This is a genomic window from Chromobacterium sp. ASV23, from assembly GCF_016428945.1.
GTDB classification, from domain to species: domain Bacteria; phylum Pseudomonadota; class Gammaproteobacteria; order Burkholderiales; family Chromobacteriaceae; genus Chromobacterium; species Chromobacterium sinusclupearum.
In genome coordinates this window covers 1-57,465 of the sequence record NZ_JAELTR010000020.1, presented here as the reverse complement: position 1 = coordinate 57,465, position 57,465 = coordinate 1, and the positions used below count along the sequence as shown (strand labels likewise).

The window sequence follows — 57,465 nt, the reverse complement described above, 5'->3', positions numbered from 1 at the left end:
ATGGCGCTTGCGCCAGGATGACATCCAGAAAAACTTTGAGTTCGCTTTCGGTCTCGATGTGTCCCGCCATGTGGATCCATTCCAACAGCGTCCACTGTTGAGAAGTGGTCAGGCCGGCAGGAAGGGGTCTTGCATTGATGGTTTTCGAGATCGCCATGAACAGGTCTTCCTTGATTTTGTGAGGGCGCACGGTAAATAGTAGCCTACATGCTTTCTGCATGTAAGAACCTTGGCGCAAAAACCATGTGGATTGTTGTTTTTCCGTCCGTCAGTATACCAAATTTGTCCTTCTGCTGATCCTAGGAAAAATACTGATAAATCACAGCTTTGTTTGTCATTGGCAAGACCTTTACAATATGTAACCGCTTTATTGCTGATAAATTCTTGACATTCTCTATTTTTCAGGTGGCAATTTATGCCATGTGGGAAGTTTGAGGGCACCCACAGGCCATCGCTTGCGCTATACAAGCTCGATTGGGAATCTGGCACGGTTTGTCGCATCAAAGCCTCAGAACGAAGGCATAAATTGTAAGCAAAAGCTAATAAATTCTGGCAAGCAAACGCTTAAAAGCGCATAATTGCTTCGCATAAAAAATAAACATGACTGGCCTCGTCACCTCGGCGATAAGGGCTGGCAGGCAGTTGGGGAAGTGTGGGTTCTGTAGTGAATGAGGCTGGTGACGTGATGACCATTTTTTAGAAGAATCTTCAATATCATGCGGGAGTGGTGTAATCTTTTTTAAGTATTTACATTCAATCCCGTGAACGGCGGTGTTCGCCCCATGGTCCTAGTCGTTCAAGACCCGTGCGCAACATGCCAGTTCAGGAATCGCCTCGCCTATGGATACCTTAAAAGCTCTAATGGTCTTCATGACCACTGCTGAAAACGGCAGTTTTTCGGATGCGGCCCGCAAGCTCGGCGTGTCGCCGGCTGCCATCAGCCAGAGTATCGCCAGACTGGAACAGGAGCTGGAAGTGCGCCTGTTCAACCGCACCACGCGCCAGTTGACGCTGACCGAGGATGGTCGCCGTTTTTACGCGCAGTGCCGTGGTCCGGTCAATAATCTGGATTCTGCCATCAACCAACTGAAGGCGAGCCGCGATGAGCCGGCCGGGCATCTGCGCGTCAGCATGCCCAACTCCTTTGGCCGACGCTTCATTCTGCCCATCATGGGCGAGTTCTGCGAGCGCTATCCCAAGGTTCGCGTTTTCTTCGGCCTGGACGACCACTTCAGTGACCTGATCGAGGACGGCTACGATGTGGGCGTGCGCACCGGCATGATGCCGGACAGCCGGATGGTGGCGCGCAATCTGTCGCAGATGCCGCTGTATGTGGTGGCGTCGCCGGCCTATTGGGACCGCTATGGCCGGCCGACCACGCCGGAGGAATTGGGCAATCATGACTGCATCAACTTCCAGTTCCCGACGTCCGGCCGCTTGTTCAAATGGGAGTTCGACCGCAAGGGCGAGCGCATCCCGGTTGAGGTGAACGGCACTTATACTCTGAACGACATGGAGGCGGTGGCCGAGCTGGCCAGGCTGGGCATGGGGGTGGCGCAATTGCCGGGCCACGAGGTGGTGCATCTGATCCGCAATGGCGAACTGGAACCGGTGCTGACCGACATGGTGTCGCTGGAGCGGTCGATCTACATCTGCTTCCCGCATCGCGACCATATCGCGCCGCGTACCCGCGTATTCGTCGATTTCGTGGTGGAGAAGCTGGCGGATCATCCGGACATCATGGCCGACCTGCCGGGATTGGACCTGAGCGCCAAGCGCAGCGCGGTGCAACAAAGCATAGGCATCGTCTGATCGATTGCGTCTTGCCATGAAAAAGGCCGGCATTGCCGGCTTTTTTCATGCGCTCAAGGGTTCGTCTGTTCCAAACTCTCCCACAACCCTATTGCGGCCGGCCTGTTTGGCGGCATACAGCCGCATGTCGGCGCGATGAATCAGGCTATCCGGGGTGTCGTCTTCCTGCAGCGTGGCGACGCCTATGCTGGCGGTGACGGCGGACACCGGGGCGAAATCGGTTTCCTGCAACAGCCGGCCAATGTCGGCCGCCAGCTGCAACGCGCCCAGTTGCCCGGTTTCGGGGCAGACGACGATGAACTCCTCCCCGCCCCAGCGCGCCACCGTGTCGAGCTGGCGAGCGCGTGTTTGCAGGACTTTGGCAAAGCGATGCAGCACCGCGTCGCCAACCTGGTGGCCATGGTTGTCATTGATGCACTTGAAGTGATCAATATCGATCAATAGCACGGAAAAGGGGCGGTTGGAGCGGAAGCTGCGTTCGGTTTCGCGCTGCAACATCTGGTTGGCGCGGCGGCGGTTGGCCAGATTGGTGATGTCGTCACGCTCGGCCTGCCGCCGCAGCACCTTGAGCAGACCGCGCGCTTCGCGCAGGCGGCGGATGGCGAATACCGTCATGGACACCGCCAGCGAGAAGCCGACCAGCATCACCTCATCCAGCGGGGTATCGGGATGGTTGTGGAACCAATCATCCAGCTTGTCGAAGAGTTCGAAATAAACGAACAGCGCAAAGCACGCCAGGTTGAACGCGGCAATCCAGGCCAGCTCTATCCAAATCCGCCGTTCTTTGTATGGCCAGTATTTCATGATGCCCCATCTTCGGCAGGTCTAGCTTCTTGCTAGCCCATGGCGAAGAGCGGGGCAAGCCGCGGCGCGTCAAGCCGCCATCAGCCGCGACAGCGGCGTTTCGCTCCAGTCTATGCTGTCCAGCAGATTCTTGACGATCAGGCCTAGCTCGGTGTCGCCCTCGATGCGCAGCTTGCGGTTGAAGAACAGCGTGTCCGGGTCTTCCTCGCGCAGCAGCATGCGGGCGAAGTCGGCGCAGTTTGCCGCCAGTGTCAGGTCCGCTGGGCCGTTGGCGGCGGAAAACCGGCTGTCGGACGCGGCGAGGGTCAGGGTGAGTCCGGCGTCCTCCAGCCGAATCTCGAAGCGCTTGCCGGCCAGCAGCGCCATGTCGACGGGCAAAACGCCGCGCTTGGCCAACTGGTTCAGCGTGGTCGCCAACAACTGGCTGGGCGGCGTGGCCGGCAGCCGAGACAGCAGGCCGGCCACGGCGGAAGGCAGCGTCAGGTCAGGAATGCGCATGTTGTTTCTCCAATGGGCGGATGCCGGCCTGGCCGCGCCAATAGCCGTCCACCAGTTCGCCGGGCGCTTGGCCGGCCAGTGTCGGCAAGAGGGTGTCGATGGGTTCCGGCTGCCGCAGCAGCTGGGCGAAGGCCCGCACCACCGCGTCGGTGCCTTGCGATTGCGGACTGATGCGGACGCGCCGCACGCCGATGTCGTGCATGTCCCGCAAGTGCGGCAGCAAGGCCTGGCAGCCGTCGGACAGGGTCTGGGTGCCGTTGATGGCGAGGAAGCCCTGACGGTCGCGCGTGCTCAGCGTCAAGCCGTCTGGATGCTCCAGGCAGCGGAACTGGCAGTCGTCCTTGTTCAAGTTGTAGTGGCGGGCGGTGAAGCAGCGCGACGACAGCGCCAGCGGCAGGCGGCCCCAGGCGAAAACCTCGGTCTCCATGCTGAGTTGCTGACGATGCGCTTCCGCCAGCACACCGGCCAGCGTGTCGCGGCTCATCTCCACCGGCGGTAGCCAGCGGTAGGCGCCCAGCATTTCCATCACCGCCAGCGTGTCGGCGTTGTAGATGTTGAGATGCGGACCGGCGACGAAGGGCAGGCGTTTTTCGCGCGCCAGGCTGGCCGCGCCCAGGTCATTGGCCTCGATCGCCAGCTCGCCGTTCTCCACCAGTTTGCGCACGCGCTTGATATCGGATTCGCTCTCGATCAGGGCCTGGCAGCTGAGCACGACTTCGCGGCCGGTGGCGGCCAGGTCGGCGGCCAGCGCAATCCAGTCCTGGCCGCGCATCTGCTGGCGGCGGCCGCAGACCACTTCACCCAGATAAATGGTGTCGAGCGGCCAGCCGGCCGCCTCGGCGTAGAAACGCAGGATGTCGTCGCGGCTCCAGAAAAACAGCACCGGGCCGAGCGAGAGCTTCAATGGGATGGCGTTCATGCGGGACTCCTCGCGCTTATTTCCACGGGCGGTTGTAGGCGCCCAGCGTTTGCTGGCAGCCTTCCGCCACCTTGTTCAGCGCCTGCTGCCATGCCGCCTGCACCATGAAACGCTGCCGTTCGCGGCCGGCGGCGTCCAGCGCCTGGCGCAGTACGCGGGTGACCTGGGCGACATAGGCCGGGCTGCGCTGGCGGCCCTCCACCTTGATGGCGGCCACGCCTATCTCCAGCAGCTGCGGCAGCATCGGCAGCACGTTCAGGCTGGTGGGCTCTTCCAGCGCGTAATAGGTGTCGTCGTTCACTTCAAAGCGGCCCTTGCACAGCGTGGGGTAGCCCGCGGGTTGGTCCTTGGCGTAGCGGTCGATCAGGATGCCGCCCAGCCGGGCATCGAGGTGGTTCGGTCCCTGCTGCCATTGCACGAACTTGGCCGGCGAACACACGCCATGGCTGTTCGGCGATTCGCCGGTGGCGTAGCTGGACAGCAGGCAACGGCCTTCCACCATCACGCAGAGGCTGCCGAAGCCGAAGACCTCTATCTCCACCGGACTGTGTTCGATCACCTGCCGCACTTGCTCCAGCGTCAGCACGCGTGGCAGCACGGCGCGCTGGATGCCGAACAGCTCATGCGCCAGCCGCAGCGCCTCGCGATTGGTGGCGGAGCCTTGCACCGACAGGTGCAGCCGCAGATCCGGATGGCGGCTGCGGGCGTAGGCCAAAAGGCCCAGGTCGGCCAGGATCACGGCGTCCACGCCCAGGTCGGCGGCTTGGTCCACCGCGCGCTGCCAGCGGGCGATGTCGCCGCCCTGGGCGTAGGTGTTGATGGCCAGCAGGGTCTTGCGGCCGCGGTCTCGCGCGTAGCGGATGCCGATGCGGGCGGTGTGTTCGTCGAAGTTGAGCCCGGCGAAATTGCGGGCGTTGGTATCGTTCTTCAGGCCGAAATAGACGGTGTCGGCGCCGTTGTCGACGGCGGCCTTGAGCGCGGGCAGGCTGCCCGCCGGGCACACCAGTTCCGGCAGATGCTGTCTGGCTGGCATGGAAAGTCACAGATAGGGGAAATGCGGCGACAGTAGCAGATGCCGCCTGGCCAGCCCTTGCTTTGGGTCAAGCGCGGCAGTCACTTGGCCGGCGGCGGGACGACGTTCAGGACGGTGGGCGCGCTCAGGCGCAGCGTGTTCTCATCGCCTTGGCTGTCGGTCCATTGCATATAGACCGTGATGGTGTTGTCTTTTTCTTCGCGCCGGCAGCGGAAGCGGGACAGCGCGCCGTTGCCGCGAAACGCGGCATAGTCGGCTTGGGCGCAATCGACGAGCGCGCCGTTATGCCGCTGCTCCAGCACCGCCTGGGCCAGATTGGTGGCGGTGTTGTAGTCGTTGGCGGCCATCTGGCTATGCAGCAGCTCGGTTTGCAGCCGCAGCAGGCCGAGCACGCCAACCGCCAGCACCAGCAGGCTGATCATCATTTCCAGCAGGGTAAACCCGGTTTGGCGTCTCATGAGCCGACTCCGCTGTCCATCCAGCTGTAGGGCAGCGCCGTCAGCGTTTTTTTCGCGCCGTTGTTGCTGCCCTGGCCGGGATCGACGCCGGGTTTGAAGCTGTCGGGCAGGCTGCTCAGGTCTATGGTGGTGCTGCCGCCCCAGTTGTGGCGCAGGCCGGCATCGTTGCTCTGTCGGGCCGCGCTGATATAGCCGTGGATGGTGGTGCTGCCACCGGAGATCAGCATATTGCCGGCCCAGACATTGCCGTATGCCTGGGTGGATGCCCCCAGCGTGATGTTGCCGCCGCGGAATTTTCCGTTGCGGTAGCCGCCGGCCAGCAGCACGGCATGGCCGATGGGGCGGCCCTTGAATATGCCGCCTGGACAGTAATCGAGCGGATAGCTGTTGGGAAAATCGCTGTTGCGGCAGATGCCGATCTGGCCGGCGTAGTTGACGGCGTAGCTGACGTGCTGGCCGCTGGTGACGATATTGCCGGTGGCGATGAAGGTGTTGTGGTAGACGCCGCTGCCGATTTCCAGGTCGCCGTCGAACCACAGCACGCCGGGGGCCATGGTGGTGCCGTTGATTTTCCAGCGGCCGGGCGCGCTGCCGGCGAAGCAATCGCTGGTGTTGGGATCGTAGCCTTTGCAGATCAGGTAGCTGGGGTTGCCGGCCAGGCAGCGGCCGGAGGCATCCAGCTCGCGGCATAAATGATTGGGTTGCTGGCTGTCGGTGGCGATGCCCAGCCGGTAGCTGCCGTCCGGGATGCCATGTATCTGGCGCACGGTGACCAAGACGCGGCCCTTGTCGTCGTATTCGAAGCGGTAGTGGGCTTCATGCCGGAAGTCGTAGGCGTCGATGCGCGGCCGGGTCACTTGCAGCGGCGGCACCGGCTGCAGCTTGAGCTGCAGCTTGGGGTCGACCTGGATGCTGATATCGCGGTTATTGGTGTTGTAACCTAAGCGGCCGGCGATGGCGCCGGATATCGGGGCGCCCCAGCCCTGGATGGTCAGATCGCCCAGCGCCTTCAGGCTGGCCATGCCACCAAACTGCTGGATGTCTACCTTGCCTTCGGTCTCCAGCGCGCCAAGCGGAGCGCCGCCGGTATTGATGAGGACGTTGCCCTTCACCTGCGCCTGCTTGACGGCGGTTTGGCCGCCCGGGCTGTTCAGGAAATCCGCGTTGCCGTTCACGCGCGCCAATTGCTCGACCATGGCGCTGCCCGTCAACGTCAGCTTGCCCATGGCCTTGACCGTTTGGTAACGGCCGTTGGACAGCTCAAGATTGCCGTTGGAGTGCAGCGTGTTGATGGTCTGGTTGCCGCGGACGATGATGTCGCCGGTGCTCTGCAGCGTGTCGATGTTGTCCACGCTGCCGTCCAGCGTGACCGCGCCGTCGACGGTCATGTCGACCGGCTTGTCGCTGATCATCTTGATCGCGCCGCTCAGGTTGAGGTCGCCGACAATCGTGAGCGCGCTCCGCGGCGGGTCCTCGTCGGCGCCTTGCATGAAAATCCGCTGCACCCGAACCTGATGCCCGTCGTAAACACCGATGCTCTCCAAGCGCAGCCGGTTGGCGCCAAGGTCGGTCATTTTGAGTTGGTAGTGCGTGCTGCTCGGCAGCGGCAAGCCCTGGCTCAGCGCGCTTTGCCCGGCGAGCAGTCCCTCTTCGGCGTAGTTCAAGGCTTGATGGTAGCGCTGCTGGTTTTGCGCGTTGGCATGCGCCAGCACCAGTTGGCGCGAACCGGCCAGCAGCACCAGGCTGGCCAGCGCCAGCAGCGTCAATGCCATGAACAGCGTGGCCAGGCCGCGTTGTTTTGCCTGGCCGCTCATCGGACGCTCACCGTCGGCTGATTACGCAGCGTGACGCTGGTGTGGATGTCCAGCTTCTCCTCGCCGGCGCTGCCGGCAGCGTGCGCCGCCACGTCCAGGGCAATGGCATGGGTGCCATCGGCGGAGAATCGCAGCGAGTCGATGACGCCGATATCGGTCTTGCTCAGATCGTCCCACAGCGCGTCTGCCGCGTTGCAACTCCAGCCTGTCTGATCGATGGTCAGGCGCTGGATGCGGCCATTGCCACTCAGGCGGAAGGCGAAGAAGCGCTTGCCGTCATTGTTTTGCGGCGGCGGCGCGTCGTAGGCGTAGCGCAAACAGCGGCCCCCCTGTTCGATGAACAGCTGGCGGTAGGGATTGCTCTGCGCATCGCCGTTGCCGTTCCAGTAGCCGGCGCGGCGCAGCTCCATCGCCATCAGCGATAGCGAGGCGTCCAGCATCGCGCCCAATTGGACTTGGCGGCGGTCATGCGCCTGGCCGCCCAACAGGTTGACCAGCAGGCTGGACATCGCCAGCAGCAGCAACAGGCCTATGGTCATGCCCACCAGCAGCTCCAGCAGGCTGATGCCGCGCATCGCTTTCATGGACACCGCACGGCTCCGTTTTGGATCAGCCCGGTGGACAGCAGCTGCAGCTCTGCCGGTTGGCAGGCCGCGCGTCGCAGTTGCAGCTTGATTTCGTGCTGCAGCGGGCCGTCGGCGTCTTGCGGCATGCCGCGCAGCGGCGAAAACGCCAGTTGCAGCGGCAGGGCTTTGCCCGGCGCGCTCAGGGCGATGCCTGCATGCTGTTCGCTGCTTATGCAGCGCAAGTCGCGGCTGGTGTCGCAGCCATTGGCGATCTTTTGTTCGGACACCCGCATCAACCAGCCGTCTTTCTGCTGGCTGAACTCCACCCACACCAGCCTCTGGCGGGTGGTGGCAAGCTTGCGCGCCAGTTCCAGGCTCTGGTGGATATCGTCCTGCGCGCCCTGCAATTGCTGCCGGGCGATCCACGGGCCTATGGCCGGCAGCGCCAGCGACAGCAAGATCGCCAGCAGCGTCAGCGTGACGAGCAGTTCGATCAGGGTGACGCCGCGCCAACGGGCTTTCATCGCCGGCCCCAGCAGGGCAAGGGCTCCAGCGTGACGGTGTGCTGCCGCTGGGTCAGCGTAATGGTCCGGCATTCGGCGTCGGCGGACTGGGCCCCGCCGGCAACCGCGATGGCGCGGATAAAGTAACTGGAGGCGGCATCCGCGTTGTTTGGCACGCCGGTTTCCAGCCGGTAATAACCCTGGGCGCTGGTGCCGCCGGCAAACGGCGTTTTCAGCTTCTCAAGGGAATCGGCGTAATTCTGGTTGAAGCCGCGATAGCGCAACTGCGCCTGCTGCAGCTGATGCAGCGCGTCCAGCGCGTCGCTGCGGCGGCTGCGCTGCATATAGCCCTGGTAGCTGGGAATGGCGAAACCGAGAATCAGCGCGGCCAGCGTCAGCACGATCAACAGCTCGATCAGCGAGAAGCCGCGCGTCTGTTTCAGCAAGCATGGGGAATGGGTCATCTGGCCACAGGCTCCGACATCAATGGCTTGGGGCAGGCGGGAACATGCGCACTGGCGCGATGGGGCATGGACGGCGCGGCCGCCGTCCCTACCTGTTTCCTAGAAGTTTGAAACCGGACAGTCAAGATCGCCGGAGGCTTTACAGCAGCGGCAGCACCATCTTGGTCTTGGCCACCAGCAGGATGTAGGCGACCACCGCCAACGCGGCGAAGAAGGCCAGACGCCGGCTCTTGGGCGTGGCGCCGCGCAGCGCGATGGTGCCGAGCGCCACATAGGCGACGAGGCCGATGATCTTGGCCAGCAGCCAGGGGCTGTGCAGGATGGGCCAGCCGCCCATCACCACCAGCGCAATCGCGCAGCCCAGCAGCAGCGTGTCGATGACATGCGGCGCGATGCGCAGCGGCTTGTTTTGCAGCAGATGGCCGCGGCCTCCCATCACCAGCGCGCCGCGCGCGGCGAACAGCAGGATGGACAGGATGGCGAAGCCCATATGGGCATGCTTGACGATCAGATACGGATACATGGCGGGTACGGGCTGGGAAGGCGCTGCGCGCCGATGCCGGCCATGGTACACGGGGAGGGCGGCGTTTTGTAGCGCGCCATGCGTGGCGCGAGCGCAGAGAGGGGATTGGCACGGATTGATTCATTGCGCATATGGTATGTCATTGGTATTAGTGGGTGTTGATCAATATCAATCCTGGCGGCGCGCGGCACTGGCCTTGCGATGCCTGGCGCAATGCTACAATCCGGCCATATCCGCATCCGGGCGCGCGCCAACTCCATGCTGTTCCTCTATCAATCCAATCGCCTCGAGCAACTGGGCGAACTGTTCCGCGGCATGACCCAGGCCATGCCGCTGGCCGACCCGTTCGCCGCCGAAACGGTCATCGTGCAAAGCCGCGGCATGGGGCGCTGGATCACCCTGGACCTGGCGCGCCAGGCCGGCGTGGCCGCCAACATCGACTTTGTGCTGCCGGCCGCCTTCGCTTGGCGGCTGATGCAGAAAGTCATGCCGGAACTGCCGAAGAAATCCGCTTTCGTGCCGGAAGTGCTGGCCTGGCGCTTGCTGGCGCTGTTGCCGACGCTGCAGGGCGAGCCGTTCGGCCCGGTGCGGCATTATCTGGAGGGCGGCGAGCGCGCGGCCTTTGAATTGGCCGGCAAGATCGCCGACATCTTCGACCAATACCTGGTGTTCCGTCCGGACTGGATACGCGCCTGGGAAGGCGGCGAGCTGTTGGGCCTGGGCGAGGACGAGGCCTGGCAGGCGGCTTTGTGGCGGCGGCTGGCCGAGAGCGACCCGGGCCGCCACCGGGTGCGCATGCTGGACCAGTTCTTCGCCGAACTGAAACCCGGGCATCTGCCGCCGCGCGTCACCTTGTTCGGCATCGCCAGCCTGGCGCCGATGTATCTGGCCCTGGTCAAGCGCTTGTCCGAGCTGACCGATGTCTGCCTGTTCACGCTGAACCCGTGCGAGGCTTACTGGGGCGACATCGTCGATGCCCGGCGCAAGCTGAAGCTGAGGCAAGCCGGCGACCTGTTCGCCACCGAAGGCCATCCGCTGCTGGCGTCCCTGGGCAAGCAGGGGCGCGATTTCTTCGAACTCATCGCCGAGGACGCTGAGCTGGACGCGCGGCCGCTGTTCGCCGCGCCCAAGGGCGCTAGCCTGCTCGCCCGCTTGCAGCGCGACATTCTGCAGCTGAACGATCCGGCGCAAGACCCGCAGCCATTCGACCCGGCCGATGGCTCGGTGGAGGCGCACGCTTGCCACGGACCGATGCGCGAGCTGGAAGTGCTGAAAGACCGGCTGTTGGCGATGTTCGCCGACGATCCCGCGCTCAGCCCGGCCGACGTGGCGGTGCTGACGCCGGACATCAATGCCTATGCGCCGTATATCGACGCGGTGTTCGGCCGCCGCGACGACGCGCCCAACATTCCGTACAGCATCGCCGACCGCCGCGTCGAGCGCGAGCAGCCGCTGTTGTCCACCTTTGCCGCGGTGCTGAAGCTGGCGGATTCGCGCTTCGCCGCCGACGCGGTGCTGGCGCTGCTGGATTGCCCGGCCTTGCTGGCGCGCTTCGATCTGGCCGACGCCGACCTCGGCTTCATCCAGGACTGGGTGCGCGATGCCGGCATCCGCTGGGGACGCGATGCCGCGCACAAGGCGGCGTTGGGCCTGCCGGCCGAGCCGATGTACACCTGGCGCTGGGGGCTGGACCGTCTGCTGCTGGGCACCGTGCTGCCGCCAGCCTTGGCCGGCGACGAAGCGGGGCTGTTCGCCGGTCTGCTGCCGTACACCGCGGCCCAGGGCCAGCTGGGCGAGACGCTGGCGCGTTTCGCCAATTTCTACGATGCGTTGGATGCGCTGGCGCGCGAGTGGTCCGTTCCCGCCGCGCCGCAGCAATGGGCGCAGCGCTTCCATTGGGCCTGCGACGCGCTGTTTGCGGCGGACGGCGATGACGAAGCCGCGCTGGAACTGCTGCGCGCCGCCTTCGCCGAGTTGGCCGAAGACGCCGATCTGGCCGGTTTCGAGCAGCCGGTAGAGTTGGCGGTGGTCCGCGACTGGCTGCTGCGCCAGCTGTCCTTGTCGTCGGCGCAGGGCTTCCTGTCCGGCGGCGTGACCTTCTGCGCCATGGTGCCGATGCGCTCCATCCCGTTCCAGGTGCTGTGCCTGATCGGCATGAACGACGGCGCCTACCCGCGCGACGAGCGGCCGGTCAGCTTCGATCTGGTGGCGCGCCATCCGCGGCGCGGCGACCGTTCGCGCCGCTTCGACGACCGTTATCTGTTTCTGGAAGCCATCCTGTCGGCGCGCAGCCGCTTGTATCTGTCTTATGTCGGGCAGTCGGCGCGCAGCGGCGAACCGTTGCCGCCGTCGCCCTTGCTGTCCGAGCTGTTCGATACCCTGTCCGCGATGTGCGGCGAGGATATGGCGGCCAAGCTGACTTTGCGCCATCCGCTGCAGCCGTTCGCGCCGCAATCGTTTGATGGCGCCGATGCCCGGCAGGCCAGCTTCGAACCGGCCTTCGCCGCCGCGCTGGCAGCGCCGCCGGCCGAACCCAGGCCATTTGTCGCGGCGATGCCGGATCAGCCGGCGGCGACGCTGGTCAATCTGCACGATTTCATCCGTTTCTGGCAGAACCCGGCCCGCGCTTGGCTGGGGGATCAGCTGGCGATACGCGTAGGGCGAGGCGACGAGGCGCAACCATCGCGCGAGCCGTTTGCGATGGAGCGCGACGCCAGCCAGACGCTGCGCCGCCAACTGGTGGAGGCCATGCTGCACCGCAAGCCGTCCGTCCCGGTGCGCCAGCGGGTGGCCGCCGCCGGGTTGTTGCCCTGCGGCGAGCTCGGCCAGGCCTGGCTGCAGGAAGAGGGCCGCGCCAGCGTGCGCCTGGCCGGCCGCTTGCCGCGCGCGCTGGCCAGCGAGACGCTGCCGCCGCAGCCGGTGCATCTGGAGATCGGCGGTTTCACGCTGGTGGGCGAGCTGTACGGCTTGCGGCCGGAGGGGCGGCTGAGCTTCATCGTCGGCAAGCTGAACGCCGCGCAGCGCATCGAGCTGTGGCTCAGCCATCTGATCCTGTGCGCGGCCCGGCCGGCCGGCATCGCCTGCCACAGCGCCTGCTACGACGACGCCGGCAGCACGCTGCTGCACGACGAAATCGATGCCGCCGGATTGCTGGCTCCATGGCTGGCGCGCTGGCGGCAGGGCCAGGCTCAGCCTTTGCCATTCTTTGGCCGCACCAGCTGGGCCTATGCCGAAGCGCTGGCCAAGAACCCAGAGAATCAGGAGAAAGCCTTGTCCGCCGCCTGGCAAAAATGGGAGCCGAATTTCATCCTGGGCGATGGCATGGCGCAGAAGGATGAGCCGGCCATCGCCCTTGCCTTCCGCCACCAATCGCCGCTGGACGACCCGCTGTTCGCCCAACTGGCGCAGACGCTGTTGCTGCCGCTGGCGGAGCGTTTGCAGGGAGGCGAAGCATGAGCGCGCGTCAAGCTCAGGCGCTGGACGCGCTGCATTGCCCCTTGGCGGGCGTCAATCTGATCGAGGCCTCGGCCGGCACCGGCAAGACCTGGACCATCGCGGCCTTGTTCGCCCGGTTGTTGTTGGAGGAGCGCGCCGGCGCGCCGCCGCCCACCGTGGACCAACTGCTGGTGGTGACGTATACCAAGGCCGCCACCGCCGAGCTGCGCGAGCGGCTGCGCAGGCGGCTGGCCGAGATGCTGGCCGTGCTGGAAGGCAAGGCCGATGGCGACGACTTTCTGCAGGCGTTGGCGGCGCGCTTTCCCGCAGGGCCGGCGCGCGAGCAGGCGCGGCAGCGCTTGATCGCCGCCGTCACCGGCTTCGACGCCGCCGCCATCTACACCATCCACGGGTTCTGCCAACGCGTGCTGACCGATGCCGCCTTCGAGAGCGGCCAGACCTTCCAGGCTGAGCTGGTGGAGGACGACGCGGCGCGGCTGGCGGAAATCGTCGACGATTTCTGGCGCCGCCGCATCATCGCCGAACCGCTGCTGGCCCAGGTGCTGGTGGAGCAGGGGGCCACGCCGGATGCCTGGCTGGCGGAAATCCGCCCGTATCTGTCCAAGCCCTACCTCAAGCTGCGCGCGCCGGACTCGGCCCGTCTGGATACGGCGCGACGGCTGGCGGAGGAACGCTGGCAAGCGCTGGCGGCCGACCCGGCGCGAGTGGAGGAGGGTTTGGCGCTTTTCCTCGCCCACCCCGGCTTCAAGGCCAATATCTACCGTCCCGATACCATGCAGCGCATCGCGGAGACCTTGCGCGGCTGGCTGGCGCTGCCGGACAACCTGCCGGAGCTGGACAGCGACAGCCGCAAGCTGCTGGAAAAGCTGCTGCCGGAATCGCTGGCCAAGGGCATGAAAAAGGGCGGCGAGCCGCCGGCCCATCCGCTGTTCGAACAGGTCGAGGCCTGGCTGGCCGCCTGGGGGCGGTATATGGAGCAGGTCGCCAACTCGCTGGCCGGACTGAAGCTGGAGCTGATCGCCTGGGCCAACGAGGAATTGGCGCGGCGGCGCGGCGCGGAACGCAGCCGCAGCTTTGACGATCTGCTGACCGATCTGGGCGCGGCGCTGGACCATCCGGAAACCGGCGCGCTGTTGGCGGCCCAGGTGGCCAGCGGCTTTGCCGTGGCACTGATCGACGAGTTCCAGGATACCGATCCCACCCAATACCGCATCTTCCGCCGCTGTTTCGTCGAGCAAGGGCGTCCGGTGTTTCTGGTGGGCGACCCCAAGCAGGCGATCTATAGCTTCCGCGGCGCGGACATCTTCGCCTATCTCACCGCCCGCCACGACGCCGAGCGCCACTACACGCTGGACACCAACCGCCGCTCCGACGCGCCGCTGGTCGAAACCGTCAACGCGCTGTTCGGCCGCGAGCTGCCTTTCCTGCTCGATGGCATCGCCTATCAGCCGGTGGCGGCGCAGCCGTCCTCGGGCGCTTATCTGGACGTGGACGACGACCGCGCGGCTTTCAATGCGCAGTGGCTGCAAGCCGGCGACAAGGCCTTGAGCAAGGAAGCGGCGGAAGCGGCGGCCGCCGAGGCGTGCGCCAATGAGATCGCGCGTTTGCTGTCCTTGGCGCTGGAAGATCGCGCCGCCATCGTCAAGGGCGAGGCGAGGCGGCCCCTGGCGGGCGGCGATATCGCGGTGCTGGTGGCCACCCACAGCCAGGGCGACCGGGTGCGCACCGAGCTGCGCGCCCGCGGCGTGGCCAGCGTGGCGTTGACCCAGGAGAGCGTGTTCGCCAGCCGCGAGGCGGAAGAGCTGCTTGCCCTGTTGTCGGCCTGGGCGGAGCCGGCGCACGAGGGCCGTCTGCGCCGCGCGCTGGCCACCGAGCTGGCCGGCCTCGATGCCGCCGAGATCAAGGCCGAGCTGGAAGACGAGTCGCGCTGGGAGCTGCAGCTGCTCAAGAACGGCGCTGATCATCAGCTGTGGCGCGAGCGCGGCTTCATGGCGGCCTGGCGTCATTATTTCGGCCGCGAGCGGGTGGCGGAGCGGTTGTTGCCGCTGCCGGACGGCGAGCGTCGCTTGACCAATCTGGGCCATCTGGCCGAGCTGCTGCAGCAGGAGAGCGAAAGCCGCCAAGGCATGGCGCCGCTATTGGCCTGGTTCGCCGGGCGGGTGGCCGATCCGCCGCGCGGCGAGGACGCGGTGCTGCGGCTGGAGAGCGACGCGGCGCTGGTGAAGATCGTCACCGTTCACACCTCCAAGGGGCTGCAGTACCCGGTGGTGTTCTGTCCGTTTTTATGGAATGGCGCGCTGGAGCGGCGCGGCGCCAGCTTCTGGAGCTATCACGATGGCGACCAGCCCTGGCTGGCGCCGGAGGTGGCGGCCGACGAGGGGGTCAAACAGGCGGCGCGCAGCGAGATGCTGGCGGAGAAGCTGCGCCTGTTGTACGTGGCGTTGACGCGCGCCCAGTATCGGCAATACCTGGCCTGGGGCTGGGTGCGCGAGCTGGAAACCGCCGCGCTGTCGTGGCTGTTGCATGCGCCGGGCGCGCGCAGCCTGGCCGAATTGGAGTCGCAGGCGCTGGACGGCGCCCAGGTGGAGGCGCAGCTGCGGGACTTTCTGGATGGCCGCGGCGCGGCGGCGCGCTGGCTCGTCGATGAAGGTCGGCAGACATTGAGCAGCCTGGACGCCGCCGCGCGCCGCTATGCCGCGCGGCCGTTCGAGCGCAAACTGTTCTCGCCATGGAAGATCGCCAGCTTTACCTCGCTGACGCACGACGCCGGCAGCCATCTGGCCGAGGCGCCGGATTACGACCGCTCGGCCAGGCCGGCCGAGTCCGAACCGGCTGCGGAGCCGCAGTTCGATCGCTTCCATTTCCCGCGCGGGGCCAAGGCCGGCGTCTGCCTGCACGAGATCTTCGAGAAGATCAGCTTCGGCGCGGCGGAGCCGGACATCCGCGCGGCGACGGAACAGGCGCTGGCGCGGCATGGCTTTGGCCTGGAATGGCTGGATGCCGGCTGCGACTTGATCCTGGGCACCTTGGGCGCGGAGATCGCGCCCGGCGCGCGGCTGGGCGATGTGGCCGACCACAAGCGGCTGATCGAGCTGGAGTTCACGCTGCCGGTGAAGCGGCTGGATGTGAAGGCGCTGATCGCGGTCTTGCAAAAGCCCGAGCACGGGCTGGCCGAGCCGTTGCGGGCGGCCGCCGGCGCGCTGGATTTCGCCACGGTGCAAGGGTTTTTGAAGGGTTTTGTCGATCTGGTGTGCGAGATCGATGGCCGCTACTACCTGGTGGATTACAAATCCAACCATCTGGGGAACGATTACGACGATTATCGCGTCGACAGCCTGCTGCAGGCGGTGGCGCGCGAACAATACTATCTGCAGTACCTGATTTATCTAGTGGCGCTGCGGCGCTACTTCGCCGCGCGCGGCGCGGATTGGGACGGCCGCTTCGGCGGCGTGCGCTACCTGTTCCTGCGCGGCATGGGACCGGCCGGATGCGGCGTGTGGGCCGACTCGCCGTCCATCGCCCTGCTCGACGCGCTGGATGGCCTGCTGAAGGGAGATCGGTAGTTATACGCAGTGATGACTACCATAGACTGCAACTAAGCTAAGCTAGGGGATAAGGATGGAACTTCATGTTTGAATCTGCCGAAATCGGCCACCGCATAGACAAAGACACGTTTCGCAAGATGATGCCCTCGCTGCGAGAGGCATTGCTCGACGTGCAGTACGACCTGAAAGAACAAGCCAATGTCCCGGTGCTGATCCTGATTCATGGTTTCGACGGCGCCGGCCGCGGCGAAACCATGAACCTGATCAACGAGTGGCTGGACCCGCGGCTGATCCACACGGTGGCGTTTGACAGCCCCAACGACGAGGCGCGCGCCCGGCCGTGGATGTGGCGTTACTGGAACGAGCTGCCGGCCAATGGCCGCATTGGCATGTTCTTCGGCTCGTATTACTCCGATACCTTGTTTGACCGGGTATTCAACCGCAGCGACCGCGACGCGTTCGACCGGCAGATTTTCGACATCCTGCGCTTCGAACGCATGTTGACGCTGGACCGCGCGGTGGTGCTGAAGTTCTGGTTCCATCTGAGCCGAGACAAGCAGAAGCAGCGGCTCAAGCAGCTGGAGCAGGATCCGGCCACCAGCTGGCGCGTCACCAAGACGGACTGGGAGCACTACGAGCGCTACGACAAGATCCGCAAATACGGCGAACACATGCTGCGCCTGACCAATACCGCCTATGCGCCGTGGATCATCATCGACGGCGAGGACGCCAATTACCGCAGCCTGACTGTCGCCAACACCATACTGGAAGCGATCCGCAAGCGCATCGGCCAGACCGTGCTGACCACGGACCATACCGAAGCCCCGCCGCTGCTGGCGCCGATAGACAACAAGCTGGTGCTGGACACCCTGGTGCTGGATCAGAAGCTGGACAAGGACACGTATCAGAAAAAGCTGGATCAGCTGCAGGGCCGGCTCAGCAAGCTGACGCGCGATCCGCGCTTCGCCCGCCATTCGCTGGTGTTGGCGTTCGAGGGCAACGACGCGGCGGGCAAGGGCGGCAGCATCCGCCGCATCACCCAGGCGCTGGATGCGCGGCGTTACCGGGTGGTGCCGGTGGCGGCGCCGACCGAGGAGGAAAAGCTCAAGCCATGGTTATGGCGTTTCTGGCGCCATGTGCCGGGCAAGGGCCGCATCACCATTTTCGACCGCAGTTGGTACGGACGGGTGCTGGTGGAGCGGGTGGAAGGGTTTGCCGCGGAAGCGGACTGGATGCGCGCCTACTATGAAATCAACGATTTTGAGCACCAGTTGACCGAGAACGGCGCCATCGTGCTGAAGTTCTGGCTGGCGATCAGCAAGGACGAACAGCTGGCCCGGTTCAAGGGGCGCGAGGAAACCGGCTTCAAGCGCTTCAAGATCACCGACGAGGATTGGCGCAACCGCGATAAATGGGATCTGTACCGCCAGGCCGTCAGCGACATGGTGGACCGCACCAGCACCAGCAAGGTGCCGTGGACCCTGGTGGAGGCCAATAACAAGTATTTCGCCCGGATCAAGATTCTGACCACCATCTGCGAAGCATTGGAGGCAAGGTTGAGTGAGTAGAGTGCTCTGGTTTTGCCTGATGGGTCTGTTGAGCCAGCCGGTGTGGGCGCAAGTCATCCTGCGCGCCGGCGTGGCCAACGACAGCAGCGAACCGCTGCGCCAGGCAGGGGATGGCGAGTTGCAGCAGGCTTACCGCGAGGCTGTGGCGCTGATCGCGCGACAGAGCGGCATCCGCTTCCAGCTCGACTACTACCCGACGCAGCGTTTGGAGCAACTGTTTGTGATCGGCCGGCTGGATGTGGAGGTCGGCGTCAACCCGTCCTGGCGCACGCTGTCGCCGGTGGCGGGCTTCTATACCATGCCGATAGGCGAGGTGGAGTACCAGCTGTGCCTGCCGCCCGGCAAAGGTCATGTTCAGACTGCGCTGGCCGATATGAAAGGCTGGACGGTGGGCACGCTGGCCGGGCAGCAGTACCCCTTGCTGGAGCCTGCATTCCAGGCGCAGCGGCTGAAGCGCGACGTATCGAGCAACGAGGACGAACTGCTCGACAAACTGCGGCTGGGCCAGGTGCAAGCGGCGGCGCTGGAGCGCGGCCGCGCCTTGTACTGGAACCGACGGGCCGAGGGCAGCCTTTGCCAGTTGTCGGAGTCGGCAGGCAGCCTGCCGGTGATGCTGCGCCTGCATCCGCAGTATCGCGAGCTGCTGCCGAGATTCAATCAGGCCATCCAGACGCTCAACAACCAGGGCAAACTCAAGCCTTTATTCATCCTGCGCGGCCCAGTCGTTCCCTGACTGCGGCGGCATGGCCATTCCCGGATTCATGATGAAATCATTGTCACCCCAGTTGCCTGAGCAACTGGCCGCCTTGTTCTCGCGGCTGTTGCCCGATGTAGACGACACCCTGCTGGCCTTGATCGGCGAGTTGAGCCACGCCAATCAGGCCGGCCATGTCTGTCTGCCGCTGGCGCATCGGGCGGAGCTGAAGGCCTTGCGGGCCAGCCCGCTGGTCGGCGCGCCCGGCGCGTATGCGCCGCTGATCCTGGACGATGCGGGGCGGCTGTATTTTGCCCGCCATTGGCATGATGAAGACCGTTTGGCGGCGGCGCTGATCCGTTTGGCCGAGCCTTTGCCGCTGCCGGACGAGGCCAGGCTGTCGGATTTGCTGGCGCGGCTGTTTCCCGATGCCGGCGATGGCCAGCCGGATCGGCAGAAGCTGGCGGCGGCCCTCGCGGCGCGGCAGCGGCTGATGGTGATTTCCGGCGGGCCGGGCACCGGCAAGACCACCACCGTGGTGCGGCTGCTGGCCTTGCTGGCGGCCTTGTCGCCGCGGCCGCTGGTGATGGCGATGGCGGCGCCGACCGGCAAGGCGGCGGCGCGGCTGTCCGAGTCGGTGCGCGCGGCGCGGGACAGGCTGGACGTGGACGAGGCGGTGAGGCGGCAGCTGCCGGCCAAGGCGGAAACGCTGCACCGTCTGCTGGGCTTGCGTCCCGGCGCGGAGCAGCCGCGCCATCATGGCGGCAATCCGCTGCCGCTGGACCTGCTGGTGGTGGACGAGGCGTCGATGATAGACCTGGCGCTGATGGCGCGCACGGTGGAGGCGCTGCCTTCGCAGGCCCGGCTGATCCTGCTGGGCGATCGCGACCAGCTGTCGTCGGTGGAGGCCGGCGCGGTGCTGGGCGAGCTGTGCGCCCGCATCGGCTATCGCGAGTCCACCCGGCAATGGCTGGGGCGGGTATGCGGCGCCGAGCTGGAAAGCGGCGGCGAGGCTGGGGCATTGACCGATTGCGTCGCCTTGCTGACGCGCAGCCATCGCTTCGGCGCGGCGTCCGGCATCGGCGAGCTGGCCCGCCGGGTCAACGCCGGCGACGGCGCGGCGGCGTTGGATGTGCTGCGCGACGAGGCCTGGGCGGACGTGGCGCTGCGGGATACGGTGGAGGACGCGGCTTTGCTGGCCAGGCGCGAGGGCTATTGGCGCGCCGTGGCGGCAGGCGAGCCGCCGGAGCGGGTGCAAAGCGCCTTCTCCGCTTTCATGCTGCTGGCGGCGGAACGGCGCCAGGTGGCCGAATGCAATCAGCGCATCGAGCGCAAGCTGGAGCGCGATGGCCTCAAACAGCCGGGCCGCGATTGGTATCCGGGTCGGCCCGTCATGATCAGCGAGAACGATTACGGACTCGGGCTGTTCAACGGCGACATCGGCTTTGCGCTGCAGAGCGAAGCAGGCCTGCGCGTACTGTTTCCGGCGGATGATGGCGGCTGGCGGGCCTTTGCCCCGGCGCGCTTGCCGACGCACGAAACGGTGTTCGCGATGACGGTTCACAAAAGCCAGGGTTCGGAGTACGACGAAGTGTGGCTGCAGCTGCCGGAGCAGGTGGGGCCATTGTTGAACCGGGCGCTGTTGTATACCGCCATCACCCGGGCGCGTTCTCGCTTTGCCGTCGCGGGCAGCGAGGCGGTCTGGCTGGCGGGCGCGGCCTCGGCGCCGCGGCGCGATTCCGGCTTGGCGGACCGTTTGCGCTGAGCCAAATGGATGGAATGCAACACTTCGCGTCATTGTGCGAGGAAGAATAGTCAAGCGCCGGTAGACATCCTAAGATGCAGCCTTCCCGAAAAAATGCAGGGGGAGAGTGTTCATGCAGGTGGATGCCGTTCTGGGCTATCTGGATAAGATCAGCCGATTCGATTCCCAACAGTTCACGCCGCTATTCATCGGCACCGAACGCATGGGTTGCGTCAACGCGCAATGGAAGGCGCGCTTGCTGCAGCATGAGTCAGCCCTGTTCGAAGAAAACTACCTTGGCGTCTGTTGCCGGCTGGACGGCAGCTACCGCAGCATCAGCCATGCGCTGGCCTTGGCGGCGCGGCGCTGGCAGCAGGCCGGCTGGCTGAACGGCTGGCGCAACGAAAACTTTACCGCCTTCCGTCAGGACGGCACGCCCTTTTTCGAGCTGGAACGCGCCGCCTTCCGGCCGCTGGGTTTGACCAGCCGCGCGGTTCATATCAACGGCCTGTGCCGCATGGCGGACGGAGAAGTTCGGATGTGGGTAGGCCGGCGCAGCCCGCATAAGGCCGTGGACCCGAACCGGATGGACAATCTGGTTGGCGGCGGCGTGGCGGCCGGCGAGACGCTGGAGCTGGCGCTGGAGCGCGAGGGCTGGGAAGAGGCCGGCATCGCGCGCGAGTCGCTGCAAGGACTCAAGCCATCCTCTCTGCTGCTGGCGCAGCGCCCGGTGCAGCGTGGTCTGCATCGCGAATGGCTGTATGCCTACGATTTGTGGCTGCCGCTGGGGCAGTCGCCCTGTTGTCAGGATGGAGAGGTGGCGGAGCACTTGCTGCTGCAACTGGAGGAGGTGGAGCAGCTGTTGGTGGCTGAGCGCTTCATGATCGATGCAGCCCTGGTCAGCATGGATTGCCTGTGCCGTTTGGGCTATTGGCAGCAAGCCAATCCGGTGGTGGCCGACGCGCTGGCGCGTATTCGGCATGCCATGGGGCAAGATGAGGCGGTGCTAGCCTGAGTCCAGCTTATCGCGCCCCGCCTGCGTGAATGAAAAAGCCCGGCAATGCCGGGTTTATTTTTTGAGATGAGTTGGTGAAGTATGATTTTTCATCATTTTTATGATAAGTGTTTCAATATTGGAATATTGTGATTTTAAGTGGTTTTGTAAGCGCCATATGATGTTGTGTAAAAGTTTGGGAAGGGTTGCGCATTAGGGTGAGCGCTCAGCTTAACTCATGTTAATATTGCCGAGAGGAAATCCAATCAGTATAAAAATTCAATAAACGCCGTTTCGACAGAGATAATAAAAATGTACCGGTTGAAATTGATTTCGCCGCACTTCGGCATCGACGATAAGGGGCCGTTGCATCCGACTCAGGAGCAGGCGCGTCAAGCCGCGGAGCTGATGCTGCGTGTGTATAGGGGCAATGTGCGCGCGGAAGTACATCGCGTGGACGTGAAGACGCGCAAGACCGAAAAGCTGGAAGAGGTCTACATCAAACAGGAGTGGATCGAGTAGCTCCGCGCGGACTGCATTCTTACAACTTTCCCGTTGCATCTTGCCGCAGGATACGCTACCGTCATCGCTCCCTTAAACCCATTGTCCGCACGCCTCCCCGGCGGCGGAGAGCGGAGCGATCTTTATGTTTGGCTGGTTTGAACGCCGAGTGTCCCCGTATCCGGACACGCCCCCTGCCCAACCTCCTCAGGGCTTTTTTTCCTTTATCTGGTTCTGCACCAAAGGCCTGCGCGGTCTGATCCTGTGCATGACGCTGCTGACTGCCTGTATCGGCGCCTTCGAAGCGCTGCTGTTTTCGATGATGGGCTCGGTGGTCGATTGGCTGGCCAAGACGCCGGCGGATCAATTGTGGCAGCGCGAACGCGGCCATCTGTTTTTGCTCGGCGGCATCCTGCTGGGCAGCGTCGCGTTGGTTGCCTTGCAGGCGATGTGCAAATACCAGGGCCTGTTTTCCAATTTTCCGATGCGCTTGCGCTGGAATTTCCACCGCCACTTGCTGGGCCAAAGCCTGAGCTTTTATCAGGATGAATTCGCCGGCCGGGTCTCGGCCAAGGTGATGCAAACCTCGCTGGCGGTGCGCGACACGGTGCTGATCCTCACCGATATCATGGTGTTTGTGGTGATTTACTTTGTCACCATGATCGCGGTGCTGGGGCATTTCGACCTCTACCTGCTGCTGCCTTTCCTGGCTTGGCTGGCACTGTACGTCGCCACGCTGTGGTTCTTCGTGCCGCGCCTGGGCAAGGCCGCGACTCAGCAGGCCGACGCGCGCAGCCTGATGACCGGCCGCATCACCGACGCCTATACCAATATCGCCACCGTCAAACTGTTTTCGCATGGCCAGCGCGAGGCGCGCTTCGCCAAGGGCGCGATGCAGGAGTTTCTGACCACGGCCTATCGCCAGATGCGTTTGGTCAGCGGCTTCGAGATTGTCAATCAGTTGACCAGCATGCTGCTGGTTGGATTGACCGCAGGATCGGCGCTGTGGTTGTGGAGCCGCGGCGAAGTCAGCTACGGCGCGGTGGCGGCGGCGATTGCGATGGCGCTGCGCCTGAACGGCATTTCGCACTGGATCATGTGGGAAATGTCCAGCCTGTTTGAAAACATCGGCACGGTGCAGGACGGCATCACCACGCTGTCGCGCCGCGTCACAGTGCTGGACAAGCCCGATGCGGCCAAGCTGGAGGTGCCGCGCGGCGAGATCCGCTTCGAGAACGTGGATTTCTCCTATGGCGGCGCCAAGTCGGTGATTGCCAATCTGAACCTGACCATCCGTCCCGGCGAAAAAATTGGCCTGGTCGGCCGCTCCGGCGCCGGCAAGTCCACCATCGTCAACCTGTTGCTGCGCTTCTATGATCTGGACGGCGGCCGCATCCTGATCGATGGCCAGGACATCGCCGGCATCACGCAGGATAGCCTGCGCGCCAAGGTGGGCATGGTGACGCAGGATACCTCGCTGCTGCACCGCTCGGTGCGGGAGAACCTGCTGTATGGCCGGCCGGATGCCGGCGACGAGGACATGATCGCGGCCGCGCGCAAGGCCGAGGCGGACGAATTCATCCGCACCCTGAGCGACCCGAAGGGCCGCACCGGCTACGATGCCCACGTCGGCGAGCGCGGCGTCAAATTGTCCGGCGGCCAGCGCCAGCGTATCGCCATCGCGCGCGTGATGCTGAAGGACGCGCCTATACTGCTGCTGGACGAGGCGACCAGCGCGCTGGACTCTGAAGTGGAGGCGGCGATCCAGAGCAGTCTGTACCGTCTGATGGAGGGCAAGACCGTGGTGGCGATCGCGCACCGCCTGTCCACCATCGCGGCGATGGACCGGTTGATCGTGCTGGACCGCGGCCAGGTGGTGGAGCAGGGCACCCACCAGCAATTGCTGTCGCATGGCGGCTTGTACGCCAGATTGTGGGCCCATCAGAGCGGAGGCTTCCTTGGCGAGGAAGATGACGACGAAAACGACAGCGTGTCGTTGATGGGCTGATCGAGCCAACCCCTGCCCATGGGCAGGGGTTTTTTATATGCGTAAAGGACAACGCGATGGCCAATGCGGCTTGGGAGTTGCTGGATGTCAGCGTGGAGCATGCGAATCCCTGGTTTCAGGTGTGGCGGCGTCAGATCCGCTTGCCGGATGGCAGCTTGATTCGCTATTTCTCCGCGCAGTATGACCGCTCCGCAGTGGGCGTCTTGGCTTTGAATGCGGGGAAAGTGCTGCTGGTGCGCCAGTACCGGGTATTGATCGATCGCGAAGTCTGGGCGATTCCCGCCGGCGGCGTGGATGTCGGCGAGGCGTCTCTCGCAGCCGCGGGGCGCGAGCTGCTGGAGGAGACCGGCCATGCCGCGTTGGCGCTGCGGCCATTGATCGCCTTTTATCCGACATATGGCAGCAGCAATCAGCTGTTCGAGATTTTCCTGGCGGAGCAAACGGAACGGCGCTGCGAGCAGATCGACGGCAATGAGGTGTTGGAAACGGGCTGGTTTGATGGGGAGGAAGTGATGGAAATGATCGCGCGCCATGAGATTCCGGATAGCCTGTCACTGGTTCCGTTGTTGCTGGCCATGAGGCAGGGCTTGTTTGGCTGAGGCAGAACGGTGGCATCGCATCCGGTGAAATTCGGCGCCGAAATGATCTATATCAAATTTGACGCGCAAAAAACACTTGGCTGGGCGGTGGGATGTTGCGGGATTGCGGCGGCGGTTGCCGGATGGCATGTTTTTTATAGCGCCGTTCTATTTACGGTAATTCAGAAAAAGAGCAGCATAAAAACAAAAAAGGCCCGCAGCGTGAAGCTGCAAGCCCTTGATTTCTTTGGCGCACCCGACAGGGATCGAACCTGTGACCTTCAGCTTCGGAAACTGACACTCTATCCAACTGAGCTACGGGTGCTTTGTGCGATGGCACTCAAGGAAAGCATCATACAACAGAAAACTAATCCGAGTCCAGAGTATGGTTTTTTGCCTTGCGCACCTGCATACTTTATAATCGACAGGTTTTAAATGTCATTTTTTCAGGCGAGGCTTGGGATGAGTAATGAGAACGGAATGGCCCCCGATCAGATCGTAAAGGTTCTGGTCAGCGTCGTTGTCTTTCTTGTCGTGGCGATTTGGCTTCTGGCCAAGCTGGCCACCAGTGGATTCAATGTGGATGCCGAGGTGATGACCAAGGAAGCCGTCGCGGCCCGTCTGAAGCCGGTTGGCGAATCCAAGGCCAGCGATGCGCCGCCGGGCATGCGCACCGGCGAGCAGGTATACAAGGCGATCTGCATTTCCTGTCACGGCACGGGTCTGGCCGGCTCGCCCAAATTCGGCGATGCCGGCAGTTGGGCGCCGCGCATCGCCAAGGGGTGGGATACGCTGGTGGCCCATGCTTTGCAAGGTTTCAACGCGATGCCGGCCAAGGGTGGTTCGCCGGACTTGACCGATGACGAAGTCAAGCGCGCGGTGGCCTATATGGGCAATGCCGGCGGCGCCAAGTTCACCGAACCGCCGGTTGGCGGCGCAGCCGGCGCGGCGGCTGCGGCCGATCCCGCCGTGGTGGGCAAGAAGATCTACGAAAGCGTATGCGTGGCCTGCCACGCGGCAGGCGTAGCCAACGCGCCGAAATTCGGCGACAAGGTGGCTTGGGCCGAGCGCCTGAAGCCGGGCCTGGATGAAGTGGTGAAGATCGCCACCAAGGGCTTGAACGCCATGCCGCCCAAAGGCGGCTATACCGGCAGCGATGCGGAATTCCGCGCCGCAGTCGAGTATATGGTCAATAATTCAAAATAATTGATAGCAGTAATAAAAGCGCCCCATGGTTCATGCCTGGGGCGTTTTTCATGAATATTGCATTGCGTCAAAAAGTCAATAGATGTGACCGGATAGAAAGGACAGGTGGCAGCGCAGGCCACTTCAGGCATCATGGGTACATCTGATTGACGGGTAGGCCAGTCAAGCTTGCAAGTCAGGTGGGGTTCCCCAGCCTCGCTTCACCCAGAGATGTTCCTCATTCTTCTTTATGGCGCCTCGCGGCGCCATTTTTCTTGCCTGCTCAATTCTGCGGCGGGTCGCCGGACTTATTCTTGCCGGCCAGCATCGCCGTCAGATTGGCCAGCCGCGACTTGCCTTCCGTCTTGCTGACTAGCGGTTCCGCGCCGGGTTTGCCGAAATGGCGCAAGTCGTCGCCGTCTATCTCGCTGATGAAGCGGGACGGCTCGATGAATTGCCATTCGCCGGCGCGGCGGCGCTTGACGCAATAGCTCAGCGTCAGGCTGCGCTGGGCGCGAGTGATGCCGACGTACATCAGCCGCCGCTCTTCCTCCACCATGCCGTTCTCTACCGACTCGCTATGCGGCAGGATGCCTTCCTCGCAACCGACCAGGAATACATGAGGGTATTCCAGGCCCTTGGAGGCGTGCAGGGTGGACATTCTTACCGCGTCGACCTCTCCTTCGTCACGGCCTTCCAGCATGGTGATCAACGCGATGGTCTGGGTCAGTTCGATCAGGTTCTTGCCATCGTCGGTGCCCTTGCGCGCCAGCCAGGTCACCATCTCCAGCAGGTTTTTCCACTTGGTCTCGGCAATCTTCGGACTGTCCTCGCTGTCGTACAGCCAGGCTTCGTAACCGATGGCCTGCAGCAGTTCCAGCGCGAGCTTGCCGGCTTCCTCGCGGGTGACGCGGTATTGCAGCTGGGTGATGAAGTCGCAAAACTGTTCCAGCGGGGCCAGCTGCGCGGCTTGAATCTGCACCCGGAGGCCTCCGTCGTGGGCGGCGGCGAACAGGCTCTTGCCATATTGGCCGGACCAGGCGCCGAGTTTTTCCAGCGTGCCCGCCCCGACGCCGCGCTTGGGGGTGGTGATGGCGCGGATGAAGGCCGGGTCGTCGTCCGGGTTGGTGATCAGGCGCATATACGCCAACAGGTCCTTGATCTCCGGCTTGTCGAAGAAGCTCTGGCCGCCGGCCATCTGGTACGGAATGCGCTGATTGCGCAGCGCTTGCTCGAAAATCCGCGCCTGATAATTGCCGCGGTAGAGGATGGCGTAGTCCTTGAAGTCGGTGCGGTGCTCGAACTTGTGCGCCAGCAGCTTCTGCACCACGGTCTCCGCCTCGTGCTCCTCGTCCTTGCACTGCACCACGTGTATCGGTTCGCCCAAGCCCAGTTCGCTCCACAGCTGCTTCTCGAACAATTTCGGATTGTTGGAGATCACGCTGTTGGCGGCGCGCAGGATGCGGGCCGTGGAGCGGTAGTTCTGCTCCAGCTTGATCACCTTGAGCTGAGGGAAGTCCTGCTGCAACAGGCGCAGGTTTTCCATATTGGCGCCGCGCCAGGCGTAGATGGACTGATCGTCGTCGCCGACGGCGGTAAACAGGCCGCGCACGCCGGTCAGCAGTTTCACCAGCTGGTATTGGCAGGTGTTGGTGTCTTGGTATTCGTCTATCAGCAGGTAGCGCAGCTTGCCCTGCCATTTGAGCAGCACTTCCGGATGTTCGCGGAACAGTTGCACCGGCAGGCGGATCAGATCGTCGAAGTCCATCGCCTGATAGGCCGTCAGCGTGTCCTGATAGGCGATATAGGTTTTGGCGCAGATGCTTTCCCACTGATCCTGCGCGGCCAGCAGCATGTCGTCCGGCGTTTTCAGGTCGTTCTTCCATAGCGAGATCTGGCTCTGCACTTTGCGGATCTCGTCTTTGGACGTGGTGTTCAAGATGTCGGCGATGATCTTGCCGGCATCGTAGGAGTCCAGAATGGAGAATTGCGGTTTATAACCGAGATGTGGCGCTTCCTGTCTGAGAATGTGCATCCCCAAAGAGTGGAAGGTGGAGACGGTGATGCCGCGGATCTCGGCCGAGGTCATCAGCTTGCCCACGCGCTCCAGCATCTCGCGCGCCGCCTTGTTGGTGAAGGTGATGGCGGCGATGTGCCGCGCCGGGATGCCGCCCTGCCGCACCAGATGCGCGATCTTGTAGGTGATGACCCGGGTCTTGCCGGAGCCCGCGCCCGCCAGCACCAGCAGCGGGCCGTCTAGGTAATGAATGGCCGCGCGTTGCGGCGGGTTGAGCAGGGGAGCGGACATGGCGGTATGGCCCGGACGGGCGTAGCAATTCGGTAATCGAGGCCGTGCATTGTAGCATGGGGTATCATGGCTTAAGCGCGGATGGGATCGTCCTCGATCCGCTTCACAAGGAAATAATAATGGCCATCTATGCAATCGGCGATATCCAGGGTTGCTTCGCTCCTTTTCAGAAGCTGCTGCGCCTGATCGATTTCAATCCTGGCAAAGACACCTTGTGGCTGACCGGCGACTTGGTCAATCGCGGCCCGCAGTCGCTGGACGTGCTGCGCTGGGTATTCCGCCATCAGGATCACGTGGAGATGGTGCTGGGCAATCATGACCTGCATCTGCTGGCGGTGTCGGAGGGGTTCGGCAAGCTGCATCGCGACGACACCATCGAGGACATTCTGAACGCCGCTGATGGCAAGGTCCTGCTGGACTGGCTGCGCTGCCAGCCGCTGATGCTGGAGGGGCATGGCTACGCCATGGTGCACGCGGGCTTGCTGCCGGAGTGGACCATTTCCAAGGCGCTGCGCTTGGCCGAGGAGGTGGAGTTCGGCCTGGCCAGCAATCGATATCGGGAATTCCTGGGCCGCCTGTACGGCAACAAGCCGACGCGCTGGAGCGACGATCTGAAAGGCGTGGACCGGTTGCGCATCATCGTCAACGTGATGACCCGCATGCGCTTCCTGACCCGCGACGGCGAGATCGATCTGAGTTACAAGGGCGAGTTGGACGGCGCGCCGGCCAATCTGGTGCCGTGGTTCGAGGCGCCGGGCCGCCGCCATGGCGGCACGCCCATCGTGTGCGGGCACTGGTCTGCGCTGGGCCTGCATCTGGATGAGGATATTCTGGCGATAGACTCCGGCTGCCTGTGGGGCGGCAGCTTGTCCGCGCTGAGGCTGGACGACCGCCAGCTGTTTTCCCTGCCGTGCGAGGCGTATCGAGAAGTCGCGCTGGCGGCGGGTAAATAGGGCTGGCTCAGGCGCCGGTTTCGCTGGTGGCCTGGCTAGCCGCCGCGGCCGGGGCCTCCAGCGCCAAACGCAAGCCGCGCGCTACCTCTGCGCGGGCGGCCTCGGCCAGCAGAAAGCGGTTGTCCAGGCCGGCGTCGCCGGCCTTCAACGGCTTGCCATAGCAGATTTCGACCTCGATTTCGGGGACGGACAGCACCTTTCCCATGCTTTGCAGCAGCGAAATCTCATCGATATAGGCCGCCTCCAGCAGCAGGCTGCCATCCGGGCGCTGGTAGCGCAGCGAGACCGGCTGCACCGTTCCGCCCGCCAGCAGGGCCGCCTCGAACAAGGAGGCCTTGAACGGCAACAGGCCGCTGCCATCCGAGGTGGTGGCTTCCGGGAATACGGCCATGCAGCCGCCGTTCTGCATCGCCTCGGCCAGAATCTGATTGACGCGGGAGGCGTCGCGGCGGTTGCCGCGATCAATGAACAGCGTGCCGGCGACATAGGCCAGCCAGCCGATCAGCGGCCAATCGCGAATCTCACGTTTGGCGACAAAGCGCGATACGGTGCAGCTGTTCAGCGCGATGATGTCCAGCCAGGACACATGATTGGCCACCAGCAGCGTATTGGGCGGGTAAAAACCGGGATTGATGCCCTGAACCTTGATGCTGACGCCGAGTATCTTCAGCGCGTGCTGCGCCCAGCGGCGAGTGACGACCGCGCGCTCGGCCTGCGCCAGCTGGGAATAGCGGGTCGCAATGATGAACACGCCTACGGCAAGATGGCCAAGCAGGCGCAATACGCGGCCGCAGCGAGTGGCGACTGAGGTGGTAGCGGATGACTTCAAGGTTTTTTTAAGATTTCGAGTCTGAATGATGACAGGCCGCCACTCTATCACGGCTGGCACAGCGGGCAATAGTAAGAGCTGCGCTGGCCTTGGCGGATATGACGTATGGGGGTGCCGCAACGGCGGCACGGCGCCTCCTGGCGGTCGTACACCATATAGCTTTGCTGGAAGTAGCCGGGCTTGCCTTCGCTGTCGACGAAATCGCGCAAGGTGCTGCCGCCGGCATCGATTGCCCGCCGCAGCACGGCGCGGATTTCTGCTGCCAGCAGGTCGCATTCGGCGCGCTTGAGCGAGTTGGCAGGACGCGTCGGGGCGATGCCGGCGTAAAACAGCGACTCATTGGCGTAGATATTGCCGACGCCGACCACCACGTGGTTATCCATGATGGCCAGCTTGATGGCGCTGCTGCGGCGCCGGATGGCCTCGAACAGCACCGCGCCGTCGAAGGCGTCCGACAAGGGCTCCGGCCCCAGGTCTTTCAATAGCGGGTGCAGCTCGATCGGCCCGACATGCCACAGCATGGCGCCGAAGCGCCGCGGATCGCGGTAGCGCAGCAGCTGGCCGTCCAGCAGCAGGTCCACATGGTCGTGCTTTTGCGCCGGCGCGCCCGACGCCATCACCCGCAGGCTGCCGGACATGCCCAGGTGAATGAGCAAGGTGCCGCTTTGGCATTCCAGCAGCAGGTATTTGGCGCGTCTGCGCACCGCGAGCACGGTCTCGCCGGCGAGGCGCTCGGCAAGATCGGGCGGCACCGGCCAGCGCAGCGAGGGGTTGCGCACGACCGCGCCGCGCAAGGTGCGGCCGGCGAGATGCGGCTCGACGCCGCGGCGGGTGGTTTCGACTTCTGGCAGTTCGGGCATGGTCTTCAATGCGAATCGGTAAATGGTGCAAACATAAAAACCGGACATGCTATTCTACGCGTTCAACAGGCTTTGAGCAGGCACCTTAGACTCCATGCGAATGAAACCGCTGAAACGAACCCTTCCATTGCTGCTGGCGCTGCTGCTGGCGGCATGCGCCAGCGTCAAGCCACCCGCGCCGTCGGTACCTCCAGTGCAGCAGAATGCCGCCGGCGATGACAACGCCAGCCCGGATGATGCCGCCAAGTCGGCGGATGCCGCGCTGCCCAAAGTGGAGCTGACGCCGGAAATCTTTTATGGCGTATTGGCCGGAGAGATCGCCGCCCAGCGCGGCGCCGCCGGTTCGGCTGGGCTGACTTATCTCGATCTTGCCCGCCAGACGCGCGACCCCAGGCTGGCGCAGCGCGCCGCCGAGTTCTGCCTGCTGTCCGGCCAGTTGAAAGAGGCGGCCGCGGCCTTGCGCTTGTGGATAGAGCTCGATCCCGACTCTCTGCCGGCGCGCGAGCAGTTGTTCGTCACGTTGATGCGCAGCGGCGACCTGGCCGAGAGCAAGCCGCTGGCCGAGGAGCTGCTGCGGCGCGAACCCGCGCGCGCGCCGGCCATCTTCGTGCAATTGGCCAGGCTGAGCACGCGGCCGGACGGCGGCTCGGCCCGGGCCTATCAGATGGTCAGCGAACTGGCCGCCCAGTATCCGAACCTGCCGGAAGCGCGCTTCGCCGTGCTTGCCGCAGCGGCGGATAACGGCGACAAGGCCGCGGTGGACCGGGAGTTCGACCGCCTGGCCCAGATCGCCCCGCAGTGGGATTTGCCGGTTGCCTGGCAGGTGGACCGTTTGCGGCGGCAGGATATGAATCAGGCGGCAGCGTTTTTGCAGCGCGAACTGGCGCGTCGGCCGCAGGCCAGCCTGGAACTGCAGATGGCTTATCCGCGGCTGCTGGTCGGCGCCAAGCGCTTTGTCGAGGCGCGAGCGGCGTTTGAAGCGCTATTGAAAGATTATCCGGATAATCCGGACCTGTTGTACGCCACCGGTCTGCTGGCCTACCAGATGCGCGATCTGAAAACCGCGTCGGATCGCCTGGAGCGCGCGCTGGCGCAGCGCCATCCAGAACCGGATTTTGTCCGTTTCACCCTGGGCCAGATCGCCGAAGACGACCACGACGCGGCGCGCGCCGCCAACTGGTATCGCCAGGTCGGGCCTGGCCAGCAGTATCTGCCGGCGCAGTCGCGGCTGGCGCTGCTGGAGGCCGGCGAGGGCCAGCTTGACGAAGCCCTGGGCCGCTTGGGCCTGCTGGGCAGCACGGATCAGGAAAAAGTGTCGGTGGTGCTGTTGCAGTCGCAACTGGCGCGCGACGCCAAGCAGCCGCAACGCGCGTATGAGCTATTGACCCAGGCGCTGCGCCGCCAACCGCGTTCCATCGAGCTGCTGTACGAGCGTTCGCTGGTGTCGGACATGCTGGGCAATGCCGGCAACGCCGAGCGCGATCTGCGTCTGATTCTCAAGGACAAGCCGGGCGATACCCAGGCGCTGAACGCGCTGGGTTACACGCTGGCCAATCGCACCACCCGCTACCATGAGGCCTATGGCTATATCGACAAGGCCCTGAAGGCGGAGCCGGACAATCCGGTGATCCAGGACAGTATGGGTTGGGTGTTGTACAAGCAAGGCAAGCTGGATGCGGCGCGCAAGTATCTGGAAAAGGCCTACCACGCCATGCCCGATCCCGAGGTGGCGGCTCATCTGGGCGAGGTGCTGTGGCGTCGGGGCCGGCGCGACGAGGCGCAGCAGCTATGGGAGAAGGAGCTGGCGGCGCATCCGGACCATGAAGTGATCACCGAGACCATGCGGCGGCTGGGGGCCAAGCGATGAAATGGCTGGCCTGCGCGCTGCTGGCCGTGCTGCTGACAGCCTGCGCCAGCCGCGAAGTGCCGTTCCGCGCCGCCCCGTCAGCGTCCGCCGCCATCGATACGCCGTTCAGCGTCAGCGGCCGGCTGTCTGCCAATATGGACGGCAAGGGCCATGTCGCCAATTTCGACTGGCAGCATCAGCCGCTGCGCGACGAGGTGGCGATCAACTCGCCGCTGGGCAATACCGTAGCCAAGGTGCTGCGCGACGGCGATGGCGTGGTCCTGTTGGCGGACGGCAAGCGCTGGCAGGCCGACGACGTGGAGAGCCTGACCCGGCAAGTGATGGGCTGGCCGCTGCCGCTTTCCAATCTGGTATGGTGGATACGCGGCCTGCCGGCGCCGAACTTGCCCAGCCGTCTCGACGCCGACGGCAGCCTGGAGCAGCAGGGCTGGCGCATCCAATTCGTGCGCGACGCCGACGTCGATAGCCAGCACCCCAAGCGGGTGGAAATGCAGCGCGATGGCCTGACCGTCAAAGTGGTGGTGCAGAGCTGGCAGTGAGTGGTCCTGTTGCCCATCCGCAAAATACCCATTCAGATACAGATTCAAGACCGATATGCAGCATGCGTTTTACTCTTTCCCGGCCCCGGCCAAGCTGAATTTATTGTTGCACGTGGTGGGCAAGCGGCCGGACGGCTACCACCTGTTGGAAACGGTGTTCCGTTTCATCGATTTTGGCGACACCTTGCATCTGGCGGTGCGCGACGATGGCGAGATCGAGCTGTTGACGCCGACCGACGGCGTGCCGCCGGAGCAGGACCTGACGGTGCGCGCGGCCAGGTTGTTGCAGCAAGAAAGCGGTTGCGCCCTGGGCGCCAGCATCAAGCTGGAAAAGCGCACGCCCATGGGCGGCGGCCTGGGCGGCGGCAGTTCCGATGCCGCCACGGTATTGATCGCCTTGAATCGGCTGTGGCGCTTGAATTGGCCGCGCGAGCGGCTGCAGCAACTTGGCTTGCAACTGGGCGCGGACGTGCCGGTTTTCATCTTCGGCCGCAGCGCGCTGGCGACCGGCGTCGGTGAGGTCCTGGAGCCGGTTTCTTTGAAGCCGGCCTGGTATTTGGTAATTCACCCACAGGTGCATGTGCCCACCGCCGCGATATTCCGAAATTTTTCGCAGGGCATGTTGACAGGGCTTGGTCGCCTCGGCATAATGCGAAGCCTCGAAACAACGCAGCAACGCAGAAATGATCTGCAAGACGTTGTAACGAGAATGTTTCCAGCGGTGAATGAAGTACTGAGCGAACTGAAAAAATATGGTTCGCCGCTGATGACCGGCTCCGGAGCCTGCGTGTTCTTGGAGTTTCAGTCGAAAGACGAAGCCGATAAAGTTTACCGAGTGTTGTCGGAGAAATATCAGGGATTTGTTGCTGAAGGACTTGATGTCCATCCCCTGTTCGACAGCGCTGAATAAGGTTACTGGGGAGTCGCCAAGTGGTAAGGCACCGGATTTTGATTCCGGCATTCGTAGGTTCGATCCCTACCTCCCCAGCCAGGACTTTCTCCAAATAAGAGAGAGCATGAAAAAAGCGTGTAAGAATGCCTTACACGCTTTTTCTTTATCCAGCTAAGGCAAAGCGAATCATGGCGGCATACGACAGTTTGATGGTATTTACCGGTACGGCTAATCCGGAACTTGCTCAGAACGTAGTCAAACATTTGGATATCTCGTTGGGACGCGCCGATGTCGGCAAGTTCAGCGATGGCGAGGTGGCGGTGGAATTGCTGGAAAACGTGCGCGGCCGCGACGTTTTCATTCTGCAATCGACCTGCGCGCCGACCAACGACAATCTGATGGAAATCCTGACGATGGCCGACGCGCTCAAGCGCGCTTCCGCTGGCCGGATTACCGCGGCGATTCCTTACTTCGGCTACGCCCGCCAGGATCGCCGTCCGCGTTCCGCCCGGGTGCCGATCTCGGCCAAGCTGGTGGCCAATATGCTGACCAGCGCCGGCATCGACCGCGTGCTGACCGTCGATTTGCATGCCGACCAGATTCAAGGCTTTTTCGACATCCCGGTGGACAATGTTTACGCCACCCCGGTGTTGCTGAAAGATATTCGCGCCCAGCGCTTCGATGACCTGATCGTGGTCAGCCCGGACGTGGGCGGCGTGGTCCGCGCACGCGCGGTGGCCAAGGCCCTGAATACCGATCTGGCGATCATCGACAAGCGCCGTCCGAAGGCCAATGTGGCCGAAGTGATGAACATCATCGGCGACGTATCCGGCCGCACCTGTCTGATCGTCGACGACATGATCGACACCGCCAACACGCTGTGCAAGGCCGCCAGCGCTCTGAAGGAGCGCGGCGCCGAGCGCGTGCTGGCCTATGCGACCCACCCGATCTTCTCTGGTCAGGCGGTGGATCGCATCAAGAATTCCGACATCGATATGGTGGTGGTGACCGACACCATCCCGTTGACCGCTGCGGCCAAGGCCTGCCCGAATATCCGGGTGGCCTCCATCGCCGGCTTGCTGGCCGAGACGCTGCGCCGCATCAACAACGAAGAATCGGTGTCCTACCTCTTCAATGAGGAACTGGTTGCGACGGGCGCTTGCCTGCCGTAAACATCGGGCCTGCTGGTCGCGGCGGGCCGGGTGCTTTTAATCTGAAACTGGAGTTTTGACATGTCTTACGAACTGATTGCTGCCAAGCGTGCTGATCTGGGTACGGGTGCGAGCCGCCGCCTGCGTCACGCTGGCAAACTGCCGGCCGTGGTATACGGCGCTGGCAAGGAAGCCGTTTCCCTGGAACTGGACCACAACACCATCTACCACGCCGTCAAGCACGAAGATTTCCACACCTCCGTGCTGGATCTGGTGATCGATGGCCAGAAGGAACAGGTTAAGGTTGCCGCGTTCCAAATGCACCCGTACAAACAGCAAGTGCTGCACATCGATTTCGCTCGTGTGTAATCCCTGCTGCCGTGCCGCCTGGCGGTAACGGTGAAGAGCCCGTTGTGCGCCCATGTGGCGGGCAGCGGGCTTTTTAATTTGGAATGACGACATGTCCGGCATCCGCCTGATTGTTGGCCTGGGCAATCCAGGCCCCGAATACGAAAAGACGCGCCACAACGCCGGCTTCTGGCTGGTGGACGAGCTGTGCTGGCAGTTCAAGGGCAACTGGCGCAACGAAGGCAAGTTTCATGGCGACGTCGCCAGAATCCAAGTCGAAGGTCAGGACGTCTGGCTATTGAAGCCGATGACGTATATGAATCTGTCCGGCCAGGCCGTGCTGGCGCTGGCGCATTTTTACAAGATACTGCCGGACGAGATTCTGGTGGTCCACGATGAGCTGGATCTTGCGCCTGGCGTCGCCCGCTTCAAGCAGGGCGGCGGCCATGGCGGCCACAACGGCTTGAAGGACATCGCGGCGCGGCTGAGCTCGCCGGCTTTTTGGCGCTTGCGGCTCGGCATTGGCCACCCCGGCGACAAGAAAGAGGTGGCCAACTTCGTGTTGAAGAAGCCGCGCGCCGAGGAGCAGCAGGCGCTGGACGAGGCCATCCTGGCCGCCTTGCGCGAGCTGCCGCGCGCCATCGCCGGCAAGATGGCCGAGGCGATGAAGACGCTGCACACCGAAGCGAAGTGATTGCGGGCTGGCGGTCCGCTGGACCGCCGCCATAATGGATTGAAATAGAAATTCTAGGAAGACAGCCATGAGTCTGAAATGCGGTATCGTCGGTTTGCCCAATGTCGGCAAGTCCACCCTGTTCAACGCGCTGACCAAGGCCGGCATCGAAGCCGCCAACTACCCGTTCTGCACCATCGAGCCTAATGTCGGCATCGTCGAGGTGCCGGATCATCGTCTGGCCGAACTGGCCAAGATCATCAATCCGCAGAAAATCCAGCCGGCCATCGTCGAGTTCGTCGACATCGCCGGCCTGGTGGCGGGCGCCTCCAAGGGCGAAGGCCTGGGCAACCAGTTTTTGGCCAACATCCGCGAGACCGACGCCATCGTCAACGTGGTGCGTTGCTTTGACGACGACAATATCGTGCACGTCGCCGGCAAGGTGGACCCGATCGCCGACATCGAGACCATTCTGACCGAGCTGGCGCTGGCCGATCTGTCCGCCGTGGAAAAAGCCATCACCCGCGAGGGCAAGAAGGCCAAGTCCGGCGACAAGGACGCCCGCGCGCTGATCGCGGTGTTGGACAAGCTGGTACCGCACCTGAACGAAGGCAAGCCGGCGCGTTCGCTGGGCCTGTCCGATGAAGAGAAGGCGCTGATCAAGCCCTTGTGCCTGCTGACCATTAAGCCGGCTATGTATGTGGCCAACGTGGCGGAAGACGGTTTCAGCAACAACCCGCTGCTGGCCAAGGTGGAAGAATACGCCGCGCGCGAAGGCGCGCCGGTAGTGGCGCTATGCGCGGCGATCGAATCTGAAATCGCTGAACTCGAAGATGCCGACAAGGCCGAATTTCTGGAGACGCTGGGCCTGGAAGAGCCGGGTCTGGACAGACTGATCCGCGCTGGCTACAAGCTGTTGGGCCTGCAGACTTACTTCACTGCCGGCGTCAAGGAAGTCCGCGCCTGGACCATCCATATCGGCGACACCGCGCCGCAAGCGGCCGGCGTCATCCACACTGATTTCGAACGCGGCTTCATCCGCGCTCAGACCATCGCCTACGCAGACTTCATCGCTTACGGCGGAGAAGCCAAGGCCAAAGAGGCTGGCAAGATGCGGGCGGAAGGCAAGGAATACGTCGTGCAGGATGGCGATGTGATGAACTTCCTGTTCAACGTCTGAGGCATTTGCTATTACTTCTGGTGTTTCCTGAAATATGTAGGAAGTCAGAAAAATCAACAAAACCGCGTACTTGCGCGGTTTTTTCGTTTCTGGTGGTTCCTTGTCGTGCCTGGGATTGTCACATTCTTTGTGAGTATGTTGCGACTGCGGGTGGTTTTAGGATGTCGCGCTTCTTGGTTACCCGGGTCAATTCCTCCTTAAGGCGGTGGATTTCAGCTTGATTGTCTGCGGAGGCGATTGGCTTGGCTTCGCGTGGGTCCATAGCGTTCCAGCCTGCTCCTGCAATGGCGGCGTCAGCGGCAAGCGGAACTTGCCAAGGCCTGAGGCTCAAGATTGCAATAGAACCCACTGCATGTAGTGGGTTTTTCTTTTTAGGGCGCTGGCTTGCTGTAAGTCAGAGAAGTCTGATATTCTTTATATTGATATTTTTTAAATTCTAAATAAAAAATTGTTATATGAATATTCGACTGCCTCTTACTGCTTTACTTGTCCTGCTTGCAATGCCTGCCGCGATGGCGGCAGATCTGCTGGATGCCGTCAAACAGCGTGGTACATTGAAGATCGCATTGGAGGGGACTTATCCGCCGTTCAACTTCAAGGATGCCAAGCAGCAGTTGACCGGCTTCGACGTTGAAATCGCCAGCGAGATCGCCCGTCGCATGAAGGTCAAACCGGAATTCACCACGGCGGAGTGGAGCGGCTTGCTGGCTGGCCTGCAGAGCGGCAAGTTCGACATCGTGGTCAACCAGGTTGGGCTGACGCCGCAGCGCAAGGCGGTATTCGATTTCAGCCAGCCGTATACCTACTCCAGCGCGCAGCTGATCGTGCGCAAAAACGACACTCGCGCATTCAAGAGTCTGGCGGATCTGAATGGCAAGAAGCTGGGTGTCGGCCAGGGCAGTAACTATGCGGACATGGCCAAGGCCGTCGCCGGGGTGCAGGTGAAGACGTATCCGGGCGCACCGGAATACCTGCAAGACCTGGCCACCGGCCGTTTGGACGCGGCGTTGAATGACAGCCTGTTGATTCCGTTTGCCATCAAGCAGGCTAAATTGCCGCTGAAGGCCGGCGCCCCGGTGGGCGAGGTGGCGACGATGGCAATTCCGTTCGCCAAGGGCAATCCGCAATTCAAGGCGGCAATCGATCAGGCGCTGAGCGGCATGAAAGTCGACGGCACGTTCAAGAAAATCTCGCTCAAATGGTTCGGCATCGATGTTTCTAAGGCGCCGACAGTAGCCAAGCAGTAATTTCGTAGCGGGATCAGGATGGATGCGACGCCCCTGCATAGCGGGGGCGTCGCTTTTATGGAGGGGATGGCATGAGCGATTGGATGGCTCTGTTCGAGGCGGCGCTGCCGGTGATGCTGAAGGGCGCTTGGCATACTGTGCTGTTCGCCGTGGTGGCGATGGCGCTGGGCCTGGCGTTGGGCTTCGCGGTGGCGATGGTGCGGGTGGCTAGGCTGCCGGTCTTGTCGCAGCTGGCGGCGTTTTACGTCAGCGCGATGCGCGGCACGCCGCTCCTGGTGCAGATTTTCGTCATCTACTATGGGCTGCCCGGCGTGGGCCTGGAGCTGGACCCGGTGCCGGCCGGCGTGCTGGCGCTGACGCTGAACGTGGCGGCCTACCTGTCGGAAAGTTTGCGCGGCGGCATCGCCGGGGTGGCCAAGGGCCAGTGGGAGGCGGCGTTTTCGCTAGGCTTCACCTGGTGGCAGACCATGCGCCACATCATCGCGCCGCAGGCTCTGCGCTTGTCCGTGCCCAGCTTGTCCAACAGCCTGATCTCGTTGATCAAGGATACTTCGCTGGTATCGGTGATCACGGTGACCGAACTGATGCTGGCCACCAAGGAAGTCATTGCCCAAACCTTTCAGCCGCTGCCGCTTTACCTGGCCGCCGCGGCCATCTACTGGGCGCTGAGCGCGCTGTTCGAGCGCTTGCAGCGCCGTGTGGAGAACCGGCTCAATCTGGCGCACCAGCGCTGAGGCCGTGGAGCATCAAGAAAAAAGCCCCGAGATTCGGGGCTTTTGCTTTAGGCCGGTTCCGGCATGCCGTACATGCCGTCTATCATGGCGCGGCAACGTTCGGCGATGACTTTGCGCCGCAGTTTCAGGGTCGGTGCCAGTTCGCCGGCATCCACGCACCAGGGCTTGTCCAGCAGCGAGAACTTCTTGATGTGCTCCCAGCTGCCAAAACAGCGGTTGAAGCGCTTGATCTCGCGGTCGATCAGCTCCACCACCTTGGGGTGGCGGCTCATCTCGCTGTCGTTGGTGTAGGCGATGCCGTGCTCGGCGCACCATTCCTTCAGCTTCTCGTACAAGGGCACGATCAGCGCGGCGGCGTACTTCTGGCCGTCGCCTACCACCATGATCTGGTCGATGAAGGCCGATTCCTTCAGTTTGTTCTCCAGCGCCTGCGGGGCAATGTACTTGCCGTTGCTGGTCTTGAACATTTCCTTCTTGCGGTCGGTGATGCGCAGGTAGCCGTTTTCCAGCACGCCGATGTCGCCGGTGTGCAGCCAGCCGTCGCGCAGCGCCTCGGCGGTCTGCTCCGGTTCCTTGTAGTAGCCGGTCATCACATTGTCGCCGCGCACCAGGATTTCGCCGTCATCTGCCAAGCGCACTTCGACGCCGGGCAAAGGCAGGCCGACGCTGCCAATGCGCACGCCCTTGGCGGTGAACGGATTGGCGGAAATCACCGGCGAGCTTTCGGTCATGCCGTAGCCTTCGGCCACCGCGATGCCGGCCGCCCAGAACATCCGCGCCAGGCGCGGCTGCAGCGCGGCGGAGCCGACGTTGATGGAGATCAGTTCGCCGCCCATCGCGGCACGCCATTTGCTGTAGACCAGTCTGTCGGCCAGCGCGTGCTGGAGGGCTTGCCGCGGGGACAGGCGGCGATTCGGCTCGAAGGCCTCGGCGCGCGCCAGCGCCCATTGGTAGATGCGGCGCTTGGCGCCGGTCAGATCGCGCGCCTTGCCCACCAGCTTTTCATGCACTTTCTCCAGCACGCGCGGCACGGCGCTGAAGGTATGCGGCTTGACGTCGGCCAGCGCCGACGACAGGCATTCCACGCTGCTGAAATAGATGCCGGTGCCGCTGTACAGGTAGTAGAACACGCCGGCGCGCTCGAAGATGTGCGACAGCGGCAGGAAACTCAGGGCGCGGCAGCGGCCCTGCGGCAGGCCGGTGAAAGCGGCGGTGGCCACCACGGTGCTCAGCACGTTGCGGTGGGTCAGCATGACGCCTTTGGAGCGGCCGGTGGTGCCGGAGGTGTAAATGATGGTGTAGACGTCGTCGGCGCGAACGGCGTCGCGCAGGGCATCCAGTTCCGCCATCCGCTCCGGGCGCGCCAATTCGGCGATCTCGCGCCACGACGGCACGCCATCGATATCCGCCAGGCCGTAGATCGGGCAGGACAGCTTGCCCAGCGCCTCGTACAGTTTTCGTTGCAATGCAGCACTGCCGGCGAAGGCCAGCTTGACCTCTGCATGCGTCAGGATATAGCGTGCATCATCCAGGGTGATGGTGGGATACAGCGGGACGCTGACGGCGCCGATCTGTTGCAGCGCGATATCCGTCAGCACCCATTCGATGCTGTTGTCGGCTGCGATCGCCACCTTGTCGCCGCGGCCTATGCCCAGTTCCAGCAAGCCCAGGCTGACGCGGTTGACGGAGTCCCGTACTTCGCTGGTCGACAGCTGCCGCCACGTCTTGCCGGCTTTGGCCGCCAGGCAGTCGGTGCGCGGGTAGTTCCCGAGCTGGTGGGACAGTATGTCAAAAACGCGTTCTAGCTTCATGCAAACGATAGTTTTGATGCGAAACGGTGCAAAATAGTCCTAAAGCGTGTCGATGTAAAGTAAAAATCCGCGCCGAGTTGGCGTAGATCAGCTCAAGTTGCCGATATTTGCTCGCAATTGCGTTGAAATTGCGGACTGAGGATGCAATGGGCATGGCAAATGCATGATTTGCCGTAGGTTTCGGTGGGATTGTTGGACGATCCATGCAAGTTAATGATTTTGAGGAGTTTTTGTGAAATTTTCCACGCGCGCCATCCATGTCGGTTACGACAATGCCGGACATAACCGTTCGGTAATGCCGCCGCTGTACCAGACTTCCGTGTTCGCCTACGACCATGTCGGCGAGGCGATGCCCTACGTTTATGCCCGTAGCGGGAATCCGACGCGCAGCGCGCTGGAGGATTGCCTGGCCAGCCTGGAGGAGGCTCGTCATGGCCTGGCTTTTTCCAGCGGCATGGCGGCGATAGACGCGGTGCTGCGCGCCTGCCTCAAGCCCGGCGACGAAGTCGTCGCGCTGGCGGACCTGTATGGCGGCGCTTATCGCTTGCTGACGCAGGTGCTGGAGCCGGCCGGCATCAAAGTGCGTTTCGTCGATCTGTCCAATCCCCATCAGCTGGAATCCGCCATCACGCCGGCTACCCGGCTGCTGTGGCTGGAGTCGCCTACCAATCCGCTGTTGGGCCTGGTCGATATCACGGCATTGTCGGCCATAGCTCATCGTCATAGTGTAAAAGTGGCGGTGGATAATACGTTTGCCACGCCGTATCTGCAGCGGCCGTTGGCGCTGGGCGCCGATATTGTGGTCCACTCCGCCACCAAGTATCTGGGCGGCCATTCCGACGTGCTGCTGGGTTTGGTGGCGGTCAGCGACGACAAGCTTTATCAGGATATCCGCTTTGTGCAGAACGCGGCCGGCGCCGTGCCGGGGCCGCAGGATTGCTTCCTGACGCTGCGCGGCATCAAAACGCTGGCCTTGCGCATGGACAGGCATTGCGACAACGCCGAGCGGGTGGCGGATTTCCTGAGCCGCCACGCCGCGGTGGCCAAGGTGTTTTACCCGGGCTTGCCGGCGCATCCGGATCATGAGCTGGCCAAGCGGCAGATGAAGCGTTACGGCGGCATCATCAGCATCAAGCTGCGCGACGACAGCCGGGAAGCGGCGAACCGTTTCGCGCAGCGCCTGCAACTGTTCGCATTGGCGGAATCGCTGGGCGGGGTGGAGTCGCTGGTCAATCACAGCTACACCATGTCGCACGGCAGCATGCCGGCGCAACGCAAGGCGGAGTTGGGCATCGTAGAAGGCGGCTTGCGCTTGTCCATCGGCATCGAGGACATCGAAGACATTCTGGCGGATCTGGAGCAGGCGCTGCACGAGTAAGCGCGCGCTGGCTGCGGTTGCCTTTAAGGAGAACAGCATGCCACCAGTCTTGTGGCAACGATTGCAGCTGAAATTGCCGGTGATACAGGCACCTATGGCCGGCGGCGCGACCACGCCGCAACTGGTGTCCGCCGTCTGCGAGGCCGGCGGCCTGGGTTTTCTGGCCGCCGCGATGCTGTCGCCGGAGCAAATCCGGCAGGAGACGGCGCGCATCCGGGCGCGCACGTGCCAGCCGTTCGGCATCAATCTGTTCATACAGAACGATCCTGCGCCGGGCGTGGCGGAACTGGAGGCGGCGCTTGGCTTGTTGCGGCCGTGGCACGCCGAACTGGGCCTGGCCGCGCCGACGGCGCCTGAGCGCTTCTGCCAGCCGTTCGAGGCGCAATGGCTGGCGCTGCTGGAGGCGCGCCCGGCTGTGGCCAGTTTTACGTTCGGCATCCTGACGCCGGAACAGGTGGGCGCGCTGAAGGCCGAAAACATCCTGGTGATCGGCACCGCGACCAATCTGGCCGAGGGCCTGGCCTGGGCGGAAGCGGGCGCCGACGCGGTATGCGCCCAGGGACGCGAGGCCGGCGGCCATCGCGGCACTTTCATCGGCGAGCAGCAGCAGTCGCTGCGGCCCATGCTGTCCTTGGTGTACGAGCTGGCGCAGAATCTGCCGCTGCCGGTCATCGCCGCCGGCGGCATCATGAACGGGCGGGAGATCGCCGCGGCGATGCGGCACGGCGCGCAGGCCTGCCAGCTGGGCACCGCCTTTCTGCGTTGCCCCGAGTCCGGCATCTCGGCCACCTGGAAGCAGGCCCTGGCGCAGGCCAAGGCCGGCGACACCTGCTTGACCCGCGCTTTTTCCGGCCGCTATGCGCGCGGCCTCTCCAACCGTTACATCGAAGCCATGGCGCGTTGTCAGGAACAGCTGCCTGCCTATCCCGTCATGAATGCCCTGACCGGACCCATGCGCGCCGCGGCGGCCCAGGCCAGCCGCAGCGACTTGATGTCGCTATGGGCCGGGGAGGGCGTGGCCGAGGCGCGGGAATTGCCGGTAGCCGAACTGATGGCGCAGCTGCAGGCGGAGTGGCAGGCGGCTTATCGCTAACCAGCCCCTAGTCCTCGTCGTTATAGATGGCGATCAGCCGCCGGCCTTCGCCGTCGATCGCCGCGCGGTACATGCCTTCGCAATTGAAGGGCAGGGCTACCCGGCCCCAGCGGTCCACCGCCACCACGCCGCCGCTGCCGCCCATCTTCAGCAATTGTCCGTGCACGACGGCATCGCAGGCGCTTGCCAGCGTTTCGTCGAGGTAGCGGATGCGGGCGGAGATTTCGTGGCCGACCGCCGCTCGGACAAAGTATTCGCCATGGCCGGTGCCGGACACTGCGCAATGGCTGTCGGCCCAGGTGCCGGCGCCGATCACCGGCGTGTCGCCGATGCGGCCCGGCCATTTGGCGGTTCGCCCGCCGGTGGAGGTGGCTGCAGCCAGCCGTCCTTGTTCATCCAAAGCCACGGCGCCGACTGTGCCGTGCTTGCGGTCTTCCGGGATGTCAGCGTCGCCGCCGCCCTGTTCCAGCCTTTCCTTTTCCAGCTGCAGAGCCTGCCAGCGCTTCTCCGTATGGAAGTAGGCCGGCGGCTGCATGGGCTGGCCGATGCGGCGGGCGAAATCCTCGGCCGCCGCAAAGCCGAGCGTCACGTGCGGCGTGCGCTCCATCACCGCGCGGGCCAGCAGCACCGGATTCTGCACCTGGGAGAGCCCGGTGACGCTGCCGGCATCCTGGCTGCCGCCATCCATCACCGCCGCTTCCATTTCCTGCTTGCCGTCCAGCGTGAAAACCGAGCCGCAGCCGGCGTTGAATAGCGGATCGTCTTCCAGCGCGCAGACGCAGGCGCATACCGCGTCCAGCGCGCTGCCGCCGGCCAGCAGCACCGCATGGCCGGCATCCAGCGCGCGTTCCAAGCCTTTCCGGTAAGCCTTTTCCAGCGCGGCGCTCATGTCTTGGCGGCGCAGCGTGCCGGCGCCGCCATGCAGGGCCAGGGCGATGGTCATGGGTCAGTCCTTTTCGTGATGAACGGATCACTGAATAGAATGAGGCTTTTTGGCGGAGAGAACCAGCATGCTTAACGATGTTGCTAGCAGTGCACTGATCCTGTTGCACGATGGACAAGACTATTGGTGGCAGCGCCGCGCCTTCGATGATGACAGCTATCCATCCTGCCTCGATTTTGCCGCAGGTGGCAGCATTGAATCTGGAGAGACTCCGCGGGCGGCGGCTTTGCGAGAGCTGGAAGAGGAACTCGGCATCAGTGGTCTGGCGCTTGAGGCCTTGGGCACAGTACAACTCGATGGAGAGTGCTGCGTGCTGTTCCGCGGCGCCTTGCCGGCATGCTGGCGCCTGGGGAGTGAGGTGGCGGAGTTGCTGCCGATGTCGCTGGAAGCCTTGCGCGCCTTGCCTCCCGCGCAACGGCATCCACAGTTGAATGCCTGGCTTGGCAAGGATGGTGGCTCGGGTTCATAATTGTTGAGTAAATTACTCGACAATAGGATTTCGTGATGAATGCCGCCCTGGAAGCCGAGATTCAACAAAAGTACACCACCGAAACCATCACTGAAATGCGGCGTTGGACCGACAAGCTGATCAGCTTCCGGCTGACGCGTCCTGAGGCGTTTCGCTTCAGCGCCGGCCAGTTTGCCCGGCTGGGGCTGCCGCTGGAGGGCGGCGGCCAGGTGTGGCGCGCCTATTCCATGTGTTCGGCCGAATACGACGAGTTTCTGGATTTTTACTCCATCGTGGTGCCGGATGGGCAATTCAGCTCGCGCTTGGCCATGCTGCAGCCGGGCGATCAGGTGATGCTCGACAAGCGGGCGATGGGGTTCTTCCAGGTGGACAGGCTGCCGGGTGGGCAAGATCTATGGTTGTTGGCCACCGGCACGGGCATCGCGCCCTACTTGTCCATTTTGCAGCAGCCGGAGGTCTGGGGGCGTTTCGAGCGCATCGTGCTGGCGCACTGCGTGCGCGAGGCGGCGGAGCTGTCGTTCCAGCAGGAAATCGCCGCGCTGCGATCCCATCCGCTGTGGCAGGAACATGGCCATAAATTGCAGTATCTGCCAGTGGTGACGCGCGCCGCGCCGGCCGGCATGCTGAATCAGCGCATCCCGGCCTTGCTGGAGAGCGGCGAGCTGGCGGCGCGCGCCGGACTGACGATGGCGCCCGAGCATAGCCGCTTCATGCTCTGCGGCAACCCCAAGATGGTGGAAGACACGCATCGCCAGCTGATGAAGATGGGCTACCGCATGACGCGGCAGAACGCGCCGGGGCATATCGTGCTGGAGAATGGCTGGTAGTCGTCATGCTAACAGTATGGCGTTTGCGGCGAGGGTGTTACGATGCAGGCTTGCTTAATTGATGGTGTTGACCGATGCCTGCCTTGTCTACCCTGATGCTGTTCTCGCTGGCCTGCCTCGCGTTGGCGGCCACGCCCGGTCCCGACATGTTGCTGATTGCCAGCCGCAGCGCCAGCCAGGGGCTGCGCGCTGGTTTCGCCACGCTGTTCGGCATCCAGGTCGGGACTTACTGCCATGCGCTGCTGGCGGCGCTGGGACTGGCTCAATTGTTCGTGCTGGTGCCGATGGCCTATGACGCGGTGCGCATCGCCGGGGCCGTTTATCTGCTGTATCTGGCTTGGACCACTTTGAAGAGCGACGGCGTGCTGCGCTCGCCGTCGGCCTCATCGGCAGGCCAGTCTATGCGCCGTATCGCGCTGCAGGGGCTGACCACCAATCTGCTCAATCCCAAGATGGCCTTGTTTGTGCTGGCGCTGTTTCCGCAGTTCATCGAGCCGCAAGCCGGGCCGGTGGCGCTGCAGATCATGCTGCTGGCCACGCTGCTGAATGGGGTGGCTTTTTGCGTCAATGCGCTGGTGATCGTGGCCAGCAGCCGCATGGGCAAGGCCTTGTCCGGCGGGGGCGTCGGGCGTTGGCCGCAGTATCTGCTGGCTACCGTGTTCGGCGGTTTGGCTGTGCGTTTGCTGGCGGCTTCGCGGCAATAAGAACCTGTTTACGCTCTGCTGCGCGTCGGCGATACCGCGTTGAAAAAGTCTTCGGAATGCTCATGTACCATCTGTACATTCCGCTTCCTCAGCCGTTTTTGCCTTGTCTCGCCCTAGCTCGCGAGATCGTAAACAGGTTCTAAGCGCCCGCCGGCGTTTCGGCTATGGTTAGGGCAGGGTCTGCTTCCGGCGAGGACAGGCTTGCTGTCCCGCAAACTTTCAGGAGCGGTAAACCATGGCCGATGTCGGTGGCGATATGGAGATTGCCAGTCGTTTGCTGTCCTTGGAGCAGGACAGCGAGTTGTTGATCGCGCTGTTCAATCCGCACGACGTGCTGTGCTATGCCAACGCGGCGTTCTGCGGCACCTTTGGCGTTGAGGCGGACGAGCGGATCAGTTGGGAGCAATTGATGCGTCGCGGCCATGAGCGTGGGCATGGCAGCTGTATCCGAACCGACGACATCGATGCCTGGATCGCTTCCGCCCGCTCGCGGCGCGGCAAGCAGCCGTTCCGGACTTTTGAGGCCGATTTGACCGACGGCCGCTGGATCTGGGTGACGGAAACGCTGCAGGCCGACGGCTGGCTGCTCTGCGTCTGCTCCGATATTTCCAGCTTGCGGGCGGACGAGCGCGAGCTGCGGATCGCGCGCGATGCGGCGCAACGGGCGGCGTTGACGGATCCGCTGACGGGCATCAGCAATCGTGCCCACATCATGGGCCAGCTGGAGCGGCTGTTGCGCCAGCCACGGGCGGCGGAGTCTCCCGCTTGCGTGGTGGGGATACTGGACCTCGATCATTTCAAACGGATCAACGACCGTTACGGCCACTTGGCGGGCGACACGGTGCTGCGCGATTTTGTGCGGCGGGTGCAGCCCATGCTTGAGCCCAAGGACGGCTTGGGACGGCTTGGCGGCGAGGAATTCCTGCTGTTGATGCCCGACCGGGCATTGCGCGAGGCGGAACTGATGGTGACGGCGATCCTGGCTGCGGTGGCGGAATCGCGGCCGCTGGCGGAGCCGGCTGATTTTGCCTATACCTGCTCCGCCGGCCTGACTCTGTTGCGCGCCGGCGATGATACCGCGCAGGCCCTGGGGCGGGCGGATGATGCCTTGTATCGGGCCAAGGAGGCCGGGCGCAACCGGCTGGCGACCAAGCTATAGCGTTTTGCACTGGGCTAAGGCTTGGGAAATGGAAAAGGCGGGAGCAGTGCTCCCGCCTTTGTCATGACCGCGCTTACTGTTTGACGCAGTCCACGCAGTAGACCTTGCGGTCCTGCACCTCAACCGCCACCAGGCCGTGGACATCGGTTTCGAAACCCGGCAGTTCGCGGTTGAAGGCCTGGGCAAAGCGCAGGTAGTCGACGATGGTCTTGTTGAAGCGTTCGCCCGGGATCAGCAGCGGGATGCCCGGCGGGTACGGGGTCAGCAGCACCGCGGTGACGCGGCCTTCCAGCTGGTCCACCGGCACGCGCTCGATCTCGCGGTGCGCCATCATGGCGAAGGCGTCGGCCGGGCGCATCGCCGGCTCCATGTCGGACAGGTAGATGTCGGTGGTCAGGCGCGCCACGTCGTGCTTGCTGTACAGGCTGTGGATGCGCTGGCACAGCTCGCGCAGGCCCACTCGCTCGTACTGCGGGTATTTGGCAACGAATTCCGGCATCACGCGCCACATCGGCTGGTTCTTGTCGAAATCGTCCTTGAACTGCTGCAGCAGCGAGATCAGCGTGTTCCAGCGGCCCTTGGTGATGCCGATGGTGAACATGATGAAGAAGCTGTACAGGCCGGTTTTTTCCACCACCACGCCGTGTTCGGTCAGGTACTTGGTGACGATGGCGGCCGGAATGCCCATCTCTTCGAAGCTGCCGTCCACGTCCAGGCCCGGCGTCAGCACGGTGGCCTTGATCGGATCCAGCATGTTGAAGCCTTCTTCGATGCCGGCGAAGCCGTGCCAACGCTCGTCCGGGCGCAGCGTCCAGTCGGTCTGGTCGCAGATGCCGTCGTCGGACAGGTCGTCCGGTCCCCACACGCTGAACCACCAGTCGCGGCCGTATTCCTCATCCACCTTGCGCATGGCGCGGCGGAATTCCATCGCCTCCACCAAGGACTCTTCCACCAGCGACTGGCCGCCCGGCTGCTCCATCATGGCCGCCGCCACGTCGCAGCTGGCGATGATCGAGTATTGCGGGCTGGTCGAGGTGTGCATCAGGTAAGCCTCGTTGAACCAGGCGGTGTCCAGCTGGCGGTTCTGCGGGTCCTGCACCAGAATCTGCGAAGCCTGGCTGATGCCGGCCAGCAGCTTGTGGGTGGACTGGGTGGAGAACACCAGGCTGTCTTCGCAGCGCGGACGGCCCTCGCCGATGGCGTGGAAATCGCGGTAGAAGTCGTGGAAGCTGGCGTGCGGCAACCAGGCTTCATCGAAGTGCAGCGTGTCCACTTCGCCGTCCAGCAGGCCCTTGATCTCTTCTACGTTGTACAGGATGCCATCGTAGGTGGACTGGGTCAGGGTCAGGATGCGCGGCTTGCGGTTGGGGTGCTTCTCCAGCGCTTCGCGGGCAAACGGGTTGGCCAGGATCTTCTTCTTGATGGTGTCCGGCTGGAATTCAGACTTCGGAATCGGGCCGATGATGCCGTAGTGGTTGCGCGTCGGCATCAGGAACACCGGGATGGCGCCGGTCATGATGATGGCGTGCAGGTTGGATTTGTGGCAGTTGCGGTCCACCAGCACGATGTCGCCGGCGGCGACGCAGCTGTGCCAGACGATCTTGTTCGAGGTCGAGGTGCCGTTGGTAACGAAGAACAGGTGGTCGGCGTTGAAGATGCGGGCGGCGTTGCGCTCGGACGCCGCCACCGGGCCGGTGTGGTCCAGCAGCTGGCCCAGCTCGTCCACCGCGTTGCACACGTCGGCACGCAGCATGTTTTCGCCGAAGAACTGGTGGAACATCTGGCCCACCGGGCTCTTCAGGAAGGCCACTCCGCCGGAGTGGCCGGGGCAGTGCCAGGAATAGGAGCCGTCGTAGGCGTAGTCCACCAGTGCGCGGAAGAACGGCGGCGCCAGATTGTCCAGATAGCTCTTGGCCTCGCGGATGATGTGGCGGGCGACGAACTCCGGGGTGTCCTCGTGCATGTGGATGAAGCCATGCAGCTCGCGCAGGATGTCATTCGGGATGTGGCGCGCGGTGCGGGTTTCGCCGTACAGATAGACCGGGATGTCCGGGTTGCGGCGGCGGATCTCGGCGACGAAGCCGTACAGATTGCCCAGCGCCTGCTGCGCCGAATCCTCGGTCTGGAATTCCTCGTCGTCTATCGACAGGATGAAGCCGGCGGCGCGGCTCTGCTGCTGGGCGAAGGAAGTCAGATCGCCGTAGCTGGTGTAGCCGATCACGCTCATGCCTTCCGCCTCCATGGCGGCGGCCAGTTCGCGGATGCCGGAACCGCTGGTGTTTTCCGAGCGGAAATCCTCGTCGATGATCACGATGGGGAAGTGAAAACGCATACCTGAGTCCTTGTTGCTGTTAACTCGGACATGACGGCGGGGCCGGAAGATCACCGGCGGCGGCGCCATGTCGCTCGGTGCGCGTGGGGCGCAGATCTGTACGCACGGGCAGAAGAACGAGTCTTCGCCGCCGCCCTGGAGGCTGGCCTTGAGGCGCGAATAAAACGGGTCGCTTTGCGCCGCGGTCCGTACCTGGCGACCCATGGTCGCTTCACGTCAGCCGGCCTGGAGAACATCCCAAGAAAGCGCGAATTGTAGACCTTTTGTCTGGCATGTTGTGGTGCGATGCGGCACGCGCGGCAAAAAAAACGCGATGCGCGCCAGGCCTAGGTTTGGCATGGTTGGCGTAGTGTGGCGCGGAGGCGGCTAAGCGTATGTTTTTATTGAATGTCAGGCGGCGGCGTTTCGTCTTGCCGCACGTCTGGCAATGCCTGGCGCAACTGTTGTTTTTTTCTCCGTTTGGCCCGGTACAGGCTGACGGAGCGGGCGACGATGGACAGGCCGGCGCTGGCCAGCAGCAGGGTCAGCGGCGCGGCCACTAGCCAGGGAAAATAGCCCACGGCCAGGGCCAGCAGGCACAGCGCGACGCCTATGCTGAGAAAGGCCGGCGCTTCGCTGCTTTCCACGCTGCGGCTGCCGTGCACTACGGCGCCCAGCATATCGCCCAGGCGGGCGGCCTGGCGCGCGGCGGCGCTGGCGCCGCTCAGCGCCATTTCCTTGGGCGAGCCGCGGCGGCGTTTTTCCCGCCGCACCGGCGTCGGTACCGGGCGGTTGCGCTGCTGCTTCAGCACGATCTCGGTGGCGTGTTCCAGATCCTGCAGGAAGCGTTCGGCCAGTTGCGCGGCCAGGGTGGCGTCTTCCAGCGCGATGTCCAGCTCGCGGTTGACCAGCCAGCTGGACAGATTCAGGTTGGTGGAGCCGATGCGCGCCCAGCGGCCATCGGCGACCGCCGTCTTGGCGTGGATCATCGGACCGTCCCATTCGAACACCCGCACGCCGGCTTCCAGCAGCGGCCGGTACTGAGTGCGCGAGACGGTGCCTATCCAGCGGATGTCGCTGGAACGCGGCACCAGCAGCCGCACATCTACGCCATCCAGCGCCGCCTGTTTGAGCGCGGACAGATACAGGCTGGTGGCCATGAAGTAGGCATCGGTCAGCCATAGCGTATGGCGGGCGAAACTGGCCACCAATAGATCCAGCCGCATCATGCGCGCGGTGGAAGGCGTGGTGGCGATCAGCCGCGCCGCCGTCTCGCCGCAAGGTTCGGTGTGGACCGCTTGCAGCCAGCGCGCGTCAAGCGGCGCGCCGCAGCTGGCCCAGCTGTCGGCAAAGGCGGCCAAGGCCTGCGCCAGCAAGGGGCCGCGCAGCGCGAGTCCGGTGTCGCGCCACGGCGCCAGGCCCTTCTCCGGCTTGCCTTGCCAGCTGGCGCTGATGCACAGGCCGGCCACAAACAGCTCCTTCCGGTCGACGATGATCATCTTGCGATGGTTGCGGCCGAGCATGCTGAGCCCGCCGCCCAGGCTGGGCGGATGATAGGCGCGCACTTCGGCGCCGGCCTCGATCAAGGGTGTGAAAAAGCTGGATAGATGGGCCCGCCAACTGCCTAGCCAGTCATAGAGCAGGCAAACTTGGATGCCAGATTTGGCTTTATCGATAAGGATATCGCGGATTTTCACGCCAAATTGGTCATTGGCGAAAATATACATTTCTATAAAGACAGAATCCTGGCTGGCTGCGAGGGCGTTTTCCCAGGCCGGGAAATTCTGCGCGCTGTCGTATAGCAATTTCACCTGATTTCCTGCCGTCAGCGGCGCGCCAGCAGAACGCGACAAGGCCTGTTCCGCCAGCTGGCGGACGAATTGCAGGGTTTGCTGCGACTGATCGTCTCGGTTCATGATTATTTTGAATGTTGTCTGACAAAATACAAAATATCTCGCAAATTGCGGGTTTGTATCGATTTCACGCTGCGAAAACCTGTCGTTTTTTTGAAAATTTTTGTCTCAAAAAATCAAAAAAAGCGCACGATTCAAGTAGCGGAATTACATATCAAAAACAAGACATTGTGCATCAACTGATTGAAATCAAATGATTGTTGCGCCGCGATAAGCCGGCTTGCGGCTGGCGCGATCTTGCCCGTAGAATCGAACACATCACTACAAAGTATAAATGGGCAGAGAAATGGACAGACAGCGCCGACTGCAGGGCACATTGTATAAACCGGAATTCGAACAGGACAGCTGCGGCTTTGGCCTGATCGCCCAGCTGGACGACAAGCCCAGCCATTGGCTGGTGGCGACCGCCATCTCCTCGCTGGCTAAACTGACGCACCGCGGCGCAGTGGCGGCGGATGGCAAGTCGGGCGATGGCTGTGGCCTGTTGTTCAAGAAACCGGACGGCTTTTTGCGCGAAGTGGCGGCGGAAGCCGGCATCGCGCTGAAGTCAGTGTACGCCGCCGGTCTGGTATTTCACCACTCTGATCGGGCGATAGGCGAGCGCAGCCTCGCGCGCCTGCGCGAGCATCTGGAGGCGCAGCAGCTGGAAGTGGCCGGTTTCCGTACCGTGCCGGTCGATACTGCGGCCTGCGGCGAAACCGCCTTGGCGTCCTTGCCCGCCATCTCCCAGGTGTTTGTGAACTGTCCGTTCGGCATGGACGAGCTGGCCTTCCAGCGCCGCCTGTACATGGGCCGTCGTCAGGCGGAAAAGGCTAATAAGGAAGATGATGCCTGTTTCTACCTGCCCACGCTGTCGCCGCACACCATCTCCTATAAAGGCTTGGTGACGCCCGAGAACCTGCCGCGCTTTTTCCTGGACCTGGCCGATCCGCGTTTCGAGTCCAGCCTGGCGGTATTCCACCAGCGCTTCTCCACCAATACCTGGCCGCAATGGAAGCTGGCCCAGCCTTTCCGCTTCCTCGCCCACAACGGCGAGATCAACACGGTGCAAGGCAACCGCAACTGGGCGCGCGCGCGCGAGCGCATCATGGCCTCGCCGCACCTCGATATGGATGCGGTACGACCCATCGTGCAGACCGACGGTTCGGACTCGATGAGCCTGGACAATATGCTGGAAGGCCTGCTGATGGGCGGCATTCCCTTGTTCCGCGCGCTGCGCCTCTTGGTGCCGCCAGCCTGGCAGAACGTGGACAGCACCGACAAGGACCTGCGCGCCTTCTACGAATTCAATTCCATGCACATGGAGCCGTGGGACGGCCCGGCCGGCATTGTGCTGACCGACGGCCGCTACGCCGCCTGTATGCTGGACCGCAACGGCTTGCGTCCGGCGCGCTGGGTGCTGACGAAGGACAATATCCTGACCATCGCGTCGGAAGTCGGCGTCTGGGACTACCGCGCCCAGGATGTGGTGAGGAAGGGCCGCGTCAAACCGGGCCAGCTGTTCGGCGCGGACCTGATGAACGGCGAGCTGCTGATGCCGGAAGACATCGACGCCATGCTGAAAAGCGCCAAGCCGTATCGACAGTGGATCAAGGACAGCGCCAAGTATCTGGAGCTGTCGATCGAGGACGATGCCGGCGTGGAGCCGCTGTCCAAGGATGAACTGACGCGGCTGCAGAAGATGTTCAATCTCAGCCGCGAGGAGCGCGACCAGATCCTGCGCGTGCTGGCGGCAGATGGCCAGGAAGCTGTTGGCTCCATGGGTGACGACACGCCGATGGCGGTGCTGAGCCAAAAGGTGCGTTCGCCATTTGATTACCTGCGCCAGCAGTTCGCCCAGGTGACCAACCCGCCTATCGATCCGATCCGCGAAGCGGTGGTGATGTCCTTGAACACCGTGTTCGGCCCCGAGCGCAATATGTTCGAGGAGAGCGCCGAACACGCCAAACGACTGGAAGTGCGCAGCCCGGTGCTCAGCCACGAGAAGTTCACCCGCGTCACCACCCGGCCGGAACCTTACCTGAAGGCTACTAACTTCGATCTGTGCTACGACCCGAGCGAAACCACGCTGCGCGAAGCGATTTCCTGTCTGACCCGGCATGTGGTGGAAGCGGTGCAAGAAGGCACGGTGGTGGTGGTGCTGTCCGATCGCCACGCCACAGGCCAACGCCTGCCCATCCACGCGCTGTTCGCCACCGGCGCGGTGCATCACGCGCTGATCGACGCCGGCCTGCGCTGCAAGACCAATATCGTGGTGGAGACAGCCACCGTGCGCGACGCGCATCAGATGGCCTGCGTGCTGGGTTACGGCGCCACGGCGGTGTACCCGTATCTGGCCTACCAGACCATCATCGATCTGGTGAACAACGGCGACGTGCCGCTGAAGGCCAACGAAGCGCTGCAGCATTACCGCAAGGGCATCAACAAGGGCCTGCTAAAAGTGCTGTCCAAGATGGGCATCTCCACCATCGCCTCGTATCGCGGCGCGCAGCTGTTCGAGGCGGTCGGCATCCATGAGGAAGTGGTGGATCTGTGCCTGAAGGGCACGGTGTCGCGGGTATCCGGCGCCAATTTCGACGATTTCGAATCCGATCAGAAGCAGCTGGCCAAGCTGGCCTTCAATCCGATGCGGCCGATCAACCACGGCGGCCTGCTGAAATATGTGCACGGCGAGGAGTACCACGCCTATAACCCGGACGTGGTGCAGCTGTTGCAAAAGGCGGTGCAGAACGGCGACTACGACGTCTACCTGCAGTACGCCGAAACCGTGAATACCCGCCCGGTGGCCATGCTGCGCGACCTGATGCAGCTGAAGCTGGCCGGCGAGCCGATTCCGCTGGACGAGGTAGAGCCGGTGGCGGCCATCGTCAAGCGCTTCGACTCGGCCGGCATGTCGCTGGGCGCGCTGAGCCCGGAGGCGCATGAGGCGCTGGCCATCGCCATGAACCGCCTGGGCGGCCGCTCCAATTCCGGCGAGGGCGGCGAAGACCCGGCGCGCTACGGCACCGAGAAGATGTCCAAGATCAAACAGGTGGCGTCTGGTCGCTTCGGCGTCACTCCGCATTACCTGGTCAACGCCGAGGTGCTGCAGATCAAGGTGGCGCAGGGCGCCAAGCCGGGCGAGGGCGGCCAGTTGCCCGGCGACAAGGTGTCCGGCCTAATTGCTCGGCTGCGCCACGCCAAGGAGGGCGTCAGCCTGATCTCGCCGCCGCCGCACCACGACATCTACTCCATTGAAGACCTGGCGCAGCTGATCTTCGACCTGAAGCAGGTGAATCCGTCGGCGTTGGTGTCGGTGAAGCTGGTGGCCGAACCCGGCGTCGGCACCGTCGCTGCCGGCGTGGCTAAGGCCTATGCCGACCTGATCACCATCTCCGGCTACGACGGCGGCACCGGCGCCTCGCCGCTGACCTCGGTCAAATACGCCGGCTCGCCGTGGGAGCTGGGCTTGTCCGAGGCGCAACAGGTGCTGCGCGCCAACGGCCTGCGCGGCCGGGTGCGGGTGCAGACCGACGGTGGCCTGAAAACCGGCCTGGACGTGGTCAAGGCTGCCATCCTCGGCGCCGAGAGCTTCGGCTTCGGCACCGGACCGATGGTGGCGCTGGGCTGCAAATACCTGCGCATCTGCCATTTGAACAACTGCGCCACCGGCGTGGCGACGCAGGAAATCAAGCTGCGTTCCAAGTACTTCACCGGCCTGCCGGACATGGTGGTCAACTACTTCCTGTTCATCGCCCGCGAAACCCGCGAGTGGATGGCCAAGCTGGGCGTGCGCTCCATGGAGGAGCTGATCGGCCGCATGGACCTGCTGCAAGTGCTGGAAGGCGAGAGCGAGCGCCAGGCGCGTCTCGATCTGTCCCCGCTGCTGTCGCTGGGCACGGTGCCGGATAGCGAGCCGCGTTACTGCATAGCCGAAAGCAATCCGTCTTTCGACAAGGGCGAACTGGCCGAGCAGATCCTGCAAGACGCCCTGCCGGCCATCCACAACAAGCAGATGCTGGAGCTGTCCTACCCGATCGAAAACACCCATCGCTCCATCGGCGCGCGCCTGTCCGGCGAGATCGCCCGGGTCCATGGCGCGGCTGGTTTGCCGTTTGGCTGCCTGAAGGTCAAGTTCACCGGCAGCGCCGGCCAGAGCTTTGGCGTGTGGAACGCGGCCGGCCTGCATCTGGAACTGGAAGGCGACGCCAACGACTACGTCGGCAAGGGCATGGCTGGCGGCCGGGTCACCATCTATCCGCCCAAGGACGCCGGCTACCCGGCGGGCGAGTCCATCATCATCGGCAATACCTGCCTGTACGGCGCGACCGGCGGCCAGCTGTTTGCCGCCGGCATCGCCGGCGAGCGCTTCGGCGTGCGCAACTCCGGCGCGCTGGCGGTGATCGAGGGCGCGGGCGACCACTGCTGCGAATACATGACCGGTGGCACCGTCATCGTGCTGGGCGAAACCGGCTACAACTTCGGCGCGGGCATGACCGGCGGCTTCGCCTTCGTCTACGACCCGCATGAGAAGTTCGCCTATCGCTACAACAACGAACTGATCGACATTCACCTGATCAACGGCGAGGCGATGGGCATGTACCGCGCCTATCTGCTGGAGAAGATCGCCAAGCACGTTGAACTGACCAGTTCCGAGACGGGCCGCGCCATGCTGCAGAACTTCGACGACTACGTCGACTATTTCTGGCTGGTGAAGCCCAAGGCCGCCAAGCTGGAAAGCTTGCTCAAAGATTAAGCGCCGACTCATATATTTAGGGCGGCGCGCCGCGTCGCCCTCCCTCGCGGGAGAGAAAACCATGTCCGATGTATTCCAGTTCATGAAGCTGTCGCGCAACCCAGGCGACAAAGTTGAAGCCAGCGTTCGCAAAATCGAATTCAAGGAAATCTACCAACCCTTGCATGCAGTGGACGCCGCCGACCAGGCCGGACGCTGCTTGTCCTGCGGCAATCCGTACTGCGAGTGGGAGTGTCCGGTGCACAACTACATTCCCGACTGGTTGAAACTGGTGGAGGAAGGCCGACTGTTCGAGGCGGCCGAGCTGTCGCATCAAACCAACAGCCTGCCCGAAATCTGCGGCCGGGTCTGCCCGCAAGACCGCCTCTGCGAAGGCGCCTGTACCTTGAACCAGGGCGGCTTCGGCGCGGTATCCATCGGCAGCATTGAGAAGTACATTACCGACGAGGCCTTCAAGGCCGGCTGGCGGCCTGACATGTCCAAAGTGGTGTGGACTGGCAAGACCGTAGGCGTGATCGGCGCAGGCCCTGCCGGCCTTGCATGTGCCGATGTGCTGGTGCGCAATGGCGTTAAAGCGGTGGTGTATGACCGCTACGAGGAAATCGGCGGCCTGCTTACCTTTGGTATCCCTGAGTTCAAGCTGGAGAAGAGCGTGATCAAACGCCGCCGCGAAATCTTGGAGGGTATGGGTGTTGAGTTTGTGCTGAATACGGAGATTGGCAAGGATGTTCCGATTGAAACTTTACTGGCCAAGCATGATGCCATTTTCATGGGGATGGGGGCTGTCTCTTATACACATCTCCGAGCCCACGAGACTCAAAAGGGGGGGGGGGGGGGGGGGGGGGGGGGGGGGGGGGGGGGGGGGGGGGGGGGG

47 protein-coding genes and 2 tRNA genes (1 of these 49 only partly in view) are annotated in these 57,465 nt (G+C 63.4%); 30 read left to right on the top strand and 19 right to left on the bottom strand.

The window, feature by feature from the left end; all coding sequences use genetic code 11:
* A protein-coding gene (locus tag JHD59_RS10515; protein ID WP_199154190.1) for a LuxR family transcriptional regulator crosses the window boundary here: on the bottom strand, positions 1-157 show its start. 641 nt of this gene lie to the left of the window's left edge; only the first 157 of its 798 coding nucleotides appear in the window; the start codon lies at positions 155-157; the stop codon falls past the left edge of the window.
* 683 nt (positions 158-840) lie between these two features.
* Here JHD59_RS10515 and JHD59_RS10510 point away from each other — a divergent pair.
* Positions 841-1,812 carry a LysR family transcriptional regulator gene (locus tag JHD59_RS10510; protein ID WP_199154189.1) on the top strand — a complete coding sequence of 324 codons (972 nt, stop codon included), beginning with the start codon at positions 841-843 and terminating at the stop codon, positions 1,810-1,812.
* Between the two features lie 45 nt (positions 1,813-1,857).
* On the opposite strand, the gene JHD59_RS10505 is transcribed toward JHD59_RS10510, so the two are convergent.
* The 10 genes from JHD59_RS10505 to JHD59_RS10460 form a co-directional block, all read right to left on the bottom strand.
* Positions 1,858-2,616: a GGDEF domain-containing protein gene (locus tag JHD59_RS10505; protein ID WP_103319580.1), complete on the bottom strand. Its 759-nt coding sequence runs from the start codon at positions 2,614-2,616 to the stop codon at positions 1,858-1,860.
* A 69-nt stretch (positions 2,617-2,685) separates the two neighbouring features.
* A complete protein-coding gene (locus JHD59_RS10500) occupies positions 2,686-3,114 on the bottom strand; it encodes an SCP2 domain-containing protein (RefSeq protein WP_199154188.1) in 429 nt (142 codons plus the stop codon).
* Positions 3,101-4,033 (bottom strand): U32 family peptidase, encoded by a 933-nt coding sequence (locus JHD59_RS10495; protein WP_199154187.1) that lies wholly within the window; start codon positions 4,031-4,033, stop codon positions 3,101-3,103. Before JHD59_RS10495 ends, JHD59_RS10500 begins: the two co-directional genes overlap by 14 nt.
* Before the next feature lie 16 nt (positions 4,034-4,049).
* On the bottom strand, positions 4,050-5,066 hold the full coding sequence (locus JHD59_RS10490) for a peptidase U32 family protein (RefSeq protein WP_199154186.1): 1,017 nt from the start codon (positions 5,064-5,066) through the stop codon (positions 4,050-4,052).
* Positions 5,067-5,146: 80 nt separating this feature from the next.
* Entirely contained in the window at positions 5,147-5,524 is a 378-nt protein-coding gene (locus tag JHD59_RS10485; RefSeq protein ID WP_158248738.1) for a prepilin-type N-terminal cleavage/methylation domain-containing protein, read from the bottom strand.
* On the bottom strand, positions 5,521-7,338 hold the full coding sequence (locus JHD59_RS10480) for a hypothetical protein (protein WP_199154185.1): 1,818 nt from the start codon (positions 7,336-7,338) through the stop codon (positions 5,521-5,523). The genes JHD59_RS10485 and JHD59_RS10480 overlap by 4 nt, the downstream gene beginning before the upstream one ends.
* A complete protein-coding gene (locus JHD59_RS10475) occupies positions 7,335-7,928 on the bottom strand; it encodes a hypothetical protein (protein ID WP_199154184.1) in 594 nt (197 codons plus the stop codon). The genes JHD59_RS10480 and JHD59_RS10475 overlap by 4 nt, the downstream gene beginning before the upstream one ends.
* Positions 7,919-8,428, bottom strand: coding sequence for a GspH/FimT family protein (locus JHD59_RS10470; protein WP_199154183.1), 510 nt, complete (start codon positions 8,426-8,428; stop codon positions 7,919-7,921). Before JHD59_RS10470 ends, JHD59_RS10475 begins: the two co-directional genes overlap by 10 nt.
* Positions 8,425-8,871 (bottom strand): type IV pilin protein, encoded by a 447-nt coding sequence (locus JHD59_RS10465; RefSeq protein WP_199154182.1) that lies wholly within the window; start codon positions 8,869-8,871, stop codon positions 8,425-8,427. The genes JHD59_RS10470 and JHD59_RS10465 overlap by 4 nt, the downstream gene beginning before the upstream one ends.
* A 139-nt stretch (positions 8,872-9,010) precedes the next feature.
* Positions 9,011-9,394: a SirB2 family protein gene (locus JHD59_RS10460; protein ID WP_103319593.1), complete on the bottom strand. Its 384-nt coding sequence runs from the start codon at positions 9,392-9,394 to the stop codon at positions 9,011-9,013.
* Between the two features lie 213 nt (positions 9,395-9,607).
* Between JHD59_RS10460 and recC the strand changes: the two genes are divergently transcribed.
* The 9 genes from recC (at position 9,608) to JHD59_RS10415 (ending at position 24,503) form a co-directional block, all read left to right on the top strand.
* Positions 9,608-12,850, top strand: a complete 3,243-nt coding sequence (gene recC / locus JHD59_RS10455; protein ID WP_233163992.1) for an exodeoxyribonuclease V subunit gamma — start codon at positions 9,608-9,610, stop codon at positions 12,848-12,850.
* Positions 12,847-16,413 carry an exodeoxyribonuclease V subunit beta gene (gene recB, locus JHD59_RS10450; protein WP_199154181.1) on the top strand — a complete coding sequence of 1,189 codons (3,567 nt, stop codon included), beginning with the start codon at positions 12,847-12,849 and terminating at the stop codon, positions 16,411-16,413. The genes recC and recB overlap by 4 nt, the downstream gene beginning before the upstream one ends.
* Positions 16,414-16,478: 65 nt before the next feature.
* Positions 16,479-17,963, top strand: coding sequence for a polyphosphate:AMP phosphotransferase (pap, locus tag JHD59_RS10445; RefSeq protein WP_199154180.1), 1,485 nt, complete (start codon positions 16,479-16,481; stop codon positions 17,961-17,963).
* A complete protein-coding gene (locus JHD59_RS23320) occupies positions 17,956-18,696 on the top strand; it encodes a transporter substrate-binding domain-containing protein (RefSeq protein ID WP_199154179.1) in 741 nt (246 codons plus the stop codon). The genes pap and JHD59_RS23320 overlap by 8 nt, the downstream gene beginning before the upstream one ends.
* Before the next feature lie 31 nt (positions 18,697-18,727).
* The gene (recD, locus tag JHD59_RS10435; protein WP_199154178.1) at positions 18,728-20,422 is read left to right on the top strand and encodes an exodeoxyribonuclease V subunit alpha; all 1,695 of its coding nucleotides are present in this window, start codon (positions 18,728-18,730) and stop codon (positions 20,420-20,422) included.
* A gap of 112 nt (positions 20,423-20,534) precedes the next feature.
* Complete coding sequence (locus JHD59_RS10430) at positions 20,535-21,416, top strand: NUDIX hydrolase family protein (protein ID WP_199154177.1); 882 nt, start codon at positions 20,535-20,537, stop codon at positions 21,414-21,416.
* 291 nt (positions 21,417-21,707) lie between these two features.
* Entirely contained in the window at positions 21,708-21,917 is a 210-nt protein-coding gene (locus JHD59_RS10425) for a hypothetical protein (protein WP_043623136.1), read from the top strand.
* Positions 21,918-22,041: 124 nt separating this feature from the next.
* Positions 22,042-23,904 carry an ABC transporter ATP-binding protein gene (locus JHD59_RS10420; RefSeq protein WP_199154176.1) on the top strand — a complete coding sequence of 621 codons (1,863 nt, stop codon included), beginning with the start codon at positions 22,042-22,044 and terminating at the stop codon, positions 23,902-23,904.
* A gap of 56 nt (positions 23,905-23,960) precedes the next feature.
* On the top strand, positions 23,961-24,503 hold the full coding sequence (locus tag JHD59_RS10415) for an NUDIX hydrolase (protein WP_199154175.1): 543 nt from the start codon (positions 23,961-23,963) through the stop codon (positions 24,501-24,503).
* A 227-nt stretch (positions 24,504-24,730) separates the two neighbouring features.
* Here the strand turns inward: JHD59_RS10415 and JHD59_RS10410 are convergent.
* Positions 24,731-24,807, bottom strand: a tRNA-Arg gene (locus tag JHD59_RS10410).
* Between the two features lie 155 nt (positions 24,808-24,962).
* Here JHD59_RS10410 and JHD59_RS10405 point away from each other — a divergent pair.
* Positions 24,963-25,688, top strand: a complete 726-nt coding sequence (locus JHD59_RS10405) for a cytochrome c5 family protein (protein ID WP_233163991.1) — start codon at positions 24,963-24,965, stop codon at positions 25,686-25,688.
* A gap of 262 nt (positions 25,689-25,950) precedes the next feature.
* Here JHD59_RS10405 and JHD59_RS10400 read toward each other — a convergent pair whose 3' ends face one another.
* Positions 25,951-27,975, bottom strand: a complete 2,025-nt coding sequence (locus JHD59_RS10400) for a UvrD-helicase domain-containing protein (RefSeq protein ID WP_199154173.1) — start codon at positions 27,973-27,975, stop codon at positions 25,951-25,953.
* A gap of 119 nt (positions 27,976-28,094) precedes the next feature.
* Between JHD59_RS10400 and JHD59_RS10395 the strand changes: the two genes are divergently transcribed.
* Positions 28,095-28,928: a symmetrical bis(5'-nucleosyl)-tetraphosphatase gene (locus JHD59_RS10395; RefSeq protein ID WP_043623116.1), complete on the top strand. Its 834-nt coding sequence runs from the start codon at positions 28,095-28,097 to the stop codon at positions 28,926-28,928.
* A 7-nt stretch (positions 28,929-28,935) separates the two neighbouring features.
* Here the strand turns inward: JHD59_RS10395 and JHD59_RS10390 are convergent, their stop codons facing one another.
* Both JHD59_RS10390 and mutM read right to left on the bottom strand, forming a co-directional pair.
* Positions 28,936-29,757: a 1-acyl-sn-glycerol-3-phosphate acyltransferase gene (locus JHD59_RS10390; RefSeq protein WP_199154172.1), complete on the bottom strand. Its 822-nt coding sequence runs from the start codon at positions 29,755-29,757 to the stop codon at positions 28,936-28,938.
* A gap of 47 nt (positions 29,758-29,804) precedes the next feature.
* Positions 29,805-30,617 carry a bifunctional DNA-formamidopyrimidine glycosylase/DNA-(apurinic or apyrimidinic site) lyase gene (gene mutM, locus JHD59_RS10385; RefSeq protein ID WP_199154171.1) on the bottom strand — a complete coding sequence of 271 codons (813 nt, stop codon included), beginning with the start codon at positions 30,615-30,617 and terminating at the stop codon, positions 29,805-29,807.
* A gap of 100 nt (positions 30,618-30,717) precedes the next feature.
* Here mutM and JHD59_RS10380 point away from each other — a divergent pair, with 100 nt between their 5' ends.
* From JHD59_RS10380 to JHD59_RS10335, 10 genes are all read left to right on the top strand, one after another.
* Positions 30,718-32,484 (top strand): tetratricopeptide repeat protein, encoded by a 1,767-nt coding sequence (locus JHD59_RS10380; protein WP_233163990.1) that lies wholly within the window; start codon positions 30,718-30,720, stop codon positions 32,482-32,484.
* Positions 32,481-33,023 (top strand): lipoprotein insertase outer membrane protein LolB, encoded by a 543-nt coding sequence (gene lolB, locus JHD59_RS10375; protein ID WP_199154169.1) that lies wholly within the window; start codon positions 32,481-32,483, stop codon positions 33,021-33,023. Before JHD59_RS10380 ends, lolB begins: the two co-directional genes overlap by 4 nt.
* Positions 33,024-33,078: 55 nt before the next feature.
* Positions 33,079-33,933 carry a 4-(cytidine 5'-diphospho)-2-C-methyl-D-erythritol kinase gene (ispE, locus tag JHD59_RS10370; protein ID WP_103319615.1) on the top strand — a complete coding sequence of 285 codons (855 nt, stop codon included), beginning with the start codon at positions 33,079-33,081 and terminating at the stop codon, positions 33,931-33,933.
* A gap of 6 nt (positions 33,934-33,939) precedes the next feature.
* Positions 33,940-34,014, top strand: a tRNA-Gln gene (locus JHD59_RS10365).
* Between the two features lie 89 nt (positions 34,015-34,103).
* Entirely contained in the window at positions 34,104-35,087 is a 984-nt protein-coding gene (locus JHD59_RS10360) for a ribose-phosphate pyrophosphokinase (RefSeq protein WP_021478224.1), read from the top strand.
* 60 nt (positions 35,088-35,147) lie between these two features.
* Positions 35,148-35,435 (top strand): 50S ribosomal protein L25, encoded by a 288-nt coding sequence (gene rplY, locus JHD59_RS10355; RefSeq protein WP_103319616.1) that lies wholly within the window; start codon positions 35,148-35,150, stop codon positions 35,433-35,435.
* 91 nt (positions 35,436-35,526) lie between these two features.
* The gene (gene pth / locus JHD59_RS10350) at positions 35,527-36,108 is read left to right on the top strand and encodes an aminoacyl-tRNA hydrolase (RefSeq protein WP_199154168.1); all 582 of its coding nucleotides are present in this window, start codon (positions 35,527-35,529) and stop codon (positions 36,106-36,108) included.
* A gap of 67 nt (positions 36,109-36,175) precedes the next feature.
* Complete coding sequence (gene ychF, locus JHD59_RS10345) at positions 36,176-37,267, top strand: redox-regulated ATPase YchF (RefSeq protein ID WP_199154167.1); 1,092 nt, start codon at positions 36,176-36,178, stop codon at positions 37,265-37,267.
* Positions 37,268-37,779: 512 nt separating this feature from the next.
* On the top strand, positions 37,780-38,514 hold the full coding sequence (locus JHD59_RS10340) for a transporter substrate-binding domain-containing protein (RefSeq protein WP_233163989.1): 735 nt from the start codon (positions 37,780-37,782) through the stop codon (positions 38,512-38,514).
* Between the two features lie 71 nt (positions 38,515-38,585).
* The gene (locus JHD59_RS10335; protein WP_199154166.1) at positions 38,586-39,248 is read left to right on the top strand and encodes an amino acid ABC transporter permease; all 663 of its coding nucleotides are present in this window, start codon (positions 38,586-38,588) and stop codon (positions 39,246-39,248) included.
* Between the two features lie 47 nt (positions 39,249-39,295).
* Here the strand turns inward: JHD59_RS10335 and JHD59_RS10330 are convergent, their stop codons facing one another.
* Complete coding sequence (locus tag JHD59_RS10330; protein ID WP_199154165.1) at positions 39,296-41,059, bottom strand: long-chain fatty acid--CoA ligase; 1,764 nt, start codon at positions 41,057-41,059, stop codon at positions 39,296-39,298.
* Between the two features lie 232 nt (positions 41,060-41,291).
* On the opposite strand from JHD59_RS10330, the gene JHD59_RS10325 reads away from it, so the two are divergent.
* Positions 41,292-42,437 carry a PLP-dependent aspartate aminotransferase family protein gene (locus JHD59_RS10325; protein WP_199154164.1) on the top strand — a complete coding sequence of 382 codons (1,146 nt, stop codon included), beginning with the start codon at positions 41,292-41,294 and terminating at the stop codon, positions 42,435-42,437.
* Positions 42,438-42,474: 37 nt separating this feature from the next.
* Positions 42,475-43,530, top strand: coding sequence for a nitronate monooxygenase family protein (locus JHD59_RS10320; RefSeq protein ID WP_199154163.1), 1,056 nt, complete (start codon positions 42,475-42,477; stop codon positions 43,528-43,530).
* 7 nt (positions 43,531-43,537) lie between these two features.
* On the opposite strand, the gene JHD59_RS10315 is transcribed toward JHD59_RS10320, so the two are convergent.
* The gene (locus tag JHD59_RS10315) at positions 43,538-44,473 is read right to left on the bottom strand and encodes an isoaspartyl peptidase/L-asparaginase family protein (protein WP_199154162.1); all 936 of its coding nucleotides are present in this window, start codon (positions 44,471-44,473) and stop codon (positions 43,538-43,540) included.
* Between the two features lie 67 nt (positions 44,474-44,540).
* On the opposite strand from JHD59_RS10315, the gene JHD59_RS10310 reads away from it, so the two are divergent.
* The 4 genes from JHD59_RS10310 (at position 44,541) to JHD59_RS10295 (ending at position 47,632) form a co-directional block, all read left to right on the top strand.
* A complete protein-coding gene (locus JHD59_RS10310) occupies positions 44,541-44,942 on the top strand; it encodes an NUDIX domain-containing protein (protein ID WP_199154161.1) in 402 nt (133 codons plus the stop codon).
* 35 nt (positions 44,943-44,977) lie between these two features.
* Positions 44,978-45,769, top strand: a complete 792-nt coding sequence (locus tag JHD59_RS10305) for a ferredoxin--NADP reductase (RefSeq protein WP_103316738.1) — start codon at positions 44,978-44,980, stop codon at positions 45,767-45,769.
* Positions 45,770-45,843: 74 nt separating this feature from the next.
* The gene (locus tag JHD59_RS10300; protein WP_199154160.1) at positions 45,844-46,473 is read left to right on the top strand and encodes a LysE family translocator; all 630 of its coding nucleotides are present in this window, start codon (positions 45,844-45,846) and stop codon (positions 46,471-46,473) included.
* Positions 46,474-46,708: 235 nt separating this feature from the next.
* Positions 46,709-47,632 (top strand): sensor domain-containing diguanylate cyclase, encoded by a 924-nt coding sequence (locus tag JHD59_RS10295; protein ID WP_199154159.1) that lies wholly within the window; start codon positions 46,709-46,711, stop codon positions 47,630-47,632.
* A 73-nt stretch (positions 47,633-47,705) separates the two neighbouring features.
* On the opposite strand, the gene JHD59_RS10290 is transcribed toward JHD59_RS10295, so the two are convergent.
* Both JHD59_RS10290 and JHD59_RS10285 read right to left on the bottom strand, forming a co-directional pair.
* Positions 47,706-49,964 (bottom strand): arginine/lysine/ornithine decarboxylase, encoded by a 2,259-nt coding sequence (locus JHD59_RS10290; protein ID WP_103316742.1) that lies wholly within the window; start codon positions 49,962-49,964, stop codon positions 47,706-47,708.
* A 380-nt stretch (positions 49,965-50,344) separates the two neighbouring features.
* Positions 50,345-51,859, bottom strand: coding sequence for a phosphatidylserine/phosphatidylglycerophosphate/cardiolipin synthase family protein (locus JHD59_RS10285; RefSeq protein ID WP_199154158.1), 1,515 nt, complete (start codon positions 51,857-51,859; stop codon positions 50,345-50,347).
* 283 nt (positions 51,860-52,142) lie between these two features.
* Between JHD59_RS10285 and gltB the strand changes: the two genes are divergently transcribed.
* Both gltB and JHD59_RS10275 read left to right on the top strand, forming a co-directional pair.
* Positions 52,143-56,591: a glutamate synthase large subunit gene (gltB, locus tag JHD59_RS10280; RefSeq protein WP_199154157.1), complete on the top strand. Its 4,449-nt coding sequence runs from the start codon at positions 52,143-52,145 to the stop codon at positions 56,589-56,591.
* 61 nt (positions 56,592-56,652) lie between these two features.
* Positions 56,653-57,465, top strand: an 813-nt coding sequence (locus tag JHD59_RS10275; RefSeq protein WP_304491423.1) for an NAD(P)-binding protein, incomplete at its 3' end; no start/stop codon positions are given.

Excerpts from the sequence above, each read along its gene's own strand:
- JHD59_RS10510 (WP_199154189.1), top strand. The coding sequence starts at position 841 with ATGGATACCTTAAAAGCTCTAATGGTCTTCATGACCACTGCTGAAAAC.
- JHD59_RS10505 (WP_103319580.1), bottom strand. The coding sequence starts at position 2,616 with ATGAAATACTGGCCATACAAAGAACGGCGGATTTGGATAGAGCTGGCC.
- JHD59_RS10500 (WP_199154188.1), bottom strand. The coding sequence starts at position 3,114 with ATGCGCATTCCTGACCTGACGCTGCCTTCCGCCGTGGCCGGCCTGCTG.
- JHD59_RS10495 (WP_199154187.1), bottom strand. The coding sequence starts at position 4,033 with ATGAACGCCATCCCATTGAAGCTCTCGCTCGGCCCGGTGCTGTTTTTC.
- JHD59_RS10490 (WP_199154186.1), bottom strand. The coding sequence starts at position 5,066 with ATGCCAGCCAGACAGCATCTGCCGGAACTGGTGTGCCCGGCGGGCAGC.
- JHD59_RS10485 (WP_158248738.1), bottom strand. The coding sequence starts at position 5,524 with ATGAGACGCCAAACCGGGTTTACCCTGCTGGAAATGATGATCAGCCTG.
- JHD59_RS10480 (WP_199154185.1), bottom strand. The coding sequence starts at position 7,338 with ATGAGCGGCCAGGCAAAACAACGCGGCCTGGCCACGCTGTTCATGGCA.
- JHD59_RS10470 (WP_199154183.1), bottom strand. The coding sequence starts at position 8,428 with ATGAAAGCCCGTTGGCGCGGCGTCACCCTGATCGAACTGCTCGTCACG.
- JHD59_RS10465 (WP_199154182.1), bottom strand. The coding sequence starts at position 8,871 with ATGACCCATTCCCCATGCTTGCTGAAACAGACGCGCGGCTTCTCGCTG.
- JHD59_RS10460 (WP_103319593.1), bottom strand. The coding sequence starts at position 9,394 with ATGTATCCGTATCTGATCGTCAAGCATGCCCATATGGGCTTCGCCATC.
- recC (WP_233163992.1), top strand. The coding sequence starts at position 9,608 with ATGCTACAATCCGGCCATATCCGCATCCGGGCGCGCGCCAACTCCATG.
- recB (WP_199154181.1), top strand. The coding sequence starts at position 12,847 with ATGAGCGCGCGTCAAGCTCAGGCGCTGGACGCGCTGCATTGCCCCTTG.
- pap (WP_199154180.1), top strand. The coding sequence starts at position 16,479 with ATGTTTGAATCTGCCGAAATCGGCCACCGCATAGACAAAGACACGTTT.
- recD (WP_199154178.1), top strand. The coding sequence starts at position 18,728 with ATGAAATCATTGTCACCCCAGTTGCCTGAGCAACTGGCCGCCTTGTTC.
- JHD59_RS10430 (WP_199154177.1), top strand. The coding sequence starts at position 20,535 with ATGCAGGTGGATGCCGTTCTGGGCTATCTGGATAAGATCAGCCGATTC.
- JHD59_RS10425 (WP_043623136.1), top strand. The coding sequence starts at position 21,708 with ATGTACCGGTTGAAATTGATTTCGCCGCACTTCGGCATCGACGATAAG.
- JHD59_RS10420 (WP_199154176.1), top strand. The coding sequence starts at position 22,042 with ATGTTTGGCTGGTTTGAACGCCGAGTGTCCCCGTATCCGGACACGCCC.
- JHD59_RS10415 (WP_199154175.1), top strand. The coding sequence starts at position 23,961 with ATGGCCAATGCGGCTTGGGAGTTGCTGGATGTCAGCGTGGAGCATGCG.
- JHD59_RS10405 (WP_233163991.1), top strand. The coding sequence starts at position 24,963 with ATGGCCCCCGATCAGATCGTAAAGGTTCTGGTCAGCGTCGTTGTCTTT.
- JHD59_RS10400 (WP_199154173.1), bottom strand. The coding sequence starts at position 27,975 with ATGTCCGCTCCCCTGCTCAACCCGCCGCAACGCGCGGCCATTCATTAC.
- JHD59_RS10395 (WP_043623116.1), top strand. The coding sequence starts at position 28,095 with ATGGCCATCTATGCAATCGGCGATATCCAGGGTTGCTTCGCTCCTTTT.
- mutM (WP_199154171.1), bottom strand. The coding sequence starts at position 30,617 with ATGCCCGAACTGCCAGAAGTCGAAACCACCCGCCGCGGCGTCGAGCCG.
- JHD59_RS10380 (WP_233163990.1), top strand. The coding sequence starts at position 30,718 with ATGAAACCGCTGAAACGAACCCTTCCATTGCTGCTGGCGCTGCTGCTG.
- lolB (WP_199154169.1), top strand. The coding sequence starts at position 32,481 with ATGAAATGGCTGGCCTGCGCGCTGCTGGCCGTGCTGCTGACAGCCTGC.
- ispE (WP_103319615.1), top strand. The coding sequence starts at position 33,079 with ATGCAGCATGCGTTTTACTCTTTCCCGGCCCCGGCCAAGCTGAATTTA.
- JHD59_RS10360 (WP_021478224.1), top strand. The coding sequence starts at position 34,104 with ATGGCGGCATACGACAGTTTGATGGTATTTACCGGTACGGCTAATCCG.
- rplY (WP_103319616.1), top strand. The coding sequence starts at position 35,148 with ATGTCTTACGAACTGATTGCTGCCAAGCGTGCTGATCTGGGTACGGGT.
- pth (WP_199154168.1), top strand. The coding sequence starts at position 35,527 with ATGTCCGGCATCCGCCTGATTGTTGGCCTGGGCAATCCAGGCCCCGAA.
- ychF (WP_199154167.1), top strand. The coding sequence starts at position 36,176 with ATGAGTCTGAAATGCGGTATCGTCGGTTTGCCCAATGTCGGCAAGTCC.
- JHD59_RS10340 (WP_233163989.1), top strand. The coding sequence starts at position 37,780 with ATGGCGGCAGATCTGCTGGATGCCGTCAAACAGCGTGGTACATTGAAG.
- JHD59_RS10335 (WP_199154166.1), top strand. The coding sequence starts at position 38,586 with ATGAGCGATTGGATGGCTCTGTTCGAGGCGGCGCTGCCGGTGATGCTG.
- JHD59_RS10330 (WP_199154165.1), bottom strand. The coding sequence starts at position 41,059 with ATGAAGCTAGAACGCGTTTTTGACATACTGTCCCACCAGCTCGGGAAC.
- JHD59_RS10320 (WP_199154163.1), top strand. The coding sequence starts at position 42,475 with ATGCCACCAGTCTTGTGGCAACGATTGCAGCTGAAATTGCCGGTGATA.
- JHD59_RS10315 (WP_199154162.1), bottom strand. The coding sequence starts at position 44,473 with ATGACCATCGCCCTGGCCCTGCATGGCGGCGCCGGCACGCTGCGCCGC.
- JHD59_RS10310 (WP_199154161.1), top strand. The coding sequence starts at position 44,541 with ATGCTTAACGATGTTGCTAGCAGTGCACTGATCCTGTTGCACGATGGA.
- JHD59_RS10305 (WP_103316738.1), top strand. The coding sequence starts at position 44,978 with ATGAATGCCGCCCTGGAAGCCGAGATTCAACAAAAGTACACCACCGAA.
- JHD59_RS10300 (WP_199154160.1), top strand. The coding sequence starts at position 45,844 with ATGCCTGCCTTGTCTACCCTGATGCTGTTCTCGCTGGCCTGCCTCGCG.
- JHD59_RS10295 (WP_199154159.1), top strand. The coding sequence starts at position 46,709 with ATGGCCGATGTCGGTGGCGATATGGAGATTGCCAGTCGTTTGCTGTCC.
- JHD59_RS10290 (WP_103316742.1), bottom strand. The coding sequence starts at position 49,964 with ATGCGTTTTCACTTCCCCATCGTGATCATCGACGAGGATTTCCGCTCG.
- JHD59_RS10285 (WP_199154158.1), bottom strand. The coding sequence starts at position 51,859 with ATGAACCGAGACGATCAGTCGCAGCAAACCCTGCAATTCGTCCGCCAG.
- gltB (WP_199154157.1), top strand. The coding sequence starts at position 52,143 with ATGGACAGACAGCGCCGACTGCAGGGCACATTGTATAAACCGGAATTC.